Annotated in this window: 55 protein-coding genes (1 of these 55 running past the window's edge); 27 read left to right on the forward strand and 28 right to left on the reverse strand. The window is 59.8% G+C overall.

What is annotated here, in order from left to right:
• From CE491_RS06305 to cydP, 3 genes are all read right to left on the reverse strand, one after another.
• Positions 1–151 (reverse strand): cytochrome d ubiquinol oxidase subunit II (locus CE491_RS06305; RefSeq protein WP_199885013.1); only part of this gene is annotated, 151 nt, incomplete at its 3' end.
• Positions 152–161: 10 nt separating this feature from the next.
• Complete coding sequence (locus CE491_RS06310; protein ID WP_110947497.1) at positions 162–1754, reverse strand: cytochrome ubiquinol oxidase subunit I; 1593 nt, start codon at positions 1752–1754, stop codon at positions 162–164.
• The gene (gene cydP, locus CE491_RS06315) at positions 1751–1948 is read right to left on the reverse strand and encodes a cytochrome oxidase putative small subunit CydP (protein WP_110947498.1); all 198 of its coding nucleotides are present in this window, start codon (positions 1946–1948) and stop codon (positions 1751–1753) included. Before cydP ends, CE491_RS06310 begins: the two co-directional genes overlap by 4 nt.
• Positions 1949–2320: 372 nt before the next feature.
• Here cydP and CE491_RS06320 point away from each other — a divergent pair, with 372 nt between their 5' ends.
• The 5 genes from CE491_RS06320 to CE491_RS06340 all read left to right on the forward strand — a co-directional run bounded on the left by CE491_RS06320 (position 2321) and on the right by CE491_RS06340 (position 7945).
• Entirely contained in the window at positions 2321–3091 is a 771-nt protein-coding gene (locus CE491_RS06320; protein ID WP_234407530.1) for a substrate-binding periplasmic protein, read from the forward strand.
• 2 nt (positions 3092–3093) lie between these two features.
• Positions 3094–4440: a GGDEF domain-containing protein gene (locus tag CE491_RS06325; RefSeq protein WP_110947499.1), complete on the forward strand. Its 1347-nt coding sequence runs from the start codon at positions 3094–3096 to the stop codon at positions 4438–4440.
• Between the two features lie 18 nt (positions 4441–4458).
• On the forward strand, positions 4459–5208 hold the full coding sequence (locus CE491_RS06330; protein ID WP_234407531.1) for a substrate-binding periplasmic protein: 750 nt from the start codon (positions 4459–4461) through the stop codon (positions 5206–5208).
• 262 nt (positions 5209–5470) lie between these two features.
• Entirely contained in the window at positions 5471–7114 is a 1644-nt protein-coding gene (locus CE491_RS06335) for a phosphoethanolamine transferase (RefSeq protein WP_110947500.1), read from the forward strand.
• Positions 7115–7120: 6 nt separating this feature from the next.
• Positions 7121–7945 (forward strand): AraC family transcriptional regulator, encoded by an 825-nt coding sequence (locus CE491_RS06340; RefSeq protein WP_110947501.1) that lies wholly within the window; start codon positions 7121–7123, stop codon positions 7943–7945.
• Here CE491_RS06340 and CE491_RS06345 read toward each other — a convergent pair whose 3' ends face one another.
• From CE491_RS06345 to CE491_RS06355, 3 genes are all read right to left on the reverse strand, one after another.
• A complete protein-coding gene (locus tag CE491_RS06345) occupies positions 7946–8533 on the reverse strand; it encodes a LysE family translocator (protein ID WP_110947502.1) in 588 nt (195 codons plus the stop codon).
• Between the two features lie 300 nt (positions 8534–8833).
• On the reverse strand, positions 8834–10267 hold the full coding sequence (locus tag CE491_RS06350) for an NAD-dependent succinate-semialdehyde dehydrogenase (RefSeq protein ID WP_110947503.1): 1434 nt from the start codon (positions 10265–10267) through the stop codon (positions 8834–8836).
• Positions 10268–10384: 117 nt separating this feature from the next.
• Positions 10385–10681 (reverse strand): ArsR/SmtB family transcription factor, encoded by a 297-nt coding sequence (locus tag CE491_RS06355; protein ID WP_110947504.1) that lies wholly within the window; start codon positions 10679–10681, stop codon positions 10385–10387.
• A 388-nt stretch (positions 10682–11069) separates the two neighbouring features.
• Here CE491_RS06355 and CE491_RS06360 point away from each other — a divergent pair, with 388 nt between their 5' ends.
• From CE491_RS06360 to CE491_RS06370, 3 genes are all read left to right on the forward strand, one after another.
• Positions 11070–12554, forward strand: a complete 1485-nt coding sequence (locus CE491_RS06360) for a nucleobase:cation symporter-2 family protein (protein ID WP_110947505.1) — start codon at positions 11070–11072, stop codon at positions 12552–12554.
• Between the two features lie 52 nt (positions 12555–12606).
• Complete coding sequence (locus CE491_RS06365) at positions 12607–13086, forward strand: LEA type 2 family protein (RefSeq protein ID WP_110947506.1); 480 nt, start codon at positions 12607–12609, stop codon at positions 13084–13086.
• Between the two features lie 259 nt (positions 13087–13345).
• Positions 13346–15979 (forward strand): ATP-binding protein, encoded by a 2634-nt coding sequence (locus tag CE491_RS06370; protein WP_110947507.1) that lies wholly within the window; start codon positions 13346–13348, stop codon positions 15977–15979.
• Between the two features lie 59 nt (positions 15980–16038).
• Here CE491_RS06370 and CE491_RS06375 read toward each other — a convergent pair whose 3' ends face one another.
• Positions 16039–16929, reverse strand: coding sequence for a LysR substrate-binding domain-containing protein (locus tag CE491_RS06375; protein ID WP_234407532.1), 891 nt, complete (start codon positions 16927–16929; stop codon positions 16039–16041).
• Positions 16930–17200: 271 nt separating this feature from the next.
• Here CE491_RS06375 and CE491_RS06380 point away from each other — a divergent pair, with 271 nt between their 5' ends.
• Together CE491_RS06380 and CE491_RS06385 are read left to right on the forward strand one after the other, a co-directional pair.
• Complete coding sequence (locus CE491_RS06380) at positions 17201–18724, forward strand: UxaA family hydrolase (RefSeq protein WP_110947509.1); 1524 nt, start codon at positions 17201–17203, stop codon at positions 18722–18724.
• Between the two features lie 92 nt (positions 18725–18816).
• Complete coding sequence (locus CE491_RS06385) at positions 18817–20505, forward strand: lactate permease LctP family transporter (RefSeq protein WP_110947510.1); 1689 nt, start codon at positions 18817–18819, stop codon at positions 20503–20505.
• Positions 20506–20641: 136 nt separating this feature from the next.
• Here the strand turns inward: CE491_RS06385 and CE491_RS06390 are convergent, their stop codons facing one another.
• Positions 20642–21397: an IclR family transcriptional regulator gene (locus tag CE491_RS06390; RefSeq protein WP_110947555.1), complete on the reverse strand. Its 756-nt coding sequence runs from the start codon at positions 21395–21397 to the stop codon at positions 20642–20644.
• 80 nt (positions 21398–21477) lie between these two features.
• Here CE491_RS06390 and CE491_RS06395 point away from each other — a divergent pair, with 80 nt between their 5' ends.
• Genes CE491_RS06395 through CE491_RS06405 form a run of 3 tightly spaced genes read left to right on the forward strand, consistent with a single transcriptional unit; the run spans position 21478 to position 25446 of the window.
• Positions 21478–23007 carry an MFS transporter gene (locus tag CE491_RS06395; protein WP_110947511.1) on the forward strand — a complete coding sequence of 510 codons (1530 nt, stop codon included), beginning with the start codon at positions 21478–21480 and terminating at the stop codon, positions 23005–23007.
• Positions 23004–24035, forward strand: coding sequence for an HlyD family secretion protein (locus tag CE491_RS06400; RefSeq protein WP_110947512.1), 1032 nt, complete (start codon positions 23004–23006; stop codon positions 24033–24035). The genes CE491_RS06395 and CE491_RS06400 overlap by 4 nt, the downstream gene beginning before the upstream one ends.
• A 1-nt stretch (position 24036) precedes the next feature.
• Positions 24037–25446, forward strand: coding sequence for an efflux transporter outer membrane subunit (locus tag CE491_RS06405; RefSeq protein ID WP_110947513.1), 1410 nt, complete (start codon positions 24037–24039; stop codon positions 25444–25446).
• Between the two features lie 28 nt (positions 25447–25474).
• Here CE491_RS06405 and CE491_RS06410 read toward each other — a convergent pair whose 3' ends face one another.
• Entirely contained in the window at positions 25475–25732 is a 258-nt protein-coding gene (locus CE491_RS06410; RefSeq protein WP_110947514.1) for a hypothetical protein, read from the reverse strand.
• A gap of 204 nt (positions 25733–25936) precedes the next feature.
• Here CE491_RS06410 and CE491_RS06415 point away from each other — a divergent pair, with 204 nt between their 5' ends.
• Complete coding sequence (locus tag CE491_RS06415) at positions 25937–26254, forward strand: DUF883 family protein (RefSeq protein ID WP_110947515.1); 318 nt, start codon at positions 25937–25939, stop codon at positions 26252–26254.
• Between the two features lie 132 nt (positions 26255–26386).
• On the opposite strand, the gene CE491_RS06420 is transcribed toward CE491_RS06415, so the two are convergent.
• The 3 genes from CE491_RS06420 to CE491_RS06430 all read right to left on the reverse strand — a co-directional run bounded on the left by CE491_RS06420 (position 26387) and on the right by CE491_RS06430 (position 28813).
• A complete protein-coding gene (locus CE491_RS06420; protein ID WP_110947516.1) occupies positions 26387–26881 on the reverse strand; it encodes a hypothetical protein in 495 nt (164 codons plus the stop codon).
• 97 nt (positions 26882–26978) lie between these two features.
• Positions 26979–27332: a hypothetical protein gene (locus CE491_RS06425; RefSeq protein ID WP_110947517.1), complete on the reverse strand. Its 354-nt coding sequence runs from the start codon at positions 27330–27332 to the stop codon at positions 26979–26981.
• Between the two features lie 308 nt (positions 27333–27640).
• Positions 27641–28813 carry a mandelate racemase/muconate lactonizing enzyme family protein gene (locus CE491_RS06430; protein WP_110947518.1) on the reverse strand — a complete coding sequence of 391 codons (1173 nt, stop codon included), beginning with the start codon at positions 28811–28813 and terminating at the stop codon, positions 27641–27643.
• Positions 28814–28950: 137 nt separating this feature from the next.
• Here CE491_RS06430 and CE491_RS06435 point away from each other — a divergent pair, with 137 nt between their 5' ends.
• From CE491_RS06435 to CE491_RS06460, 6 genes are all read left to right on the forward strand, one after another.
• Positions 28951–29820, forward strand: coding sequence for a LysR family transcriptional regulator (locus CE491_RS06435; protein ID WP_110947519.1), 870 nt, complete (start codon positions 28951–28953; stop codon positions 29818–29820).
• A 423-nt stretch (positions 29821–30243) separates the two neighbouring features.
• Positions 30244–30876, forward strand: a complete 633-nt coding sequence (locus CE491_RS06440; RefSeq protein ID WP_110947520.1) for a paraquat-inducible protein A — start codon at positions 30244–30246, stop codon at positions 30874–30876.
• A complete protein-coding gene (locus CE491_RS06445; protein ID WP_110947521.1) occupies positions 30873–31487 on the forward strand; it encodes a paraquat-inducible protein A in 615 nt (204 codons plus the stop codon). Before CE491_RS06440 ends, CE491_RS06445 begins: the two co-directional genes overlap by 4 nt.
• Positions 31480–33162, forward strand: a complete 1683-nt coding sequence (locus tag CE491_RS06450; protein WP_110947522.1) for a PqiB family protein — start codon at positions 31480–31482, stop codon at positions 33160–33162. The genes CE491_RS06445 and CE491_RS06450 overlap by 8 nt, the downstream gene beginning before the upstream one ends.
• On the forward strand, positions 33159–33776 hold the full coding sequence (locus CE491_RS06455) for a PqiC family protein (protein ID WP_110947523.1): 618 nt from the start codon (positions 33159–33161) through the stop codon (positions 33774–33776). Before CE491_RS06450 ends, CE491_RS06455 begins: the two co-directional genes overlap by 4 nt.
• Positions 33777–34106: 330 nt before the next feature.
• Complete coding sequence (locus tag CE491_RS06460; RefSeq protein ID WP_110947524.1) at positions 34107–34571, forward strand: helix-turn-helix domain-containing protein; 465 nt, start codon at positions 34107–34109, stop codon at positions 34569–34571.
• Between the two features lie 86 nt (positions 34572–34657).
• Here the strand turns inward: CE491_RS06460 and araH are convergent, their stop codons facing one another.
• The 5 genes from araH to CE491_RS06485 form a co-directional block, all read right to left on the reverse strand.
• Positions 34658–35623, reverse strand: a complete 966-nt coding sequence (gene araH, locus CE491_RS06465) for an L-arabinose ABC transporter permease AraH (protein ID WP_199885014.1) — start codon at positions 35621–35623, stop codon at positions 34658–34660.
• A gap of 39 nt (positions 35624–35662) precedes the next feature.
• On the reverse strand, positions 35663–37189 hold the full coding sequence (gene araG, locus CE491_RS06470) for an L-arabinose ABC transporter ATP-binding protein AraG (protein WP_110947526.1): 1527 nt from the start codon (positions 37187–37189) through the stop codon (positions 35663–35665).
• Positions 37190–37282: 93 nt separating this feature from the next.
• On the reverse strand, positions 37283–38287 hold the full coding sequence (locus CE491_RS06475) for a substrate-binding domain-containing protein (RefSeq protein ID WP_110947527.1): 1005 nt from the start codon (positions 38285–38287) through the stop codon (positions 37283–37285).
• Between the two features lie 175 nt (positions 38288–38462).
• Positions 38463–39341, reverse strand: coding sequence for an SMP-30/gluconolactonase/LRE family protein (locus tag CE491_RS06480; RefSeq protein WP_110947528.1), 879 nt, complete (start codon positions 39339–39341; stop codon positions 38463–38465).
• A 75-nt stretch (positions 39342–39416) separates the two neighbouring features.
• Positions 39417–40112, reverse strand: coding sequence for a FadR/GntR family transcriptional regulator (locus CE491_RS06485; RefSeq protein WP_110947529.1), 696 nt, complete (start codon positions 40110–40112; stop codon positions 39417–39419).
• Between the two features lie 310 nt (positions 40113–40422).
• Here CE491_RS06485 and CE491_RS06490 point away from each other — a divergent pair, with 310 nt between their 5' ends.
• From CE491_RS06490 to CE491_RS06505, 4 genes are all read left to right on the forward strand, one after another.
• Positions 40423–41568, forward strand: coding sequence for an aldose epimerase family protein (locus tag CE491_RS06490; RefSeq protein WP_110947530.1), 1146 nt, complete (start codon positions 40423–40425; stop codon positions 41566–41568).
• Positions 41569–41608: 40 nt separating this feature from the next.
• Positions 41609–41803 (forward strand): hypothetical protein, encoded by a 195-nt coding sequence (locus CE491_RS06495; protein ID WP_110947531.1) that lies wholly within the window; start codon positions 41609–41611, stop codon positions 41801–41803.
• A 91-nt stretch (positions 41804–41894) separates the two neighbouring features.
• Positions 41895–42119: a DUF6555 family protein gene (locus tag CE491_RS06500; RefSeq protein ID WP_093467628.1), complete on the forward strand. Its 225-nt coding sequence runs from the start codon at positions 41895–41897 to the stop codon at positions 42117–42119.
• A 357-nt stretch (positions 42120–42476) separates the two neighbouring features.
• Complete coding sequence (locus CE491_RS06505) at positions 42477–43421, forward strand: ABC transporter substrate-binding protein (protein WP_110947532.1); 945 nt, start codon at positions 42477–42479, stop codon at positions 43419–43421.
• Positions 43422–43655: 234 nt separating this feature from the next.
• On the opposite strand, the gene CE491_RS06510 is transcribed toward CE491_RS06505, so the two are convergent.
• Positions 43656–44381: a tellurite resistance TerB family protein gene (locus CE491_RS06510; RefSeq protein ID WP_110947533.1), complete on the reverse strand. Its 726-nt coding sequence runs from the start codon at positions 44379–44381 to the stop codon at positions 43656–43658.
• 176 nt (positions 44382–44557) lie between these two features.
• On the opposite strand from CE491_RS06510, the gene CE491_RS06515 reads away from it, so the two are divergent.
• A complete protein-coding gene (locus CE491_RS06515; RefSeq protein WP_110947534.1) occupies positions 44558–45211 on the forward strand; it encodes an HAD-IA family hydrolase in 654 nt (217 codons plus the stop codon).
• Between the two features lie 48 nt (positions 45212–45259).
• Here CE491_RS06515 and CE491_RS06520 read toward each other — a convergent pair whose 3' ends face one another.
• The 3 genes from CE491_RS06520 to CE491_RS06530 form a co-directional block, all read right to left on the reverse strand.
• Positions 45260–45997 carry an S-methyl-5'-thioinosine phosphorylase gene (locus CE491_RS06520; protein ID WP_110947535.1) on the reverse strand — a complete coding sequence of 246 codons (738 nt, stop codon included), beginning with the start codon at positions 45995–45997 and terminating at the stop codon, positions 45260–45262.
• 9 nt (positions 45998–46006) lie between these two features.
• Positions 46007–47005 carry a beta-N-acetylhexosaminidase gene (gene nagZ, locus CE491_RS06525; RefSeq protein ID WP_199885015.1) on the reverse strand — a complete coding sequence of 333 codons (999 nt, stop codon included), beginning with the start codon at positions 47003–47005 and terminating at the stop codon, positions 46007–46009.
• Between the two features lie 102 nt (positions 47006–47107).
• The gene (locus CE491_RS06530) at positions 47108–47818 is read right to left on the reverse strand and encodes a TetR/AcrR family transcriptional regulator (RefSeq protein WP_110947537.1); all 711 of its coding nucleotides are present in this window, start codon (positions 47816–47818) and stop codon (positions 47108–47110) included.
• Between the two features lie 250 nt (positions 47819–48068).
• Between CE491_RS06530 and lexA the strand changes: the two genes are divergently transcribed.
• Positions 48069–48677 carry a transcriptional repressor LexA gene (gene lexA / locus CE491_RS06535; protein ID WP_110947538.1) on the forward strand — a complete coding sequence of 203 codons (609 nt, stop codon included), beginning with the start codon at positions 48069–48071 and terminating at the stop codon, positions 48675–48677.
• 10 nt (positions 48678–48687) lie between these two features.
• The gene (gene sulA / locus CE491_RS06540) at positions 48688–49191 is read left to right on the forward strand and encodes an SOS-induced cell division inhibitor SulA (protein ID WP_110947539.1); all 504 of its coding nucleotides are present in this window, start codon (positions 48688–48690) and stop codon (positions 49189–49191) included.
• A 138-nt stretch (positions 49192–49329) separates the two neighbouring features.
• Here sulA and CE491_RS06545 read toward each other — a convergent pair whose 3' ends face one another.
• The 7 genes from CE491_RS06545 to CE491_RS06575 all read right to left on the reverse strand — a co-directional run.
• Positions 49330–49566 (reverse strand): hypothetical protein, encoded by a 237-nt coding sequence (locus CE491_RS06545; protein WP_110947540.1) that lies wholly within the window; start codon positions 49564–49566, stop codon positions 49330–49332.
• An 83-nt stretch (positions 49567–49649) separates the two neighbouring features.
• Complete coding sequence (locus CE491_RS06550) at positions 49650–50171, reverse strand: DUF6586 family protein (RefSeq protein ID WP_110947541.1); 522 nt, start codon at positions 50169–50171, stop codon at positions 49650–49652.
• Between the two features lie 140 nt (positions 50172–50311).
• Positions 50312–52915: a type I DNA topoisomerase gene (gene topA, locus CE491_RS06555; RefSeq protein ID WP_110947542.1), complete on the reverse strand. Its 2604-nt coding sequence runs from the start codon at positions 52913–52915 to the stop codon at positions 50312–50314.
• 109 nt (positions 52916–53024) lie between these two features.
• Positions 53025–53261: a DUF1653 domain-containing protein gene (locus CE491_RS06560; RefSeq protein ID WP_110947543.1), complete on the reverse strand. Its 237-nt coding sequence runs from the start codon at positions 53259–53261 to the stop codon at positions 53025–53027.
• A 100-nt stretch (positions 53262–53361) separates the two neighbouring features.
• Positions 53362–54537 carry an acetyl-CoA C-acyltransferase FadA gene (fadA, locus tag CE491_RS06565; protein ID WP_110947544.1) on the reverse strand — a complete coding sequence of 392 codons (1176 nt, stop codon included), beginning with the start codon at positions 54535–54537 and terminating at the stop codon, positions 53362–53364.
• 23 nt (positions 54538–54560) lie between these two features.
• Positions 54561–56708, reverse strand: coding sequence for a fatty acid oxidation complex subunit alpha FadB (fadB, locus tag CE491_RS06570; protein ID WP_110947545.1), 2148 nt, complete (start codon positions 56706–56708; stop codon positions 54561–54563).
• A 580-nt stretch (positions 56709–57288) separates the two neighbouring features.
• On the reverse strand, positions 57289–57377 hold the 3' portion of the coding sequence (locus CE491_RS06575; protein WP_110947546.1) for a hypothetical protein. It continues 349 nt past the right edge of the window; the window shows 89 of its 438 coding nt (coding positions 350–438); its start codon lies off the right edge, out of view; its stop codon occupies positions 57289–57291.

The raw sequence follows: 57377 nt of genomic DNA on the forward strand, positions 1-57377 counted from the left end.
TGATCACCACCCGCCGTTCGTTGTCGGTGCGACCTACGAAGGGCATCAGCATCGCGGCGCCCAGGTCGAAGCCGTCAGTCAGCGCGAAGCCGATCAGCAGTACGCCGACCAGCACCCACCAGATGAGTTTGAGTGTCTCGTAATCGAACATCGTGTGTTCCTCAGGCCAGCGCGGGTTGTTTGGCTGGGGCAGACGGATCAGTCTCCCGTCGCTCGAAGTGATAACGGCCGGTGTGCAGACTGCTTGGGCCCAGGCGCGCAAACTTGATCATCAGGTACATCTCGATGATCAACAGCACGGTGTAAAAGCCGACCAGCGCCAGGATCGAGCCAATGACATCGCCGCTGGACAGGGTCGAAGCGGACAGGTGGACCGGCAGCACTTCACCGATCGACCATGGCTGACGACCATGCTCGGCCACCCACCAACCCGTCTGCGTGGCGATCCACGGCAGCGGCAGGCTGAACAGTGCCCATTTGAGCAACCAGCGTTTGCTGGATTCGTTCTTGCGTGCCGAAGCCCAGAACGCGCAGATGAACAACAGCAGCATCAACATGCCACTGAGCACCATGATGCGGAACGTCCAGAAGATCGACGCCACATGGGGAATCGAATCCAGGGCTGCCTGCTTGATCTGCTGCTCGTTGGCATCGACCACCTTGTCGGTGTATTTCTTCAGCAGCAGGCCGTAACCCAGGTCCTTCTTCACGTCATTGAAGGCGTTGAGGGTCTGCTCGCTCTTGTCGCCGGCGCGCAGCTTGCCCAGCAGGTCGTAGGCGATCATGCCGTTGCGAATGCGCCCCTGATGCTCGCTGACCAGATCCTTGATCCCGGTGACCTGTTTGTCGACCGAACGGGTGGCAATGATGCCCATCACGTAAGGGATCTTCACTGCGTAATCGGTGCGCTGCTCGGCCTGATTCGGCAATCCGAACAAGGTGAACGCTGCCGGCGCCGGTTCGGTCTCCCACTCTGCTTCGATGGCGGCGAGTTTGGTTTTCTGCACGTCGCCGATTTCGTAGCCGGACTCATCGCCGAGCACGATCACCGAGAGAATCGAGGCCATGCCGAACGCCGACGCGATGGCGAAGGAGCGACGGGCGAAACCGATGTCGCGGCCCTTGAGCAGGTACCAGCTGGAAATCGCCAGTACGAAAATCGCTCCGGTGACGTAGCCGGAGGCCACGGTATGCACGAATTTGACTTGCGCGACGGGGTTGAACAGCAGGTCGCTGAAACTGGTCAGTTCCATGCGCATGGTGGTGAAGTTGAACTCGGCGCCGACCGGGTTCTGCATCCAGCCGTTGGCGATCAGAATCCACAGCGCCGACATGTTCGAGCCGATCGCCACCAGCCAGGTTACCGCCAGGTGCTGCACGCGGGTCAGACGATCCCAGCCAAAGAAGAACAGGCCAATGAAGGTGGACTCGAGGAAGAACGCCATCATCCCTTCGATTGCCAGCGGCGCGCCGAAGATGTCCCCCACGTAGTGGCTGTAATAGGCCCAGTTGGTGCCGAACTGGAACTCCATGGTCAGCCCGGTGGTGACGCCCAGCGCGAAGTTGATACCGAACAGCTTGCCCCAGAACTTGGTCATGTCCTTGTAGACCTGCTTGCCGGTCATGACATAGACCGACTCCATGATGGCCAGCAGGAAGGTCATGCCCAGGGTCAGCGGCACGAAGATAAAGTGGTACAGCGCGGTCATCGCGAACTGCAGCCGAGATAGGTCGACGACTGATTCCGAAATCATTTTGGGTTCTTCTCAGGAGATACGGGAGGGGCGCCCAATACATGCAGGCCAGCTTGCACCCCGTCATCCTTGACCTCGACCGGAGCGTCGAACCAGACGCTGCGGATTCCCATCAACAGGACGAGTTTGATCAGCAGGATCAGACCGATGTCTTTCGCCAGCGGGTGTTTGAGGAAATCGAAAGGACCGGGCATGTTAAGGACTCGTCGGGGTGCACGTTATTTTTCCTACAGTGCTTCCCAAACCCGTTGATCCAGGTCAAAAAAGCCGGGACAGCACGGTGTGACACAACGCCACAGGGTGGTTAACGATGTTTACCCCCTCGTCCTTTACCTTCCTCGCCGGGCCTGCAGCGGTCCGGCTTGCCAGCGGTGAGGCCATCGAGTAGCAGAAACCGGCAACGGTTCGTTCCCGTCGTTGTCGTAGATCGGAACGCAATGATCATCGCCTCAAGTGGCAGATTTTCCAGCCGATATCGTGGCTGTAACAGGTCATCCGACCATATTCCTACGCGCGCGCCGGAAACCGGATCAGCGCCGCTGCTGCAGTCCATGAGGTAGCCGTTCATGACATCCCCGACCCTCATTTGTAAGGCTCGCGGCGCGCTGTATGGCGCGGTCATGCTCTGCCTGAGCGTTTGCGATGCCCGGGCGCAGCCCCTTCGCATCGTTACCGAGCAATTGCCGCCCTACAGCATGACCCTCGATGGGAAGCTGACCGGCATGAGCACCGAGGTTGTGCAGGCGGTGCTCAAGCAAATCAATGTGCAGGCGAGCATCCAATCCATGCCCTGGGCGAGGGCCTACGATCTGGCACTGCACGATCCGGACGTATTGATCTACTCCATCACTCGCACTGCCGAGCGCGAACGCCTGTTCAAATGGGTCGGAACCATTGCCTCGTCGCGCTGGTACATCTATTCCTCGTCCACGCACCCGATCAACCTGATGGATCTGGACGACGCCCGCGACTGGCAGACCGCCACGGTCAAAGAGGATGTCGGCGAGCAATACCTGATCGGCAAGAAGTTCGTCGTCGGCCGGCAACTGCAGTCCAGCAATCGCTACGAACTCAACTACCAGAAACTTCGAACCGGCCACGTCGACCTGTGGATCTCCGATGAATTGAACGCCAATTACCTTGCGCGCCAGGCCGGGGATGATCCTGCTCGCACGCTGGTGCAATCCTTGCGTGTGCCCGAGTTGGAAGAAGACGGAGGATTGAGCATGGCTTTCAGTGTCGGGACGCCGGATGCCACTGTGCAACTGTTTCAGGAAGGCTTGAGGACGATCCGCGAAAACGGGACCTACGACGCCATCGCACGGAAGTGGAATTGAGCATGCTCGCAGAGTCTGAAACCCGCCGCCCGGAAACCACCGCTGCGCCACCGCGCACCGGTTCGCTCGCGCGCAGGCTGGTATTGGCGACGCTGACCTTCTGCATCCTGTTCACGCTGGCGACCGTCACGTTGCGGACCTGGTTCGCCTGGAACACCAACCTCTCGAACATGAATGCCGAACTGGGGCTGATCGACCAGGTGTTCCAGGGCACGCTGTCCAAGGCAGTCTGGGAAATGGACAATGAAGCGCTGCAGGCGCAGATCGACAGCGTGGCCCTGGCCCCACCGGTGGGGCGTGTCGAGCTGCGCATCCTGCGTCCCGGTCGCGCACCTGAAGTGCTGGAGCGTCAGCATCCGGGCCATGCCGGTTCCTCATTCGCCCCGGCCCTGCATCGGCAACTGATCGTCACCCCCTACCCAGGCGCCAATGAAGTGGTGGGCGAACTGAGCATCGAGGGCGACGCACGCTTGCTGTGGCGGCGTTTGTGGAAGGAAGTCGGGATCATCATGCTGACCCAGATCATCCAGTCGCTGGCGCTGGCCGGGCTGATCATGGGCATGTTCAACCGCTCGGTGACCCTGCATGTGCGACGCATCGCCCGCCATCTGGAACAGCTGACGCCGCAGAATCTGAAAAATCATCTGGTCCTCGGCCGCGGTAGCAAGGCCAGCGATGAACTGGACCTGCTGGAAGCAGGGGTCAACGACCTGCAGGACAAGCTGGCCAACCATATCGAACGCCAGACCCGCGATGAGCTCGCCCTGGCCGCCAGCCGCGATCAGCTGGCCGAACTGGTCGAACAACGCACTGCGCAATTGAAAGCGGCGAATATCCGCCTCGAAGCCCTGACTCGCTTCGACCCGCTCACCGGCCTTGCCAACCGCCGCCACTTCGATGAAATCAAGGAGCTGGAATTCAATCGAGCCCTGCGCCACAGGCAGCCTTTTTCGGTGCTGATGTGCGATATCGATTTCTTCAAGCTCTACAACGACACCTACGGCCACGCCAATGGCGACCAGTGTCTGCGCGAGGTGGCCCTGACCATGAGCGCGCTGTTCTCACGCTCCGGCGAGCTGGTGGCGCGTCTGGGCGGCGAAGAATTCGCCGTGCTGCTGCCGGGCCAGAACCGGCAACAGGCGCTCAGTTGCGCCGAACGCCTGCAAGCGCTGCTCGCCGAACGGAAACTGCCGCATAAGGGCTCGGGCGTATCGCCGTTTGTGACGATGAGCATCGGCATTGCCGAACTCGATCCGGCGAACATGGAGCGTTTCGACCATCTGCTGCAAAGCGCGGACAAGGCCCTGTATCGGGCCAAGAGTCAGGGTCGTAACCGGTGTGAGATCTGATCACGGGGAGAATGTGACATGCGCCGTAAGCAACATTCGCTCAAACAGGGCTGGGGGTTTATATCCACGACGATGTTGGTGCTCGTTTGCCTGAGCGTCCAGGCCGAGACATTGCAGGTGGTCACCGAGGACTCCTCATACAGCTCGCTGCAGGACGGCAAGGTGGTGGGGCCTGCCAGCGAAGTGGTCGAAAAGCTCCTCGCCGCGGCTGGCGTCAAGGATTACCACATGGCGCTTTACCCTTGGGCGCGTGCCTATGACATGGCGCGGCTGGAACCCAACGTGATGATTTACCCGATACTGCGTAGCAGCGAACGCGAGCCGTTGTTCAAGTGGGTGGGCGAGCTGGATCAGGTGACGCCGCTGTTCTACAAGCTGCGCGAGCGCCATGACGTCGTGATCAAGGATCTGACGGATGCGCGTAAGTATGCCGTGGGCGTGGTCCGGGACGATTCGCGGCAGGAATACCTGGCAGGCCAGAAATTCAGCAGGCTGGTGGTTTCGGCCAACAATCTGGATAACCTGCGCAAATTACTCAGCGGCCAGGTCGCGCTGGTACCCATGCCGGAGCGTGAGGCGCGGGAGCAGTGTGAGGAGCTTCATATTGCTTTTGATCAGCTTGAGAGTGTCTATGCCCTTGATGAGCTGTCCAAGGGCCTTTATGTAGCGCTGAGTCTGAAGACGCCGGCGGATACAGTGCAGCGGGTGACCACGGCGTTTGCCCGGTTGAAGGATGATGGGACGGTGGCCAGGGCTATGTCTCGGTAGGTGGGGCGGGCGCGCTTACAGCGGTGATAAGCGGTTGATGAGCGTTCCACATTCGGCATGAGAATGATGATAGGGCGCTCTGGGTCCACTGACGCGAGCGTCTACGCTGTTTCACGAACTCTTCACAATCGTTCTGAAAAACTTCTCTCGATCCGAATCTTCATCAACCACCTGCCCGCGGCAGGTCAGTCTGACGTGTGAGTCGCAGGGATATAGCCGACTGAAATTCCACCGTGCAGGCCCGTTTCGAGTAGTGCTTTATATGGAAATGCGTTCAAAGCTGCGACCCGTTACCTCCACCCGCCTGGTCATGCTGTTTTCGCTGTGCCTGGTGCTGTTTTACAACCTGGCGACCTGGCACGCACTGTTCGGTCTGACGCAGTTGCAGGGGGTCAAGGCCGGCGCGTTTTATGTCTCTTTCGCGTTTTTCCTGTGGGCGGCAATCACTCTGCTGCTGACCCCCTTCTCGTTCCGCCCGACGCTCAAACCGGTACTGAGCCTGGTCGCGCTGTGTTCGGCGGCGGCGGCGTACTTCATGAACACCTACGGCATCAGCATCGACACAACGATGATGCAGAACGTGCTGGAAACAAACCCGGGCGAGGCCGAGGCGCTGCTCAGCGGCAAGCTGTTCGTGTATCTGGGCTTGCTGGGCGCGTTGCCGATCGCGCTGATCTGGCTGATTCCGGTCACCTACCCCCGGGTATTGCCAGGATTGGTCAACAAGGTGCTGGTCTGCATCGGTTGCGTGTTGGTGATCGCTGCTGCGGTAGGGCCGTTCTACTCGACCTACGCGCCAATCTTCCGTGACGAAGACGCTCTGACCCACTTCATCAACCCGACCAACTATATCTACGCCATCGGCAAGCTGACCAAGCAGACGGTGGCGATCAAGGAAACCGTCAAGATCCAGACTGTCGGCGCCGATTCCGTACTCAGCCCTGAAGCGCAGCAGCGGCCGAAAAAGAGCCTGATGATCTTCGTTGTTGGCGAGACGGCACGGGCCGACCACTTCTCGCTCAATGGCTACGCCCGCGAGACCAACCCCGAATTGAAGAAGCAGGACATTCTCAATTTCACTCAGGTGGCGTCGTGCGGCACGTCCACGGCGGTGTCGGTGCCTTGCATATTCTCGAAGTTTGCGCGCACCGATTACAGCGACAAAAAGGGCAAGACCTACGAAGGCCTGCTGGACATGCTGCAGCGCGCCGGTTTGAAGGTGTTGTGGCTGGACAACAACAGCGACTGCAAGGGCACCTGCCTGCGCGTGCCACACAGCGACATTCCCAAAGACCAGCCGAGCCCCTTCTGCGACGGGCAGAATTGCCTGGATGAATCTCTGTTGGTGGGGCTGCAGGACTACATCGATTCGCTCAAGGACAACGCTATCATTGTCCTGCACTCCGACGGCAGCCACGGCCCGGAATACTACGACCGCTACCCCAAAGCCACGGAGCGCTTCACTCCGGTTTGCCATACCAACCAGCTGGGCAGTTGCACCTCCGATGAGCTGAAAAACGTCTACGACAACACCATTCTCTACACCGACCACTTCCTGGCGCAGACCATCGAACTGCTCAAGCGCAATCAGGACAAGGTCGACGCCTCGATGATTTACGTATCGGACCACGGTGAATCGTTGGGGGAAAACGGCATCTATTTGCACGCCGCGCCTTACGCCATCGCTCCCGCCGCGCAGACCCATGTGCCGATGGTCATGTGGTTCGGCCACTCGACCCTGGAAGACGCCGGCATCGACCGCAGCTGTCTGGCCGCCAAACAGAACCAGCCGGACCTGAGCCATGACTACATGTTCCATTCGGTGTTAGGCTTGCTCGGCGTCAACACCAGCGAATACCAGTCGGCGCTGGACATTTTTCACAGCTGCAAGCGCAGCCAGGGATGATCTGACATGGCCCTTCAGAACCCGGTAAGCAACGCTGAAACACCGGTGTTCTGGAGGGATGCCGAGCTGCCGTTCATTGAAGCCCGCTCCATCGTCGACGGCCGCAAGGTCTGCTACTCGCGTCATTCCCACGAAGTGTTTTCCATCGGCGCGGTCACGGCCGGACAAAGCACTTACCTGCATGAAAAGACCCGTCAGACCATCTCCACCGGCACCGTGGTGCTGATGAATCCCGGCGATGTCCACGCCTGTAACCCTATCGACGATCAGCCCTGGTCGTACATCATGTTTTACGTCGATGCCCAGTGGCTGGGACGGGTCCAGCAGGCCTGCGGCGTCGAAGGCTTTCGACCGATCCCGGCGATTCACAGCACGGATCCTGCGCTGTTTTCGGGCCTGCTTGATCTGCACCGAATGCTGATCGATCCGAGCCTGGAATCCCTGGAGAAACACGAAGCCGCGATTGCGTTTTTCGTACTGATACAGCAGCAGCTTGGCGGTTTCGATGCGCCGCTGAAGAAGGTCAACCAGCGGGTCGAACGCGCCGCGCGGTACATCAACCAGCATTTTTTGCGAGCTATCCGGCTGGAGGAAATCTGCCAGGCAGCGAGCCTGTCGGAGGCTTATCTGATTCGCGCCTTCGAACAGCATTACCACATGACACCCCATGCCTATCTGATCAACCGGCGCATTCAACATGCCCAGGCGCAGTTGCGCGAGGGCCAGCCAATTGTCGATATCGCCCAGCGCAGCGGTTTTGCCGATCAGGCGCACTTCCAGCGGGTATTCAAGAAACACCTGGCCGCGACGCCGGGCCAATATCGGCAATGATCAGACGTACAGCAACGACACCGCACAGCCGGCCAACAACGCCGCCATGCTGCGGTTGAAGGCGCGAATGCGCTGCGGGCTGCGCAACCAGGGGCCAAGAAACGCGCCGGCGTAGGCCCAGCAGCCAACCGACAGGTAGCAGACCACGAAGTAGATCAGCGCGAACAGGCCGATCAGCCTCGCCTCGCCATCGGCCACGAACGCGCCCATCCCCGCAACCGCTGCCAGCCACGCCTTGGGATTGAGCCATTGCATCGCCGCCCCATGCCAGAACGACGGCCGCTGGGTAGGTTTGTCGACATTGAGTTGGCCATCGTCCATCGCCAGTTTCCAGGCCAGATACCCCAGAAACGCCATACCGGCCCAGCGAATGATGTCGGTAAGCATCGGGTAGTTGTGCAGCACCTCATGCAGGCCGAAACCGGTGAAAACCAGCAGCACCACGAAGCCGACCGTAGCGCCCATGACATGCCGCAGACTTGCCCCCAGTCCGAACTGCGCTCCGGAACTGAGCGCCACCACGTTCACCGGCCCCGGGGAAATGGACGCCGCGAGCGCGAATGCCGCCATGGAAATCATCAGGTTCATTACCGCCCTTCTCCGTTCAATGAATGATCAGAGACATTAACGGCCGAAGGTTGGGCAGGTATTGAAGAAAACTGACCTGTGGGATTTCAGGCACGTTTAGTTTGCTTTTGATTCTGGCTGCATGCATCCAGCCTGATATCGCGCCTGCGACGACGGCTGGGCCGCCTGTTCCAAGGCTGTGCCAGCCGTCTGCCATGGGCGATCCTCACACCCGAGATCGAAAATGACCTCCGGTGTGAGAGGCCTGGGCGGGTCTGGCTTGCAGGCCAGACGCAGCGGGAGAGCCCAGAGGGAAAGGCATCACAGATTGAACACAGTCACCAGCTTGGTATTCAGATATGCCTCGATTGCCTCGGTGCCACCCTCGGACCCATAACCGGAATCCTTGACCCCGCCAAACGGAACCTCCACCAGCCCAATCCCCTGATGGTTGATCGACAACATCCCCGCTTCGATCCGCGTAGTCAAAATGTGCGCGGTCTTCATCGAAGTCGTAAACGCGTATGAGGCCAGCCCGAACGGCACGCGGTTGGACTCCTTGACCGCATCCTCAACCGTATCGAACGGCACGATCAGCGCCACAGGGCCGAAAGGCTCCTCGTTCATGATGCGCATTTCAGGCGTCAGACCGCTGAGCACCGTCGGCTCGAAGAAATACCCCGGCCCATCGACGCTCTTGCCACCGGTATGCAGCTTCGCCCCGCGATCGGCCGCGTCCTTGACGAGCGACGTCAGTGCCGGCGCGCGGCGTTCGTTGGCCAGCGGCCCCATGGTCACACCCTGCTCCAGGCCATTGCCGACTTTGACTTCATGAGTCAGGCCGACGAACTTCTCGATGAATTTCTCATAGACGCCACGCTGCACCAGGATACGGGTTGGCGACACGCACACCTGCCCCGCGTTGCGGAACTTGGCGCCAGACAAGGTACGTGCTGCCAGGTCGAGATCAGCGTCATCGAACACCAGCGCCGGTGCATGACCGCCCAACTCCATGGTCGCGCGCTTCATGTGCTGACCGGCCAGCGCAGCCAACTGCTTGCCGACCGGGGTCGAGCCGGTGAAGGTGACTTTCTTGATCACAGGATGGGCAATCAGGTAGCTCGAGATCTGCGCCGGGTCGCCAAACACCAGGCCGATGACACCCGCCGGAACGCCGGCGTCGATGAAAGCGCGGATCAACTCGGCAGGCGATGCCGGGGTTTCTTCCGGCGCCTTGACGATGATCGAGCAACCCGCTGCAAGGGCGGACGAAAGCTTGCGCACCACCTGGTTGATCGGGAAGTTCCAGGGCGTGAACGCTGCGACCGGACCGACCGGTTCCTTGATGACTTTCTGCTCGACCGACGTGTTGCGCGATGGCACCAGACGGCCGTAGGCGCGACGGCCTTCTTCGGCCAGCCAGTCGATGATGTCGGCGGCGGACAGGGTTTCCATGCGCGCTTCCGCCAGTGGCTTGCCCTGTTCCTGGGTCATGATGCTGGCGATGTGATCGACGCGATCGCGCAGCAGGTTGGCAGCCTTTTGCATGATTTTGTAGCGGTCGTAGGCCGGGGTACTGCGCCAGGTTTCGAAACCGCGCTCGGCGGCGGCCAGGGCCTGATCCAGGTCGGCGATATTGGCGTGGGCGACGGTGCCCAGGGTGTCACCGGTCGCCGGGTTGAGCACGGCAAGGGTGCGGCCGTCTTCACTGGCGCGCCATTGGCCATCGATATACAGCTGAACGTCTGGGTACATAGGGAAGCTCCGAGTGCGCCTACATGAGGCGGGAGAATGGTAAAAGGCAGGCCGACCAATTTACAGGCGTATACCTGCGACGATCAAGTTGACGCCAAAGAAGTCCGATGAACCCGCTTAGCAGAACTGCATCAACTGCTGCGCATAGGCGCGCAATACGTCGCGCTGCATCCTGAAACTGGCGTACTTGCCTTCACGCAAGGTGGTGATCAGGCCAGCCCGCTCCAGCTCTTTGGTGTGATGCGACACGGTCGCTGCACTGACGGGATGGGCCTTGAGCAGTTCGGCGCAGGGCAAGGCATCCGGGGAGGCGCTGATCTGGACCAGAATCCGGTATCGCCTGCGGTCGGCGAGTGTTCGGGAGATCAGTTCGATATGCTGATCGGTCAGCGGAAAAAGATGTGCAGTGCTCATGAAGATCGTTACACCCCGGTTGAACCTCCTTGTCGAGACCTGTTTGTCGAGACAGCTGCGTGGGCAATCGAACCAGCAGCCACTGATCGACCCGAATACCACGCGTGACCTTGGACGCTGGCACGCGCCGCAAGGTTCAGAGGCAACAGAATAAGCCGCAATCGCAGACCAGCGAAGTAATTTCTGGCATTCTGCGCGCCCTTTTTCCTATGGCCCGCCTCTTGCTCATGCCAACTTTTTGTACACAATTTTCAAATGAATTGTTTTTCAATATGTCGACATGTTGTAGAGTCGAAAAACCTGACCTGACAGACAACTTTTGTATACAGGCCAGCTCAGCGTCAACCGCAAAGCCCACGACCGAATAAAAACAATTGGCAGGCTAACCATGACCACACCTCAAAGCGCTTCCCCATCGCGTCCGACCGCGAGAAAAACCGACCTGATTTACGGACTCAATGACAGACCGCACTTCACTGCGGCGATCTTCGCCGCATTGCAGCACGTACTGGCCAGCTTCGTCGGCATCATCACACCCACTCTCATCGTCGGCAGCGTGCTGGGCCTGGACAGCGAGGTGCCCTACCTGATCAGCATGGCGCTGTTCGTCTCGGGCCTGGGCACCTTTGTCCAGGCCAAGCGCTTCGGCCCGATCGGCTCAGGGCTCTTGTGTCTGCAAGGCACCAGCTTTTCCTTTCTCAGCGTCATCCTCAGCGCCGGCTTTCTGGTGAAGAGCCGTGGCGGCGGTACCGAGGAAATCCTCTCCACCATCTTCGGCGTCTGCTTCTGCGCGGCCTTTGTCGAGGTGGTGCTGAGCCAATTCATCGGCAAACTGCGCAAGCTGATCACTCCCGTCGTCACCGGCACAATCATCACCTTGATGGGCCTGTCGCTGCTCAAGGTGGCGATGACCGACATGGCAGGCGGCTTCGGCGCAGCGGACATGGGCTCGGCGGCCAATCTCGGACTGGCAGCGCTGGTGCTGGGCACCATCGTAGTCCTCAATCGTTTCAATATTCCGTTGCTGCGACTGAGCGCGATCATCATTGGCCTGACGTTGGGCTTTCTGGTGGCCTGGTACATGGGGCGGGTGGATTTCACGCACATGCCACAAGTGCCGGTGATGAGCATCCCGGTACCGTTCAAATACGGCTTTTCGTTCGACCTGCTGGCGTTCATCCCGATTGCCGTGATCTTTCTGGTTTCGCCTCTGGAAGCTGCGGGCGATCTGACCGCCAACTCCATGATCTCGCAACAGCCGGTGAGTGGCCCGATATACATCCGCCGAATCAAGTCCGGCTTGCTGGCGGATGGCCTGAACTCGGCGTTGGCCGCGACCTTCAACAGCCTGCCGATGGTGACCTTCGCCCAGAACAACGGGGTGATTCAGCTCACCGGCGTGGCCAGCCGTTTCGTCGCGTTCTTCATTGCCGGGATTCTGGTGCTGCTGGGGCTCTTCCCAATCATCGGCGCGGTGCTGCAGTTGATGCCCAAACCGGTTCTGGGCGGCGCTACGCTGATCATGTTCGGCACCGTAGCCGTGGCCGGGATCAAGATCCTCTCCGAGGCCGGACTGCATCGGCGCAACATGCTGATCGTGGCGATTTCCCTGGGGATGGGCCTGGGCGTCGCAGCGGTGCCGGAAGTGTTGCGCGAGCTGCCCAAGGCGCTGCACAACATCTTCGAATCGCCGATCACCGTCGGCGCGTTCTGCGCGATCATCCTCAACATCTTCCTGCCGGAAGAATATGTAGAAGAAGAGATCACTGAGTTCGACCCGGAAGCCTCGACTCTCAAGGTGTTGCAAGACCCGGCGCCAACCGCCGAAACAGAACCTCTCCCCGCCCCCGCGGTCGCACAGTTGAATCGCTAGGCTTATCGAGCGGGAGCTTTCTCCCGCTCCGCCTCGCAACTGGAGCACCACGATGCCGCTACGCCCGATCCGATCCCTGCTCACTTGCCTGCTGGTTCTGGCGTTGAGTGCCTGCGCGCTGTTCCCCAACCGCGACCCACTGAACATCAACGTGGTGGGCATCGAGCCGTTGCCGGGTCAGGACCTGGAAATCCGCTTCGCTGTGAAGCTGCGCCTGCAGAACCCCAACGATGTGGACATCCCCTACGATGGGGTGGCGCTGAATCTGGACGTCAACGGCAAGCTACTGGCCTCGGGGGTCAGCGACCAGAAAGACACGATCACCCGTTTTTCGGAAGGCGTACTGACGGTGCCTGTAACCGTTTCAGCGTTCGCAGCGCTGCGTCAGGCGGTGGGTCTGACCGAAACGCAGAGCCTGGACAATCTCCCCTATGAATTGCGCGGCAAGCTGGCGGGCGGGCTGTTTGGCACCATGCGCTTTTACGACAGCGGCACCTTGAGCTTGCCGCAGCCAGCGAATGGCAGTTGGTAGTCGACAACTGTCCGTCGGCTGTAAGCCCGCTTCCTTATTAGCTGGGCGCCAAGCAATGCTGACCTTCGCCACGCCCTTGGCCTGATACATCGTCTCTGAATCAGGCATTCGCGCGATGTTCGAAAGCCGTTGAGCAACAGGGGCGCGGCTTCGGAACGGTCTTTTGTGGTGGGTGTCAGAATTGCCTGAGCCACTGCTTGTCAGGCTGCCAGGGCTCTTCCACACTTACCATTCACTGCCTTATCGGACATCGGTCCTCATGACCCAGCAAGCCAGCGCGGACAATCTGCTATTCCTTCACGGTGGTGCGCTTGGCGAGCTGATACGTCGCCACGACTGGACTGCCAGCGCCCTGGGCGCCCCGCAAAACTGGCCGCAGAGCCTCAAGACCATCACCGCTATGTTGCTGGCCTCCCCCGTCCCCATCGTGCTGTTGTGGGGTGAGAAAGGCATCATGATCTACAACGATGCCTACTCCGGCTTCGCAGGCGATCGCCATCCCCGGTTGTTGGGCTCGGAAGTGCGCAAGGGTTGGTCGGAGATTGCCGATTTCAACGACAACGTCATGCGCAAGGGCTTGGCTGGCAAGACCCTGGCTTACAAGGACCAGGAGCTGACACTGCATCGCCACGGACGCCCGGAGCAGGTATGGATGGACCTGGATTACTCGCCCGTCCCGGATGAAAGCGGCATCCCGGCCGGGGTGATCGCCATTGTCGTGGAAACCACCGAGCGGGTGCTGGCCGGGCGCAACCTGCTGCACAGCGAGCAGCGCTTTCGGGCATTGGTCAACGCTACCGCCGATGTGACCTACCGTCTTTCCCCCGACTGGAGCTTCCTGCGCCAGCCCGATGGCCCGGGCGCGCTGCAGGGAGACAGTCGCACCCGACACAGCTGGCTGCAGACCTACATCCAGCCAGCCAACCAGCCTCAGGTCAGGCAGGCTATCGAGCAGGCAATCCGCGACAAGGCAAGTTTCAGTCTGGAGCACCCGATCATCCGGTCCGATCGCAGCGCTGGCTGGGCCTTGTCACGGGCCGTGCCGTTGTTCGACGAACGCGGCGAGATCGTCGAATGGTTTGGCACGTCGACGGACATCACGGCCCGCCGGGAAGCCGAAGAGACCCTGCGCGCCAACGAGCGGCGACTGCATTTCCTCGATGCACTGGGCAAACAAACCGCCCGCAGCGCCGACGCCGATGTGGTCATGGCGATCACCACGCAAACGCTGGGCGAACACCTGGGAGTCGCGGTCTGCGCCTATGCCGACATGGACTCGGACCAGGACGGTTTTACCATTCGCGGAGACTGGTTCGGCGCCGGCCTGTCGAGCAGCGTAGGCCGTTACAGCCTGGCCAGCTTCGGCAAACAGGCGCTAACGACTCTTCATGCGGGCTTGCCGCTGATTCTCGAGGACAATGCCCGGCAACTGGCGCCCGAGGAGGCCCAGGCCTTTCTGGATATGGGCCTTGCCGCGACAATCTGCATGCCACTGCTCAAGGAGGGCCGCCTGACCGCGCTGATGGCCATTCATGACCGCGTGCCCCGGCGCTGGACCCCACACGAACTGTCACTGCTGGCGGAAGTCACCGAACGATCCTGGGCGCACATCGAGCGGGCGCGTGCCGAGGCCAGGCAACGAGAAAGTGAGGAGCGCTTTCGCGTCGACCTGGAGGCACAGGTGGTCGAGCGCACCGAAGCCTTGCGCCAGAGCGAAGCCAACATCCGGCGTACCGAGCAGGCGCTGCAACAGGCGCAGAAAATGGAAGCGCTGGGCAATCTCACCGGCGGCATCGCCCATGATTTCAACAATCTGCTGATGGCCGTACTGGGCAGCCTCGACCTGCTGCGTCGGCGCATGCCCGCCGATCCGCAACTCGTACGACTGGTCGATAACGCCAGGACAGCAGCGGAACGCGGCGCTACGCTGATTGCCCGGATGCTCGCCTTCGCGCGCCGCCAGGAACTGCGAGCGCAGACCATCGAACTCGGGCAACTGGTCGCCGGCATGAGCGAACTGCTGCAGCGCTCCCTCGGCCCTACCGTAGAACTGCAGATTACCCCCACGCCGGTCCCCGCCTGGGTGAGGACCGATCCCAATCAGCTCGAAGCTGCGTTGCTCAACCTTGCCGTCAACGCTCGCGATGCAATGGGCGGCCAAGGGCAGATCGTGATCGAGACGATTTTGCGCAGTATCAAGGTGTCGGACACTCGGCCTGGCTTCGGAGACTACTGGTGCCTGTGCGTGACGGACACAGGTGAAGGCATGGACGAAGAAACCCTCAAGCGTGCGACCGAACCCTTCTTCACTACCAAAGGGGTTGGCCAGGGCACGGGGCTTGGGCTGTCCATGGTGCATGGTCTGGTCGAGCAATGCGGCGGTACGCTGCAACTACACAGCAAGCTGGGCGTTGGCACGACCGCCGAGATGTGGCTGCCATTGACCACGGCGCCTGAGGCCTCGCTGGAAAACGGCAGCGAAAACGCGACACAGCGCGAGAGTCAGCAGGCCGCTTTGAACATCCTCACGGTAGACGACGATGACTTGGTGCTGACCAGCACTGCCGAAATGCTCAGGGACGTGGGCCATCGCGTGCGCTCTGCCAGCTCCGCACGCGAGGCGCTGGATTGGCTGGAGCAGCAGCGATTCGACTTGATGATCACCGACCACGCCATGCCCCACATGACAGGGGCGCAACTGATATTCAGCGTTCGGGAGCGATTTCCCGACATGCCGGTGATCCTGGTATCGGGATACGCCGAGGGGGTCCCGGGACAGACCGTCGACGTTCCGAGTCTGGCCAAACCCTTCTCCCAGGCGCAGCTGGTGGAGATGGTCAACGAGGTGGCGACGGTATCCCACGCGTCTGTATTGTCAGTGACGGGCCGGTAGCGCCCTAGCCGCTCCGGGAGCCTATGTCAGGCTCACTGGCGCGATCAATGCGGGGGGCATCAGCGGACGTGGTCGGGTAAGGTTGCGAAGGCTTTACCCGGTGTCGGTGCCTGCAGCCAATCGACAAAGCTGGCAACCTCGGGACGATCGAAACTGCCCTGTTCGTAGAGCGCGTAATACGCGTAATCCGACTTGGCCATCACGTCGAACAAAGGCACCAGGGCCTCAGCATCGAGTAACGGACGCACCAGGGACGCACGGGCCAGCGCAACCCCCAGTCCTTGCGCCGCTGCGTGGTAAAGGAGTGACAGATCCTCAAAGCGATGCCCTTCCGTTGGCTCTTGAAAGTCCAAACCCGCCGCTGAAAACCAGGGTCGCCAGGGCTCTAACCGGCTACGCAGGAACTGAGCATGTTTGAGGTCGGCAGGCGCCGTTATGCAGCGTTCTTTGATGTAAGAAGGGCTGGCCACCGGGAAGATGACCTCGTCAAGCAGTATGCGGCTTTCTCTTCCGACATGATGACCCGTGCCAAATCGAATATCGAGATCGAACTCCCCGGCCTTGTAGTCGAGCTGCGAATTACTGATCTCGAGGGCGATCTCGATATTGGGGTGGCTATCCAGAAAACTCTTCAATCGGGGAAGAATCACCATCCGCGCGAACGTAGGCGGAGCCGTCATGGTGATACGCGTTTTGTTGGGACGCTCCCCTGTCTGCGCGGCGACATCGGTCAAGGCTGCGAGCGCCTTTCGCACCACAATGAGATAAGCAGCACCGGTAGGTGTGAGGCTGAGTGAAGGTCGCCCGCGCTCGAATGCAGGGGCGCCCAATAAATCCTCGAGCATTTGAATCCGATGGCTCACGGCACTACGCGTGACATTCAATTCCTCGGCGGCCTTGGAAAAGGAAAAGAGCCGGGCCACGGCCTCGAATGCATAAAGTGCGTGCAACGGTGGAGGTCTTCTGATCATTCGGCAGTTTATTGAAAACTTTCCTCGTACGTACAGAACTATCGGCGGCTGACAGCCCGTGCAGGGCGGTGAAGTTTTCTAACCGGGTCGGACAATGAACCTCACCCCGCGCTTTTCAGGATTGCCATACATTGGGAAACACACACGCCAGCCACCTCAGCCCATGCGTCGTGAATATCCAGGCCTGCGATCAGTACCGGAACTGAAACCGGCAACAGAACATTAAAAAGATAATAAGAGGCGTTAACCGATGTCTGATTTGAGCAAGATTCTGAAACTTCATCCTCTCGATAATATTGCTATTGCGCGTGCCGCGATTGACGCCCGTACTGCTCTTGATTCGACAGGCATCCAGGCCGTTCAGGACATTCCGGCCGCGCACAAAGTTGCTCTCACCGCGATTGCCACCGGTGAAGCGGTGCGCCGCTATGGCCAGATCATTGGCTTTGCCACAGCCCCCATTGCGCCGGGCGAGCACGTTCATGTGCAGAATCTTGCGATGGCGGATTTCGAACGCGACTATGCCTTCGGAGAGGGTGTAATCCGCACGGGCGACGCGCCCGAAGCCAGAACGTTCATGGGTATCAAGCGCGCGGATGGACGTGTTGCGACACGCAATTACATTGCCGTCATCAGCACGGTGAACTGCTCAGCGACCGTGTCCAAAAAGGTCGCTCAGTATTTCAATAATTCGTCCGTGCTCAATGACTACCCCAATGTCGACGGTATTGTTCCGCTCACTCACAGCTTCGGCTGCTGCATTGACCATAACGGTGAAGGTCTCAAGCAACTGCGACGAACCATCGCAGGCTTCATGACGCATGCAAACTTCGCCGGTGTCGTGCTGATTGGCCTCGGGTGCGAGTCCAACCAACTGAAACCCCTGTTTGCTTCAGAAGGTGTCGAACCTGACGCGCGGCTGGTGCCGCTGATCATGCAAGAGCTGGGCGGCACCCAAAACACCATCGATGCCGCAATCGAAGCGGTGAAGACCATGCTTCCGGCTGCCAATGCGGTCAAACGCGAGCCGCAGTCACTGTCTCACCTGACAGTCGCCCTGCAGTGCGGCGGCTCGGACGGCTATTCCGGCATCACTGCCAACCCGGCGCTGGGCGTAGCGGTCGATAAACTCGTGGCCCAGGGCGGCACCGCCATCTTGTCGGAGACGCCCGAAATCTATGGCGCCGAGCACCTCCTCACGCGCAGGGCCATCAGCCGTGAGGTTGGCGAGAAGATCGTCGAGCGTATTCACTGGTGGGAAGCGTATGCCGAGCGTGAGCGTGGCAGTATCGATAACAATCCCACGCCCGGAAACAAGGCCGGCGGCTTGACCACGATCCTCGAGAAATCTCTCGGCGCGGTCGCTAAAAGCGGTTCTACCCCGCTGACCGGTGTCTACCACTATGCCGAGCCGGTGACGGCGCACGGCCTGGTGTTCATGGACGCTCCGGGTTACGACCCGATGGGGGCTACCGGCCAGATCGCTTCTGGCGCCAATCTGGTGGCCTTCACCACAGGCCGCGGATCCTGCTTTGGTGCCAAGCCCGCGCCGTCCATCAAGATCGCAACCAATACGCAAATGTTCGAGCGGATGCGCGACGACATGGACATCAACTGCGGGCTGATCATGGATGGCAATGCCACCGTGGAGCAAAAGGGCCAGGAGATCTTCGAAGCCTTTATCCGCATTGCATCCGGCGAGCAGAGCAAGAGCGAAGCCTTGGGTGTGGGCGACGAGGAATTCGTGCCCTGGATGATCGGCGCCCAAATGTAGTTCCAGGGATATCCGCGCGCACGCAACGTTCGCGCGGACTCCAACGCATCGCGTCAACTGAACATCAAAAAAAATAACAAGAGACTGCTCATATGCAAACCTGGCAACAGTTGTATACCCCACTTGGCAGCGTGGGATTATCAGCGCTGGTCGCGCTAATCCCGATCATGTTCTTCTTCCTCGCCCTCGCGGTGTTCCGCATGAAAGGCTACGTCGCCAGCACCCTCACTCTGGTGCTCTCGGTGCTTATCGCCACCCTGGTGTTCAAGATGCCGATCGACATGGCTTTCGCCGCTGCCGGGTATGGTTTTGCCTACGGCTTATGGCCTATCGCGTGGATCATCGTCGCGGCGGTATTTCTCTACAAGCTGACGGTGAAAAGCGGTCAGTTCGAGGTGATTCGTAGCTCAGTGCTGTCGATCACCGCAGACCAGCGCCTGCAGGTGCTTCTTATCGGATTTTCTTTTGGTGCCTTTCTCGAAGGTGCGGCTGGCTTTGGCGCGCCGGTGGCAATCACCGCGGCCCTGCTGGTTGGCCTGGGTTTCAATCCGCTGTATGCAGCGGGCCTGTGCCTGATAGCCAACACCGCGCCAGTGGCATTCGGCGCGTTGGGTATTCCCATCGTCGTTGCCGGTCAGGTGACGGGCATCGACGCGTTCAAGATCGGCGCGATGACCGGCCGTCAGCTGCCACTGTTGTCGATCATCGTACCGTTCTGGCTGGTGGCGATGATGGATGGCTGGCGGGGTATCAGGGAAACCTGGCCCGCTGCTCTGGTCGCAGGTTTCAGCTTCGCCGTGACCCAGTACTTCACCTCCAACTTCATGGGCCCGGAATTGCCAGACATCACCTCGGCGCTGGTCAGCCTGGTGAGCCTGACCCTGTTCCTGAAGGTATGGCATCCGAAACAGGCAGAGGAAACCGAAATCACCGGGATCAACGCCGATGGCACCGCGATCCTGGGTAAAGTCGGGGGGCAACCTGGAGGCGCGCCCTCAGCCTATGACGTTGCGACAGTCCTCAAGGCCTGGTCGCCGTTTTTGGTGCTGACCGTGCTGGTCACCCTCTGGACGCTGAAACCGTTCAAAGCCTTGTTCGCTCCGGGCGGCGCGTTATATAGCTGGGTATTGCAGATCGCGATTCCACACCTCGATCAGTGGGTGATGAAGGTCGCGCCGATCGTCGCTACGCCGACCGCGATCTCGGCGGTGTTCAAATTCGATCCTGTGTCTGCCACCGGGACGGCTATCTTTTTCTCCGCGCTGATCTCGATGGCGATCCTGCGCATCAACGTCAGGAGCGGCCTGACGGCGTTCAAGGAAACCCTCGTGGAACTCAAGTTTCCGATCCTCTCGATCGGGATGGTGCTTGCGTTTGCCTTCGTAACGAACTACTCGGGCATGTCCACTACGCTGGCGATCATGTTGGCGAGCACCGGCGCCGCGTTCCCTTTCTTCTCGCCGTTTCTGGGATGGATCGGCGTGTTCCTGACGGGCTCGGACACCTCATCCAACGCCCTCTTCGCTTCGCTACAGGCAACCACCGCCCATCAGATCGGCGTCAATGACATCCTGTTGGTCGCCGCCAACAGCAGTGGTGGCGTCACCGGCAAGATGATCTCGCCGCAATCCATCGCCGTGGCATGCGCCGCGACAGGGATGGTCGGTCGCGAATCGGATCTGTTCCGCTTCACGCTCAAGCACAGTGTGATATTCGCGACGATCGTCGGCTTCATCACGCTGGCTCAGGCGTACTGGTTTACAGGCATGCTCGTGCATTGAGACAGAGCGCTAGTGGCTGCTTCCGTCACCGCGAGGCACACCTGCCCGAATGCTCAAAAGCAACCGTGTTCCATACACGTGGAACACGGCTCCGTTTGCCCCCCAGCCCTCGATAAGCGCGAGGTTGAAGTTGGCATCAAGCGATGCTGCGCATGGCGTCGGTCAGATCTCGCTGACATTTTTTCAACGCCGCCTTGACGGTGTCGATGGCCTCTTCCATTCGCCATACCGGCCCGACCACGTCGATCGCATACTGCCCTTGCGGCGTCTGCAAACCGACGGCTATAGCCCCAACCCCGACCGTGTGCTCATCAAAATCGAGGGCAAATCCGCTATTCCTGATCTCCTCAAGCTGCGCCAGCAATTGCTTGAGCGTGAGTGTCCTGGGTGTCAGCTGCTTGAGTTCAGTGCCGAGCAAATCCATCACCGCCTTGTCTTGCATGGCAGAGAGCAGGATTTTCCCGCCAGCTGTCGCGTAGATGCTCAGAAAATTACCCGCGACCGGAGCAACCCGCAGGGCATTGGGCGACACGACTGAATGCAAGATCAGCAACTGAGCCCCGCTCGCCCCCATCAATACCGCCGTCTCTCCCGTCACCCGAGAGAGCTCCTCCAGGTAAGGCCGGGCTTTCTGCGTAATGTCGACGTGGCTGTGGGATGCCAGGCGCATCAAGGCCGGGCCCAGGCAAACGCCGCCAGGACCGTGCACCTCCAGCAGCTCTTCCTGAGCCAGCGCATCGACCATCCGCTGAACGGTAGAACGCGGCAGACCACTTTTCCTGGCAATGGCGCCAAGGCTCAAACCCGAGGGTTCGTCTTCCAGGGTACGCAGGATAGCGGCGGCGCGGGCAATGACCCCGACGCCACTTCGATCAGATTCAGCACTCGTCATGGTCTTGTCCAAAGTATTATCAGTTGGTACAGTGTACCGCATATCAGGCCCTCTATCTTTCGGCGCAACAGGATCCTCCTTTGTCAGCACCCATCACTCCCCCTGTTCCGACACCTTTCGGTTGGCGGTTGGCCATCGGCCTGGTCGGTGTTTTACTCGCCGCGCTCACCTCAGGCATCAACGACCGGGTCACAGAAACGGTCCTGGTGGATATTCTAGGGATTTTCAGCCTGAGTCACGATCAGGGTACCTGGATCAGCACCGCCTATGCGGCCGCCGAAGTGAGCGCCATGCTGCTCTCGCCGTGGCTGGCGATGACTTTCTCGATCCGCCGCTATGCCATCGTGATGACGTGCGCCTTCACCCTGTTCGGCATACTCATTCCCTTCGCCCCCAACTTCGAAAGTCTGGTCACGCTGCGCGTGCTGCAGGGTTTGGCAGGGGGCGCCCTGCCACCTTTGCTGATGACCGCCGCCCTGCGTTTCCTGCCATGGCACGTCAAACTCTACGGGCTCTCGGCGTATGCACTGACGGCGACCTTCGGCCCAAACCTGGCCACGCCGTTGGCGGCACTATGGACCGAGGGCGGCAACTGGCGAATGGTGTTCTGGCAAATCGTGCCGACGTGTCTGATCGGTGCCGGCTTCATTGCCTACGGCCTGCCGCAGGACCCGATTCGTCTGGAGCGCTTCAAACAGGCCGATTGGCGTGGTGCATTATTGGGCGTCGGCGGTATTTCCATGCTGGTGGTTGCCCTGACACAAGGCGAGCGACTCGACTGGTTGAACTCCCCACTGATCGCTTTCATGTTGCTGGGTGCCGCCACCGCCTTGCCGCTGTTTCTGCTCAACGAGTGGTTTCACCCGCTGCCCCTGTTCAAGTTGCAATTGCTGGAGCGGCGCAATTTCGCCTACGGCATCGTCACCCTGTGTTTGTTTCTGCTGCTGTCGCTGGCAGGGGGCGCCATTCCGGCGGCGTATCTGACCGAGATTCAAGGTTATCGCTATCTGCAAACCATGCCGACTGCCCTGTTGATCGCTGTCCCGCAATTGGTGCTGGCGCCTTTGGTGGCGATGACGATCAATCGCAACTGGGTGGATTCGCGCTATGTCATCGGCGCCGGACTGGCGTTGATGGCCATCGCCTGCATCGGCGGTTCGTTGTTGACCAGTGAGTGGGTCCGCGAGGACTTCTATGCGCTGCAGATCATCCATGCGTTTGCCCAGCCCATGATCGTGGTGCCGTTGTTGATGAACGCCACCGGGGTGATCCAGCCGATGGAGGGCCCGTTTGCCTCTTCCATGGTCAACAGCATGCGCGGGCTGTTTTCGGTGGTCGGTGCTTCGGCGCTGGAAAACCTGATCACCCACCGCGAACACCTGCACTCCAATACGCTGCTCGATAATCTGGGTTCAAGCCATCAGGCCCTCAGCCCGCTGTTCCAGCATCAAACCCTTGCCGCCGTTTCGCAGCGCGTTCAGCGACAAGCCTTCGTGCTCAGCTACAGCGATGCGTACCTGGCGCTGCTGGCGGTTGTCGCTGTCCTGTTCGTCGTTCTACTGACCCTGCCCAAACGCGCCTATCCACCGCAACCTCCGGTATCGCCATGAAACAACATAGAACCGCCATCAGCCTGGTTTGCACGGCTGTCATCATCTGCGCCGTGTACACCGGCTACGAAATCCTCTCCACCAGCGCTGTACAGAGCACCGACGATGCCTACATCAGGGCTGACTCGGTACTGATTTCCGCACGCCTGCCGGGGCAAATCACCAAGGTGCTGGTAGAAGACAACCAATCGGTCAAGGCCGGCCAAGTGTTGGCAGAGCTTGATGATCGGGACTTGCTGGTCGCCCAGGCTTCGGCGGCAGCCACCGTATCGGCCGCCAAGGCGCAGTTGCTGAATCTGCAGGCGAGCATCGAACGCCAGGCGGCCGTGATCGATCAAACCAGCGCGACCACCCGCGCCACCGCCGCGTCCCTGAAGTTCGCGCAGGCTAACGAACAGCGCTACCTGAATCTTTCGAACGCTGGTGCGGGCACCCAGCAGGAACACCAGAAAGCGGTAGCCGACCTGCAGGGCTGGCAAGCCTCCCGTGATCGTGATGAAGCCTCCCGGGTCGCGGCCACCAAGACGCTGGAGGTGCTCAAAGCCCAGCTGGAAGTGGCAAAGGCTGAGTTGGCCAAGGATCAGGCGGCGTTGAAACAGGCGGATCTGAACGTCTCCTACACCAAAATCACCGCGCCGCAGGATGGCATGGTCGGCCAGCGTTCGGTCCGCGTCGGTGCCTATGTCTCTCAAGGGCAACCGCTGATGGCGGTGGTACCGCTGCACGAAGCCTTCGTGGTGGCCAACTTTCGCGAGACCCAACTGGCACGCATGGTCGCGCATCAGGAAGTCGAGCTGAGCGTCGACAGCATTCCGGACCACAGCTTCAAAGGCCACATCGAGAGTGTCGCGCCGGCGACCGGGGTGTCCTTTTCCGAGATCGCCCCGGATAACGCAACGGGGAACTTCACCAAGGTCGTGCAACGCATCCCGGTGAAAATCATTTTCGAGCAGAATCAGGCAGACCTCGATCGGCTGCGCATCGGCATGTCGGTGGTGGCCAGTGTCGACACCAGCAGGGGGCACTGAGATGAAGCGCACTCTGTTATTCATGGCCCTGGCCAGCCTTGGCGCCTGCGCCGTCGGCCCCGATTTTCAAGCGCCACATCCTGCACTTCCACAGAGCTGGCAGAGCGCAGTGCAGCCGGGTTCGACGCTGGTGGGAAAAAATGACAGCCAGTGGTGGCAGCAGCTGGGAGACCCGCAGTTGACGGCGCTTGTTGAACGCGCGGCGAACGCCAACTTCGACGTACGTACTGCCAACAATCGACTGGAGCAGAGCCGGCTGATGCGCAAGGTCACTGGCAGCACACAATTGCCAGGCATCAGCGCCAATGGCGCTTACAAGCGCGCGCGTAACAGTGCCGTGGGAGTCCTCGATGAGTCCGATCTGGAGGGCAAGGCGCCGTTCGAGCTGTGGAGCAGCGCCATCGACGCCAGTTGGGAAGTCGACCTCTGGGGCCATGTGCGCCGCAGCGTCGAGGCCGCCGACGCTGAGGTCGAGCTGACCGGTGCGCAGCGTGACGGCGTGCTATTGAGCATCAGCGCCGAAACCGCCACTGACTACATTCGCCTGCGTGGCGTGCAGGCGCGACTGGCAGTCGCCCGGCAAAATCTGGAAATCGCCCGGCAGAGCTATCAGCTGACCAAGACTCGCTTCGACAATGGCGTCACCACCAACCTCGACACCGCCAACTCCGCGGCGCAGGTGGCAACCATCGAAGCCGTGCTGCCAGTGCTCGGCGCTCAGCAGGACCGCCTGATCAACGCCTTGAGCCTGTTGTTGGGCGAGGCGCCGCGCTCGCTGCACGGGGAACTGATCGAGCCGAAGGCCATACCCAACCCGGCGCCTGATGTGCCGGTCGGGCTGCCGTCCGAACTGGCCCAGCGTCGCCCGGATATCCAGCAAAGCGAGGCCGCCCTTCACCGCGCGACTGCCGCCATCGGGGTGGCAAAGGCCGATTTCTATCCGCGTATCAGCCTGGGCGCCAGTATCGGCTCGCAAGCTCTGGACGGTTCCAACTTCGGCAACTGGAGTTCTCGGGAATGGTCGTACGGTCCGAATTTTTATCTGCCGATTTTCCAGGGTGGACGCCTGACCGGCATGCTGGAACTGCGCAAGCGCCAGGAGCAGGAAGCGGCGATCAACTATCAGCAGACAGTGTTAGGCGCCTGGCATGAAGTCGACAACGCGATGAATGACTACGCGGCCGAAAAACAGCACTACACCAGGCTTGAGGAGGCGGTGCATCAGAACACCATTGCGCTGACCACCGCCCGGGACCGTTACCGTCAGGGCGCCGTGGACTTCATCAACGTCTTGGGTGTGCAACGCGCGCTGCTGGCAACCCAGAGCGACCTGGTCGACAGTGCCACGCAAGCGGCCCTTGATCGCGTGCAACTGTACCGCGCGCTCGGCGGCGGCTGGCCCAAGGGCTGAACGAATCCACCCTGCGCGGGAGATGGCTTCAGCCGCGTGCAGCAGCCACCAGGCGATTGACCTCGGCGCGCACCATGTTGGCGTATTCAGGCGGCGACATGGCATCGAGCTCTGCCCGCACCCACTCCGACCACTTGCCTTTGCGTTTGGCGCGCTCGCCCATCAGTCGGGCGGCTTCGCCCTTGGCCTTGCCCAGATTGCTCTGCCACAGCTCGAACAGACGGGATTTCTCGTCCTCGATCACGGCACGCTCGGCAAGGGACTTGTTGGCCAGGTTGAAACTCATGACGTCTACCTCTGGTTGCAAAAACGTAACGCTCCGATTACAGCCGAAGATCGGCTGGAAAGCGTCAGCATCTTACACCCGCCACCGGTGATGCCCGATCACATTCGTCGCACTTTTTGCGCCGCCTCGGAAATACCCTGCAACTTTTCCCGGCCCCCGCGACTCCATTGCTCACTGCCATCATCAACTGAAAGGAAATTTGCCATGGCTCGTAAAACTGCTGCCCAAAACGCCGCCGAACAGATCCAGGATCAAGCATTCAGCGAATTGGCGGCCCTCATCGAAGAATCCGACAAACTGCTCAAGGACAGCGCTTCGCTGGTCGGCGAAGAGGCAGAAACCGTGCGTGAGCAGCTGAGCCAGAAGCTCAGGCAAGCCGTCGATTCCCTGGGCAGCGTGCGTGATAAAACCAAGCCTGCCGTTGAGGCCACCGAAACCTACATCGGCGGCCACCCATGGCAGACCGTAGCGGTCTCGGCCGGTTTCGGTCTGGTGGTAGGCCTGCTGCTGGGTCGCCGTTGATGCTGTGCATGCGCGTCCTGATCCAGCATTGACCCCGCTCCTGTAGCAGCCCGGTTTGCCGGCGGTGGCGTGGCCAAAACGCTGCCGCTGGCCCCGGACTGCCACAGGGGATCGTACAGATTCAGCGCTTCATCAGACGTCCCGCCGTGGCACCACGCCCTGCAACAACTTGCCGAAACAGTCCGCTGTAAACGCCACAGGTTCGGCGTCCTTGACCCCCACCGTTTTCCTCAACATCCAGTCATGACGTCCCGCATCCAGCAGCAGGGTATATTTCTCTTGCCCATGCAAACTCAAACCGCTGACCGAAATGCTCACCTGCCCTTTCGTCCCCATGGCATCGGGCACAAACGCAACCGTGTGCGTGCCCAGATAGAAACTCATGCGGCGGGTTCGGAACGGTGAGTTTTCATCGGGATAGCCCTTGCTCTGGGCCAGGTGCGGCTCGTACTCGAAGGAGGTTTGGCCTGCGTCGGCCAGGGGCTTGAGCCAGGTCTGGACCTGCTCGTAGAGGGCATCGATGCTGACATTCCACTGCGCCAGATCATCGTGAAAACGTTGGTGCTTCTGCTCTTCGTAGCGCTGATTAGCGACCAGCAACTCGCTGAGGCGTTGAATCTCGTCCATATCGGCGATTCCCGGTTCACGCGCTCGAGTATTCGAGCACGTGAATCAGGGTGGCACAGCCACGGCGGGGTGTCGCCTTACATCGTGCATCGGACCCTCAGGATCTGGGCGGGATGACTTCCAGTTGCGACAGGCGATGCCCCTTGACCAACGCCGCATCGATATCAGTCTTGGCCTTTTCGGCGCTGTCCTGGGAATCGAACGGGCCGATCATGACGACTTCCTTGCCTTCGACCTTGACCACGTAAGAGGGATAGTGGTGCTCGACCAGCCAGTAGGTCATGTCGCTCAGGGCTTCTTTCAAATGAACGCGAATGGTCCATTGTGGCGAAGCCGGGGTCGGTGCTTCCGCGACTGAATCGGTGGTCGGGACCTTTGCCGGCGTTGCCGGTTTACCGCCGTCGCAACCTGCCAACATCAATACCGCCACCATCATTGCCATCTTGCGCACGTGTGTCGCTCCTCGTCTGAAGTGGCGAGAGTCTACCACCGCGCATCCTCACCAGTTGTAACGCGACCGGCCCGCTGCCGACGAATACTGCTGCGTGCCGAGCGCTGGCAGGTCAGACATGCGACTTTCCGACGCGCCCCGGATTCGGTGCGATGGGGCTGCAGGTCATGGCGGTGTCGCAAAATCCACGAGGCCATACAGAACTTGCAGGAGCGCGCCGCCCGCGATGCGATTTGGCGGCACCAGATTAGTTGCCACACACAGGTTAATCGCGGGCAAGCGCGCTCCTACAGGGGTAAGTCGGTAGATCAGGCGCCCTCGCCCAACTCACGCATTACCGCGTACAGCGCCGACTTGGCCTCGAAGCCCACCCCCGGGATATCCGGCAGGCCGACGTAGCTGTTTTCGACACGAATGCCATCGGCGAAACCACCGAACGGCTGGAATACGTCCGGATACGATTCATTGCCGCCCAGATGCAGACCGGCCGCGATGTTCAGCGACATCTGGTGCCCACCGTGAGGCACGACGCGGCGGGTGGACCAACCGAGCTCCTTCATCACGTCAAGCGTGCGTAGGTATTCCACCAGGCCATAGGACAGGGCGCAATCGAACTGCAAGTAGTCGCGATCCGGGCGCATACCGCCGTGACGCAGCAGGTTGCGGGCGTCCTGATGGGAGAACAGGTTTTCGCCCGTGGCCATGGGCAACTCATAGTGATTGGCCAGTTCAGCCTGCAGCGCATAGTCCAGCGGATCGCCGACCTCTTCGTACCAGAACAGGTTGTACGGCTTGATCGCTTCGGCGTAGGCGATGCCGGTTTCCAGGTCGAAACGACCGTTGGCATCCACCGCCAGACGCTGACCGTCGCCCACCACTTCCAGCACCGCTTCGATACGGCGCAGGTCTTCGGCCAAGGGCACGGCGCCGATCTTCATTTTCACCACGTCGTAGCCGCGATCCAGGTAGCTCTGCATCTCGGCCTTGAGTTTGGTCTGGTCTTTGCCGGGATAGTAGTAACCGCCTGCCGCGTAAACCCAGACCTTATCGTCGGCCACGCCATCGCGATAACGGTCGGCCAGCAGACGATACAGCGGCTTGCCCTCGATCTTCGCCACGGCGTCCCATACCGCCATGTCGATGGTGCCGACGGCCACCGAGCGCTCGCCATGGCCGCCGGGTTTTTCGTTGGTCATCAGGGCCTTCCAGATGGCGAACGGGTCAAGGTTGTTGCGCTCTTTGTCGATCAGCGATTCCGGGTCGGCTTCCAGCACGCGCGCCAGGAAACGGTCACGCATCAGCGCACCCTGACCGTATCGGCCATTGGAGTTGAAGCCGTAGCCGATCACCGGTTTGCCATCGCGAATGACATCGGTAACCACGGCCACCACCGAACAGGTCATCTTGGAAAAATCGATGTAGGCGTTGGCAATCGGCGAGGCAATGGACACCGTCTTTTCGCGAATGTCGACAATACGCATGGGTAACTCCTGTTGTTATGGGTAAAGGGGCGCAGCAATCGTGGGGCTCGCGCTCCAGGCGGGCTCAACTCTAGGCCTGGACCTTTCGCTGCGGCCAATGCTAAAAACGCGGCACTCAATGCGCGGACGGCATCACGATGGAATTGGTTTGGCTGGAAGACTTCAATGCGCTGGCGCAGAGCGGCAACTTTTCACGCGCAGCCGAATTGCGCCATGTGACCCAGCCAGCGTTCAGTCGGCGGATTCGGGCGCTGGAGACATGGGTCGGGGTCGATCTGTTCGACCGCACCACCCAGGGCGCAACCCTGACCGATGCCGGCCGGCACATGCTCGGCAATGCGCAGGAGATGACCCGGCGCGTGTACCAGATGCGCCAGGAAGCGCGCGAAGTGGCGGGAAAGCAGGCACGATCGCTGCTTTTCGCCGCCACTCATTCGCTGTCGTTCACGTTCTTTCCCGGCTGGGTCCGAGCTGCGGAGCGCAGCAGTCCCATTGAGGCGATACGCCTGCATTCGGACAACATGCGGGTCTGCGAGCAGATGTTACTGGGCGGTGAAGTGCAATTTTTGCTATGCCATCAACACCCGGACGTGCCGCCGCAATTTGCTGCCGATTCGTTTCATTCCAAGGTGGTGGGCAGTGATGTGCTGATCCCTTTGCAAGCCCGGCAGGTCGAAGCCAATCGCGACTCGAGCGCACAGTCACTGCTGGGCTACACCGCTGAGTCAGGCCTGGGCCGGATCGTGTCGGCGCGCCTGCGTAAAGAAGCTCGGCCGCCCAGCCTGCACACTGTTTTCAGCTCGCATCTGGCTGCGGTGTTGCTGTCGATGGCGCTGGAAGGCAAGGGCTTTGCCTGGCTGCCGAAAACCCTGGCAGAGCCGGAGATCGCCAGCGCCAAGCTGGTGCGCGCGCTGGATCGACATTGGGACATTCCCGTCGAAATGCGGTTGTTCCGGCCAACCATGACGTTGAGTGATTTTGCAGAGGATTTCTGGGCGAAGCTGTAGCGCAATCGGATCGTTCGCCTGTACCAGTCCGGCTCGTCGGCGCCTGCGGTCTCACGGCCTTACCCTCCGGCGACCCTCGCGACTACGGGATCTATCCGCCCCCCTTACTGTCGGGCTACAATTACGCGCTTCGCCGCGACACAGGCCGCAATAACTCGCCCCGCCTCCTGCGCTGATTATGCAACCAGAAAAAGTGCTTTCACTCAGATGTTTCCCCATACTCCCTGATCGCACCGAACCCGATGCTGGCATTGTGGTCAATCTCTCAATCGAACTCATCAATGTGCCGTTCATGACACTCATTCCCCGTAACACGAACTCGTATCGCGTCGGAATACATCCCTTTGCGGTCCGCCCATTGCGTGCGCTCACCCTTGAAGCCGAACTATCGTGAACACGTCCAGCTCTTCAACCACGGCGTCAATGCCCCGCAGCACGACACCGCTGAGCGACCCCGCGCAGTGGATCATCTGCGAGCATTGTGATTCGCTCTACCACGCCACGCCCCTGAACAAGGGCGAGACCGCGTATTGCCTGCGCTGCGCCGGGGTGCTTAGCCGCGGGCATCGCATGACCATCGAACAGCTGCTGGCGCTGAGCATCGCCGCGGGCATCATGTTCGTGTTCGCCAATGTGTTTCCGGTGATCAGCATCAGCATGAAAGGCCTGTACAACCAAGTGACGCTATGGGGTTCGGTCGAGGCGCTGGCTCAGGGTCAGATCACCCTGATTGCACTGGTGGCGGGCCTTGCGATCATCCTCGCGCCCGCTCTGCAGATAGCCTTGCTGTTCTGGGTACTGGTTCACGCTCAACGCGACGAGATCGCCCCTGGCTTCAAGATCTGCATGCGTACCCTTGAACATTTGCGTCCATGGAGCATGCTCGAAGTCTGCCTGCTGGGCATTCTGGTGGCGATCATCAAGCTGGGCGGGATGCTCGACGTACACCCCGGCGTCGGCCTGTGGGCCATGGCGATGCTGATGGTGCTGATCGTGCTGATCGCGGGCAAAGACATTCGCCGACTGTGGGATGATTTGGGAGTTCAGCCCGAATGAATGGCATCCCTTTCGCCCACGAACGCAAAGTGACCCTCTGCCATGTGTGCGGATACGTCTGCCCGGAAGACGCCCATGACTGCCCGCGCTGCGACTCTGCGGTGCATCGGCGCAAACCCAACAGCCTTGTCCGTACCTGGGCGTTCCTGATTGCCGGGCTGATTTTCTATATCCCGGCCAACACCCTGCCCGTGATGTTCACGACATTGCTGGGCAGTGCGAGTGAAAACACCATCATGAGCGGCGTGATCGAGTTTGCCGAAGGCGGTTCCTGGGACATTGCGATTCTCATTTTCATTGCCAGCGTGCTGGTGCCCTGCGTCAAATTCCTCGTTCTGGGGATGCTGCTGGTGACCTGCCAGCGTCGCAGTCAATGGGCGATGCGCGAGCGTTCGCGTCTGTATCGTTTCATCGAGCTGATCGGCTACTGGTCGATGCTCGATGTTTTGGTGGTCGCCCTGGTGGCGGCCTTGGTCCAGTTTCGCGGGCTCAGCACCATCGAGCCGCGGCTGGGTATCCTGTTCTTTGGTTTGGTGGTGGTGATGACGATGCTCGCCGCCATGAGTTTCGATCCCCGGTTGATCTGGGACGCAGAGGTTGAAGATGTCTGATAACGCCCTACCCCCATCGGCACCGGAGCCTGCACGACCGCAGGTCAAGGCGCGCAAGGCACGTATTTCGCTGGTCTGGCTGGTCCCGATAGTCGCGGGCGTCATCGGCCTGTCGATGGTCATCCACGACTTCCTCAACGTCGGTCCCAAGGTGGTGGTCAGTTTCCTGACAGCCGAAGGTCTGGAGGCCAAGAAAACCCAGGTCAAATACAAGAACGTGGTGATCGGTACGGTGACCGACATCACCCTGAGCGACGACCGCACGCACGTTCTGGCGACCATCGAGCTGAACCAGTCAGCGACGCCGTTCACCCGAGCCGATTCGCAATATTGGGTGGTGCGCCCGCGCGTCGGCGCACATGGCGTTTCCGGTGTCGACACGTTGTTGTCCGGGGCCTTTATCAGTGCCGATGCCGGCAATTCGGAGAAGACCGAGAAAAACTTCAAGGGCCTTGAGAATCCTCCACCGGTGACCTTCGGCGAGAAAGGCAAGCGCTTCATCCTGCATACCGACGATCTCGGCTCGCTGGATATTGGCTCACCGATCTACTTCCGCCGTATTCAGGTGGGTCAGGTGGTCGCGTACGAACTGGCCAAGGATGGCAAAGGCGTGAACGTCGAAATCTTCATCAACTCGCCTACCGATCAGTATGTCCTGACCGACTCACGCTTCTGGAACGCCAGCGGCGTCGACGTCAGCCTTGGGGCGTCGGGACTCAAAGTATCGACCCAGTCGCTGACCTCGATCATTTCCGGGGGGATTGCCTTCCGCGAACCCAAATACAGCCCGGACGCCAAGCCTGCCGACCCCAATGCCGAGTTCAAGCTGTTCGAGGACCAGGCAACCGCCCTGGCGCCACCCGATGGTGAACCCAAATATATTCGCATGCGCTTCAATCAATCGTTGCGTGGCCTGGTGGCCAACGCCCCGGTGGACTTTTTGGGCGTGAACATCGGCCGCGTGGTGTCGGTGGATCTGGACTTTGACGCGGCCACCGGCACCTTTCCCGGCATAGTCGGTGCGGTGATCTATCCGCAGCGCCTGGGTGCTGCCAACGACAAACTCCGGGAACAGGCAGGCGTTGGCGATAAAGAAGAGCAAACCTCTCGGGTTCTAGGCCACTTCGTCGAGCGCGGACTGCGCGCGCAAGTGCGCACGGGCAACCTGCTGACCGGTCAGTTGTACGTGGCCATGGATTTCGATCCCAAAGCGCCGAAGGTCGCCTACGACCCCAAAGCACGCCCCCTGGAAATCCCAACCGTGGGCGGCAGCTTCGACAAGTTGCAGGAACAGCTTCAAGCGTTCGTCGACAAGCTTGGCAAGATCCCGATCGACGATCTGGCGAAGAACCTCAATGGCAGTCTGATCGAATTGCAGAAAACCATGAAGAACGTCAATGGCCAGGTCTTGCCGCAAATGACGGGTACCTTGCAGCAGGCGCAGAAGACCCTCGGCGCTGCCAACGAAACGCTTTCGGATGATTCGCCGGCGCGTCAGCAACTGGGTCAGGCCCTGGATGAAGTGCAACGCACTGCCCGTTCGGTGCGCGTGCTGACCGACTTCCTCAGCCGCCATCCTGAATCGCTGATCCGCGGACGCTCGGGCGACGCGGCTCCCGGCTCGTACAAAGGTTCGTCCTCTTCTCGCGAAATCGCTCCGGAGCCTGTGCAATGACTGTGCGTACTCATCTTCTGGTATTGGCCTGCGCATTGGGCCTGGGCGCCTGTTCGTCGACGCCGACGCATTACTACACGCTGATTGCCCCGGCGACACAGGCTCCGGCCAATGTCGCCCAGGCGCCTTTCCAGTTCGAGATGCAACCGGTGTTGATGGCGGTCCAAGTGGACCAGCCGCCGTTGGTGGTGCGTCAGGGAGATGGCAGCCTGGCCATTCTTGAGAACGAGCGCTGGGGGGCGCCGTTGGGCGACGAGTTCCACGACGCCTTGACCGGGGAGCTGGAGCGCCGCTTCGGCTCTCGCGATCTGGCAGGCCTGCCCAAGCAAAGCGACGAGCCGGTGCTTTCGATCCGCACGGATGTGCGACGGTTCGAATCGGTGCTCGGCCAGTATGCGCTGATCGACGTGGTCTGGAACCTGAGCCTGCGCGGTCACGATAACGGCAGCAAGCGCCAGACAATGACCTGCAGCAGCGTAATCCGCGAGCCCGCAGGAGCAAGCATGGAAGGCTTGATACTGGCGCATCAAAAGGCCGTCTCGGCACTGGCCGACCGCATTTCCAAAACCGCCAATGAGTGGGCGCGACAACCCAACTCTCGCTGCGCCTCCTGAAAATTCCGGCTGGCTCGGGACGCTGGCATACGGCGTCCCTGCCAGTATCGCAAAGCTGAATTGCTACTAAATCCAACCATTCAAAGGCATAACGGTTAAAAAACCGCTATACATCCATTCGTACGGCTGTTTGATGAAATTTTTTGTCCGATAGATTGGATCCATTCCAATGGAGTCGGATATTGGTTATTGTCAGCCCGTCGTACGTGCGCCCGCCTGCGATCGCAGCACCTGACAATCAAGCGAATATCCATATCGAGTCAGGGCGTTTGCGCGTGAGTCGTCGGCTGGTCCAGCCATTGGCAACTACAGGCAACATTGGAGAAATATATGACCGGGATAGGTCCCAGACTACGCGAGGAGCGCACTCGTCTGAAACTTTCACAAAGCGCGTTGGGCGCCGTGGGCGGTGTGGAAACCAATGCACAGGGTAATTATGAAAGTGGAGCTCGCTCACCCAAGACCGATTATCTGCTGCGCATCCTCGGTGCGGGTGTGGACATCAACTACGTGTTGACGGGCAGCCGGCAAAACGAATCCGGCGCCTCGGTCATCCGTTCGACCGAATCAGAACCAGCCCAGGCCGAACATCTGGACAAGGTCACTCACCAGCTGCATCGCAATCTTCACGGGCTCATCGATGCGTTGTATCAGATGACCTTGCTGATTGAACTGCGTGCCAGTGACACAGAGGACGACGCGGTCAAAAAAGAGCTGGGAGCCATCAGGACCGAAGCCCAGGAACTGGCCCAAGCGTCGGTTCGTCTCATATTCGTCACGTCAAGACTGGCCTGAGCCGCCCAGCCCTACCCTTCATATACAACGCCGGCGCCCATGGAGCATGATCCGCAGTTCCGACCACGCTCTATGAACAGCACGGTTTAGCGGCGCTTCAACCGATCGATGATCACTGCCAGCAGCAGGATGGTGCCGCGAATCACGTATTGGTAGAAGGTGTCGATGTTCTTGAGGTTCATGGCGTTTTCGATGATCGCGAGAATCAGCACCCCGGCGATCACATGGCGAATCATGCCAATACCACCGCTCAGCGACACGCCGCCCAACACGCACGCGGAGATCACCGTCAGCTCGAAACCCTGGCCGATCATCGGTTGGCCCGAGGTCATGCGCGACGCCAGCACCACGCCCGCCAGCGCACCGATCAGGCCGTGCACGGCAAAGATGATGATCTTGGTCCGGTCGACATGCACGCCCGCCAGTAACGCCGCTTCCTGGTTGCCACCGATGGCCAGGGAATTGCGGCCGTAGGTGGTGTAGTTGAGCAGCCAGCCGAAGAACACGAAGCAGACGACCGTGATCAGGATCGGCACCGGTACCCCGAACAACTGGCCGTTACCGAATACGAAGAACGCCTCATCGCCCACACCGACAGCCTTGCCGTTGGAGAAGATGTACGCAAGACCGCGCACGATCTGCATCGTCGCCAGCGTGGTGATCAAGGCATTGATACGCAGTTTGGCGATAACGATGCCATTGATCAGGCCAACCAGCAGGCCCATGGCCAAGGCTGCGCAAACGCCGAGGAACACGCTGTCAGTGTCGCGTATGACGATACCCGCGATGACACCGGAGCACGCCAGAACCGAACCGACCGACAGGTCGAAATGCCCGGACGCCAGGCAGAACAGCATGGTGCACGCCGCGATGCCGACGGTGGAGATCGCCAGGCCTAGGCCACGCATGTTCAGGGGCGACATGAAGTTATCGATGAGCAAGGCACAGAGCACGAAGATGCCCAATGCAGCCAGGAGCATGGCCCAATCGTCGAAGAATCGACGCATGTTCATGCCCTGGCGGGGAGCCGTCAGGCTGGTTTCGGTAGACATACGCACCTCGTTTTTATTTTTCACTTGGGTGACCCGTTATCAGCCGCGCGTACGCGGCAGTGCCAATTGCAACAACCGTTGTTCATTGGCCTCGTCGCGAGAAAGCTCACCGGTGATGGCGCCTTCGCTCATGACCAGAATGCGATCGGAAATACCCATGACTTCCATCAGATCGCTGGACACCACGATGACCGCGATGCCGTCGGCAGCCAGGTTATGAATGATCTGGTAAATCTCGGACTTGGCGCCGATATCGATGCCGCGGGTCGGTTCGTCAAGCAGCAACACCTTCATTGGCATCGACAGCCAGCGGCCGAGAATGGCCTTCTGCTGATTGCCGCCGGACAGAAACAGCATCTGCTGGTCCGGCGAAGGCGTCTTCACGTTCATCGAGCGGATCTGGTGTCTGGCGTTTTCGCGCTCCCAGCGACCCTGAATCAGGCAGCCCAGATGCACATGCCGGGGGCGCGCACCGATGTTGATGTTCTCTGCGACACTGGACAGCGGCACGATCCCTTCTTTCTTACGGTCTTCGGGGCACAGCAGAATACCGGCAGAAATCGCATCGCGCGGCGAGCGCAGATTCAGCGGTTTGCCGTCCAGCTGAAGGGTGCCGGCCTGGTTGCGAGTCAATCCCGACAGCAAACGGAACAGCTCGGTACGACCAGCACCGACCAGCCCAAACAACCCCAGCACTTCGCCTTTCTCTACCGCGAAACTCACAGGTTCCTGAATGCCCGGCCCAAGCAGCCCGGTGACGCGCAGGCTCGGCCCTTGATGCTGGCGCGGGCGATAATTGTAGATGTCCTGGATGTCGCGACCGACCATGCAGGTCACCAGACGATCGTGATCCAGCTCGGCCATGTCGTCGAAGGTATGCACGAAACGCCCGTCCTTGAACACGGTGACGGCATCGCACACGCGGAAGATTTCTTCCATGCGGTGTGACACATAAAGGATCACTCGCCCCTCATCGCGCAGCTTGACGATGATGTCCATCAAGCGATCGATTTCCCGCGCCGACAGGCTGCTGGTCGGCTCGTCGAAGGCAATCACGTGCGCGTTGCGGGACATGGCCTTGGCAATTTCCACCAGCTGCCTTTGCCCCAGAGACAAGTCGCCCAGCCGGGTATTGGGATCGATTTCATCCGCCAGCCCCTTGAGCAGATCACGGGCGCGACGAACCATCGCGCGCCGATTGACCATCCCCCAGCGATTGGGCATATGGCCGAGCAGCAGGTTTTCCGCCACCGACATTTCCGGCACCAGATGCAGCTCCTGGTGGATCACCGCGATGCCTGCGGCAATACTGTCGGCGGTGGATTTGAATGCCAGATGCTGGTCGCCGATCTGCAGGTCGCCGCTGTTGGGCTGATACGAACCCCCGAGAATCTTCAACAGCGTCGATTTGCCCGCGCCGTTCTCGCCCATCAGCGCATGAACGCTGCCTGGCCGAGCTTCGAAATTAATGTCCGACAACGCCTTCACCCCGGGGAAGGTCTTGCCAATCCCATTGAAGCGCAGACTGCCGCTGGACTGCTGTAGCTGAACCGATGCCTGTTGCATGAACCACCTCCTCCTCGCCCCACCCGAACGGTGTGGAGCGAGGCCTTGCGGATGTCAGCCTGACTGATCAGGCGTGCCAAAGTGCGCCGCGGATTACTTGTACAGACCGATCTTGGTCAGCACGTCCTTGAAGTTCTCGCGGGTGATCAGCGTCACGTCGTCCATCGCGGTGTACTTCGGCGGTTCTTTGCCAGTGCTGACCCACTCGTACATTTGCAGGGCGGTGTTGTAGCCCTCCTTGTCCGGGCTAGGCAGCATCGAGCCGAAGAAGCCGCTTTCCTTCTTCTTCAGTTCGTCGATGGCATCGGTGCCGTTGATGCCGATACCGATCACGTTGGCAGGCGCAAAACCGGCACCTGCGGTTGCGCGTACGCCGCCGAGCACGGTGTTGTCGTTCATGCCGCCGACGATCAGGTTCTTCGCGCCGCTTGGCAGCTTAGGCAGGGCCGCGTTGGTGGCGTCCATACTGCCTGGCACGTCGAGGGTTTTCTGTGGGGTGAACAGGATGTGATCTTCCGGCAGACCGGCTTTCTTCAGTGCATCGACCGAACCGTCGGTGCGCTTCTTGCCGGTGTCCAGCTCGTTGTAGGTGTTGATGATCGCGTAGGTTTCCTTCCAGTCCCACTTGCGATTCTGCGCCTCGGTCGCCATCGCTGAACCCTGTTTCTGACCGACTTCAAAAGCGGCCATACCCAGATACGGCACGTCTTCCATGAACTTGCCCTTGGAATCGACGAAACGATCGTCCACCGCCATGACTTTCATGTCGTTGGCTTTGGCTTTGGCGACGATCGACGGGCCGAGGGACACATCAGGCGGGCAGATGACAAAACCCTTGGCGCCGTTGGCGGCCAGGCTGTCGATCGCGGAGAGGGTTTTTTCGCCGTCGGGAACGGCGATCTTGATCACTTCGAAGCCGTGATCCTTGCCGGCTTTTTCAGCGAAAGCCCATTCGGTCTGGAACCAGGGCTCTTCGGCTTGTTTGACGAGGAACCCGATCTTGACCTTATCGGCGGCAAACGCGCCGCCACTCATACCGACAATGGCGGTGGCAACAGCGGCACAGCACAGGGAACGAATCCCGTGGCGACTCAACATAGCTAACTCCTTATTTTTATTGACTAGCTACAGCGTCCAGCAGTGAGCGTCGTAACAGCCAGGGTGAGGAAACACGACCGGCTGATCGACTGAAAACAGTCATATCATATTATCAATGACGTCTATGTAACCGAGTGTCACGCCCCTCCCAGCCTTTCCTCTGCCTCAGAATTCCTCAACCGGCAAAACGGTGCGAAGTTAGCCCTTTGATGTCCGTTTCCAGCTGCAATACTGCGCCATCCAGCTCCAGAGCATCGCTGGCGGGCCTGGCGCTGGTGACGAACAGCGTGGTCATGTCCGGCCCGCCGAACACACAGCTGGTGGGATGGCTGAGCGGCAATTCGATGACCCGGTCGACGCGGCCATCCGGGGCGAAACGGATGATGCAATGGCCGCCCCAGCGAGCATTCCATACGTAACCGTCGGCATCCATCGCCGAGCCATCGGGAGTGCCGCGCTCATGCTGGGCGGCCCAGATGCGGCGTTCGCCAAGGGAGCCGTCGGCCAGGACCGGATAGCGATAGATCACGCCGTCAAGGCTGTCTGCCGTCAGCAATGTCGTATCGGCGTCAGTCCAGAGCAAGGTGTTGACGATGCCCTGCCCGCTCAGCAACGGCGTGACCCGTGCATCGGAATCGATGTGGAATATCCCCCCCGAACGGCGCTCCAGCGGCAGGTCGCCACCTTCGACATCCAGGTTGTTCTGCATGGTGCCGAGCCACAGACGCCCGGTGCTGTCGCAGCGGGCTTCGTTGGCGCGATTGCCCTCGACCGGGTCGGCAGCGCAGAGCAGCGACAACGCAGGCTGCTCAGCAGGGGAATCCAGATTCAGACGGTAGACTCCGCTGGCCAAGGTGACCAGCGCATCACCCTGAACGGTAGGAATGAAAGCGGAGACGGGCTCGTTGAATTGCCAGTGCCGCACTTGGCCCTGATACAGGCGTAGCGCGCGGAATCCGGCGATATCCGCCCAATAAAGGCTCTGGTGGTGGTCATCCCAGAATGGCCCTTCGGCCAGTTTGAAACGCTGGTCACAGACCGGCTGCCACTTCATAGCGAATGTCCTGTTCTTATTTTTGTAGGGGGTTGTCGTAAAGTCCCAACACCCCGATTGCCTGTTGCTGCCTGTCTATTGCTGCGCCAGTGAGCGGGAAATCACTTCGCGGGCATTCTCGATCAGGCTCATGCTCGCCCACACACCCCGAGCGGCGTCTCGGGTTGCAATGGCGTCGGCCAGATCCTTGTGCAACGGCAACGTTCTGCCCAATTCACCCGGCACCGCTGATGACACCTCGAACGAAATCGCCAGCAACGCGCCCAATGCCGGCAGCATCTGCTCGATGAACTGGTTGTGACTGGCCGCCAGCACCGCCTCGTGAAATCGCTGGTCGGCGTGGTTGTAACCGCCCTTGTCCGCCACACTGGCCGCCAGTTGCCGATAGGCCGCCTGGATCTCGGCAATCTGCTCTGGGGTGGCCCGCTCGCAGGCCCAGCGCACCGCCATTGGCTCGATGGCGCGACGCAAATCCAGCAGGTCCATGACGAAGCTTTCCGGCAAACCCTTCGCCGCCAACCAACCGACCACCTGAGGGTCGAACAGGTTCCAGCTGCGTACCGGTAACACCCGAGTGCCAACCTTCGGGCCGACTTCCAGCATGCCCTTGGCCACCAGTGTCTTGATGGCTTCTCGAATCACGGTTCGGCTGACCCCGAACTCCTCTCCCAACGCCGCCTCGACCTTCAACGATTGCCCTGGCGCGACGCTGCCTCGAGCAATCCATGCGCCCAGGCGATCTACCGTCGACGCGTGAAAACTGTTGCTCATTCGTCCGCCCCTTTGATGCGGTGCTTTCCGCAAAACGAGGCTAATCATCATATGAATGAGTGTCAAACGCCTGTACAACCGATAAAAGCTGGGCTAAACCTGAACGGCGGTGGCGATCAGCTTGAGTCTTGTCAAATAGTATTACAATTAAATTTTTAATCGAGCTTTTTTGGACTATGCAAGCGACCACAGGACGAGAAACGCCGAATTAGTAATACCAATATTCAAGTCCGAACGGCCACGAGGCGTCATTCCACGCGCGCCGCTCGCAGCTTGCTGCTTTTTCAAAACAACAAAAAGGAAGGACGCAATGAGCAAGACACTTATCCCTGCTATCGGGCTGACACTGCTGGCTGCCGCCCTCCAGGCAAACGCCGGCGCGGGACTGTCCAGCGAGCATGGCGCATTCGGCAAGCTGGCCGATGGCACCACTGTCGAGAAATACGTACTGCGCAACAGCCTTGGCATGCAGGCGACGGTCATCACCTACGGCGGCACGCTGCAGTCGCTGCTGGTGCCGGACAAGCACGGCAAGACCGAAGACGTGGTGCTGGGTTTCGATGATCTGGACGGTTACCTCAAAGGCACGGCGTACTTCGGCGCCACCATTGGCCGCTTCGGCAACCGCCTGGCCGACGGCAAGTTCAGCCTCGATGGCAAGAACTATCAGGTCCCACAGAACGACAAGACCAACTCGCTGCACGGGGGCACCAAAGGCTTCGACAAACAGATCTGGAAGGCCGAGCAGGTCAAGGACAAGGGCTGGGTCGGAGTGAAACTGACCTATGTGTCGGCTGACGGGGAGATGGGCTTTCCGGGCACCTTGAAAACCGAAGTGACCTACAGCCTTAACGAGAAGAACGAGCTGCGCATTCAGTACCACGCCACTACCGACAAGCCGACGGTGCTGAACCTGACCAACCACAGTTATTTCAACCTCGCCGGTGCGGGCAACGGCGACATCCTCGATCAGGTCGCCATCGTTCACGCCAGCCATTACACCCCGATCAACGACAAACTGATTCCGACCGGCGAGCTGCCAGCGGTGGCAGGCACGCCATTCGACTTCCTCAAGCCTGTGGCCTTCGGCAAGCGCATTCGCGAAGACAACGAGCAGTTGAAGTTCGCCGAACCGACCCAGGGCGGCTATGACCATAACTGGGTACTCGACAACAAAGGCAAGGTGTCGAACCTGGCGGCCGATGTGGTCGATCCGAAGTCCGGACGCCGCCTGCAACTGTTCACTACCGAGCCCGGCGTGCAGCTTTACACCGGCAACTTCCTGGATGGCACGGTCAAGGGCAAGGCCGGCAAGATCTATCCGCACTGGGGCGCTTTCACGCTCGAGACCCAGCATTATCCTGACTCACCAAACCAGAAAGACTTCCCGTCAACGCGACTTGACCCGGGCAAGGCGTACAGCCAGACCACGGTATTCAAGTTCTCGAGCCAGTAGCCTCCACTGCATCATGTGACTTATAGCAGCGAGCTTGCTCATGGACGCCGCGGGTCAGCCACCTTTTTGGCTGGCTGACCCGCTGTTTTCACTGGCGTCGGACCTGCGCGCTTTCCCATCAGGCTCACCGTGCGTAAGAGGCGCCGGTGCCTGGCACGCGATGGAAACGCGCATGCCGTCCTATCCATTTGTCTACATCTGCAAGCTGTACATCATCCTTCTGTACTACACCTAACCGTTTGGCATCAAAAGAATTAATCCGAATGAATTTTCCCATCGGATCCGACTCAACGCACTGTGAGCGACTGAAAGGGAGGTTTGCGAGAGTGGCACAGTACAAGCATTTCAGAATCGATTATCTGCTGCATGGTAAATACAAAAGCTTCTACATCAGTGCCGAGACTATGGATAACGCATCCGCCTGGCACTGGGCGTCCGTAGACGCTGGATTTGGGCAGATTCCGAAATACCGCTCGGACAAAGTGCCGAAAGTCAGTAAGCCCAAAGCCGAACAGCTTGGGTTGACGGACGTGGAGTGGGCCGAGTCCTGAGCCTCGAAACGCGCGCTCGCAACGCGTGACTTCGCCCCGCCGATTTTCTGACTTCGGCGGGGAACCGGCTGTTTAGCCACCCGACGTTGCTCATCACCCACCTCGACATCTGTTCTCCCGGCAACACTGAATCCACAGCTTGCGTTTCCGGCAACAGCGCCGGCCCCCCATCGTTACCATCCTCGCATTCCGCTAACCGCCTGCTGTCCAGAGTATTTGCCAAGTCGCGCGTTTGACACTGGCCACCCGTGATGGCACAGCCCCTGCACTCCTCAGGCCACGCTCAGGCCGATCCTGATCGCTCCCACCTTTAACGTCGGCACCACCCCACCGGATCGACGCCATCGAGACATCGCAATGACCCTGTCCCGCTTCTTGCGCCGCAGCCTGGCATCTCTGGCCCTGCTCACCCCGTTCGCCCACGCTGCAACACCTGTCACGCTGGTGGTGGGTGATCAGAACTACTACAACGTCCGCGCTTCGGTGGAAGCGTCAGGCGCACTCAAGGACGCGCCTTATTCCGTGGAATGGAAACACTTCCAGTCTGCCGCTCCGGTGGCGGAGGGCCTGGAGGCCGGCGCGCTGGACCTGGGTTTTCTCGGCGACTCGGGCTTCATCTTCCTCGCCGCCAAAGGCGCGCCGGTGAAGCTGATCGGTGTGTCTCGTCAGAATCCGGACACCATTGCGCTGTTGGTGCCCAAGGACTCTCCGGCGAAAACGATTCAGGACCTCAAAGGCAAAAAAGTCGCCTACTGGCCCGGCGCCTGGAGTCAGCAGCTGACGCTGCGCGCCCTGGAAAACGCCGGACTGCCAAAAGACTACGTCGAGTTCGTCAAACTGATGCCGATCGACGCAGCCGCCGCTCTGCCCCAAGGCAGCATCGATGCCTTCCCGGTGTGGGAACCCTACATCTCGCAGCAGCAGGTATTCTCCGGTGCACGTCCGATCATCACGGCACGAGGCCTGATGCCGGGCTTGTCGAGCATCGCTGCGAATGCCAACTCCATCGAACCGAAGCGCGCGGCCATCGCAGATTTCCTCGGTCGCCTGCAGAAAGCCCGGGCCTGGGTACAGGCCAACAAGGAAACCTACGCTGATCTGTGGGCAAAAAAGGCCAACCTGGATCAGGCCGTCTCCCGCCACTGGATCGGTCAAGCCGACATGAGCGTGGGACCGGTAGATGAGGGTGCCGCCAAGGACTACCAGGACACTGCCGATTTCCTCGTGCAGACTGGTGCATTGCCTAAAGCTTTCGACACCAAGAGCGTGATCGATACCTCCTTCGGCAATGCTTTCCATTGAGCGCGGTTTTTTCACAATTGAAGCGCTACATCGACACCATTGTTTGAACTGATCATTAAACGACCATTGCAAGTAAGCCCTTGCATTTGAGGGCTTACAGCCAGTTATCCACAGAGATATTCACGCTTTCCGTGGACAACTTTTTGAACAAAATGACGTTGACTTTCAGGGGCTTCCGAGCGTAGCCCCAGCATTTTGTCCACAGATCTCAAGGACATATTTCCCAAGCTCCAGTCAGACCGCAGTGCCCTTGGCTTGCTGCTCCAGATGCACCTGCAATTGCGGATCGATGTTGAGGGCAGCCGCGAGTTCATCCAAATAATCGCGCTCGGCCCGTTGCTGATCGTTCACCATCAGGACGCTGGCCAAATACATTTCAGCGGCCACGCCCGGTTCATCATTGGCGGCTTGCGCGACCTCAGCGGCATCCAACGACTTGGCCACCTCAGCCTTCAGCCACTGCTGCAACTCCGGATCGTCGGCATGTCGGGCGATTTCCTTTTGAATCATCTGCTGCTCCTGCTCATCGATCGTGCCATCGGTCTTGGCGGCGGCAATCAACGCGCGGAGAATGGCGTGACTGTGATTGTCGACCTCAGGACCTGCCAGCCCAAACTGATCAACCGTCAGCGGCGCCTCTTGAGGGGCGCAAGCCTGCTGCCGCTGCCAGGCCTGATAAGCTTGAAAGGCCATCATGCCGAGCGAAGCCAGCATCGCATAATTGTTACCGCCCGAGCGCGTCTGCGCCCCGCTGCGGCTGCCCGCGAGACCACCGCCGCCCAGCAGACCACCCAACAAGCCACCCAGACCACCACCGCGACCTGCGCCATTTGAGCCAGCGCCCAATAAACCTCCGAGCAATCCGCCCAGACCTCCTTGCCCCGCTGCCCCGCCACCTTGCTGCGTCGCCGATCCCTGACTGGCGCGCAAGAGTTGTTCCAGCAAATCGCTGGTATTCATAAGCTTTCCCTCATTCAAGATGTGCCATCTCCAGCCATCAAACGATAGCCCGCGTGGGCGAGCCCGCCACCACCGTCTGGCCGACCATGCGCCTTAAAAATGTCCGCCCTGCGAGCCAGGCATGAAAATCCGCGTGTTAGCATCGCCAGCACACCGACTGACGAAGGAGCAAGGGCATGCTGGAACAGCACACATTCGCCGCATTTCTGTTCGACATGGACGGCACGCTGACCAACTCGATTGCCGCCGCCGAACGGGTCTGGACTCAATGGGCGCTGAGCAAGGGGCTGGATGTCGAAGCGTTGTTGTCTACCATCCATGGCGTGCGTTGCGTAGACACCCTGCGCCGCTTGAATTTGCCGGGCGTCGACCCCGAGCGCGAGGCCGAACTGATTGCCCAGGCCGAAACCGATGACGTCGAAGGGGTGGTGTCCATTGAGGGCGCGGCGCGCTTCCTCGCAGCGCTGCCCGCCGATCGCTGGGCGGTGGTGACATCCGCGCCAAGAGCGCTGGCCGAGCGCAGGATTCAGGCGGCCGGGCTGCCGCTGCCAGGCATCATGGTTGCGGCCGAGGATGTAGAGCGTGGCAAACCGGCGCCGGACTGCTTTGTGCTGGCTGCAAAAAAACTGGGCGTGAAGCCCGAAGAATGCCTGGTGTTCGAGGATGCACCGGCCGGCATTGCTGCGGCGGAGGCCGCCGGGGCGAAGGTCATGGTCATTACCGCGACCCACAAGCACGCCATCGAAACCCCACATTCCAGCCTGACCAGCTATGACGCTTATGCCGTTTCGATCAACGATCAGGGTCGGCTGCAACTACGCACGCAGTGACCGGCAGATTGATGCCGCCGTTTGCAAACCTCAGCATCGAGACTGCTCTTACGCTGCGCTCAGCACGCGAGCCAGTGTCGCCTTGACCTTGCCGATGCCGCTCTGCAGCGCCAGATCTATTTCGGCCATGATGATCACCGACGACTTGCCCGCCGCCGGATTCACCACTAATGCCAGACACGCATATTCCAGCTCCAGTTCACGGGCCAGCGCCGCCTCGGGCATACCGGTCATGCCGACGATGTCGCAACCATCGCGTTCCAGCCGCACGATTTCAGCGGCGGTTTCAAGACGGGGACCTTGGGTACAGCCATACACCCCATAGTCACTGAACGCGCAGCCTTCTGCCGCCAGCGCGGCGATCAGTCGCGCGCGCAACGGCGCGCTGTAGGGATGGCTGAAATCGATGTGGGTCACCTGTTCCAGATCATCTGCGAAGTAGGTGTGGTCGCGGCCGCTGGTGTAGTCCACCAGATCATGGGGCACGCAGAAATGGCCGGTGCCCATGTCAGGATGAATACCGCCTACCGCGTTCACCGCGAGAATCGCTTGCGCGCCCGCCTGTTTCAGCGCCCAGATGTTGGCCCGGTAGTTGATCCGGTGCGGCGGCAGACGGTGCGGATGGCCGTGACGGGCGAGAAACATCACCTCCCGCCCAGCAAACTCGCCGATCTGAATCTCGCCGGACGGCACGCCATAGGGCGTGTTTACCGGCAGTGACTGACGAATCGTCAGGCCTTGGAGTTGAGCCAGGCCGGTGCCGCCGATAATCGCGTAGACAGTCATTGCAGCTCCTTAATCGATCAGTTGGGCGGCGCGCAACGCACTCAGCGCCGTCAGCCAACGGGGGTGCTGACGGTATTCAGTGGTCGCAAGCCCTCGCCCGCGCATTCGGGCGATTCGCGCGTGAGGGCTGATCTTCATCCGCTGGGCGGCGTTGAGGGCCAGCTCTGCGGCGGCGCGATCATTACACACCAGTCCCATGTCGCAACCTGCGGTCAATGCCGCTTCGATTCGGCTCGCGGCGTCACCGACCACGTGGGCGCCGGCCATGGACAGATCGTCGCTGAAAATCACGCCGTCGAAGCCCAGTTCGCCGCGCAAGATTTGCTGCAGCCAGCGCTGGGAGAAACCGGCGGGGTTCGAGTCTACCTGCGGATAGATGACATGGGCCGGCATCACGGCCGCCAATTGCTTGCTCAAACGCGCGAACGGCACCAGGTCGTTGGCACGAATGGTTTCCAGGCTGCGCTCGTCGTTCGGGATGGCGACGTGAGAGTCCGCTTCGGCCCAGCCATGCCCTGGGAAATGCTTGCCGGTAGCGGCCATGCCTGCGTCGTTCATGCCACGGATAAAGGCGCCAGCCAGCGACGCCGCACGTTCCGGATCGCCTTCAAACGAACGGCTGCCCACGACCGCGCTACGCTGATAGTCCAGATCCAGAACCGGCGCGAAGCTCAGGTCCAGTCCCACCGACAGCACCTCGGTCGCCATCAGCCACCCACATTGCTCAGCGAGAAACTCAGCGTTCGGTTTTTCGGCAATCGATCGCATTGCCGGCAGGCGCACGAAACCCTGGCGCAGGCGTTGGACCCGCCCGCCCTCCTGATCGACCGCCAGCAGCAGGTCAGGGCGAATCGCGCGAATGGATTCGCACAGCTCACGGACCTGCCGTGGGCTCTCAATGTTGCGCGCGAAAATGATCAGACCGCCCACCTCGGGCTGACGCAGAAACTGACGGTCTTCGGATGTCAGCCAGGTACCGGCGATATCCACCATCAGGGAGCCTTGCAGGCCAGAACTCATATGAAGATCCTTCAACAACCATTGCCTAATGCGGCATGGTGCGGGATCGACGGGTGCGATGCAAATGCACCGCACCCGCAGGCAGAAGGGTCAGACTTTGGCAGGGGCAGGCGCGGCGCTTTTACTGCGTGGCTTAAGCTGAGCGCTGATCATTGCGGAGTCGGTAACGCCGGTTTCGGCGCGCATACCGGCTGCCAGGAACGGCACCATCAGGCGCATGACCTGTTCGATGGAGGTGTTGACGCCGAAATCGGTTTCCGCGATGGCACGCAATGCCTTGATGCCGGACATGCTGAACGCAGCAGCACCGAGCATGAAGTGCACACGCCAGAACAGTTCGATGGGAGGAATACGCGGGGCCGCCTCGTTGACCAGCAACATGTAGCGGCGGAACACCTTGCCGTACATGTCTTCCAGATAACGCCGCAAGTGCCCCTGGCTTTGACTGAACGCCAGCCCCAGAAGACGCATGAAGATAGACAAATCATTGCCGCTTCGAGGCTGCACGACCAGGGCCTGCTCGACGAGCATTTCCAGCAATTCTTCGAGCGTGGGCTTGTGTTCGGGCTTCGCCTGGCGGCGCTCCAGTTCCTTGTCGAGACTGGCACAGAACGGTCCCAGGAATCGCGAAAACACCGCTTGAATGAGCGCTTTCTTCGATCCGAAGTGATAGTTCACCGCTGCCAGGTTGACCGAAGCCTTGCTGGTGATCAGCCGCAACGACGTTTCGGCAAAACCCTTTTCTGCGAAAAGCTGCTCTGCAGCATCGAGAATTCGTTCAACTGTTTCCGACTGGGCCATGGTTATTCGCCTGACAAACACTTGTTTGAAACATACGTTTCAGCCAACTGACTGTCAACCCTGCCCGTTCGCTTTCTGTCTGCACAGTCACGCTATTTAATCATAGAAAACCCGGCGTTTAGCCAGCGTCTGCGCCAGACGGAACCGTTCTGGGTTCAACATTTGGTCTTTGCCCACGAAAAGGATGATTGCCAAGACGCGATCACTGTATATAATCCCAGTCACTGTATAAAAAGACAGAGCGATGCACATGATCAAACTGACGTCACGCCAAGCCGAAATCCTGGACTTCATCAAACGCTGCCTGGAAGACAACGGCTACCCGCCAACCCGTGCGGAAATCGCTCAGGAACTGGGATTCAAGTCCCCTAACGCTGCCGAAGAACACCTCAAGGCCCTGGCCCGCAAAGGTGCAATCGAAATGACGCCGGGTGCGTCTCGCGGCATTCGGATTCCCGGCTTTGAAGCCAAGACCGAAGAAAGCGGCCTGCCGATCATCGGTCGCGTCGCGGCCGGTGCCCCAATTCTCGCCCAGCAACATATTGAAGAATCACTGGCCATCAACCCGGCTTTTTTCCACCCAAGTGCCGATTACCTGCTGCGCGTGCACGGCATGAGCATGAAAGACGTCGGTATTCTCGACGGCGACCTGCTGGCCGTTCACACCACCCGCGAGGCGCGCAACGGCCAGATCGTCGTCGCTAGAATAGGCGACGAAGTGACGGTCAAGCGCTTCAAACGGGAAGGCAGCAAGGTCTGGCTACTGGCCGAAAACCCTGAATTCGCCCCCATCGAAGTCAACCTCAAAGATCAGGATCTGGTTATCGAAGGGCTGAGCGTCGGCGTGATTCGCCGCTAAGGAGAACGTTATGCAGTTCCCACAAACACCGCAACAACATGCACAACTGCCGCTGTTCGAAGCATTCATGGCGCCTGCCCTGCCAATGCTCGACGTTCCGCTGCTTCAGGTGCCGGTGCTCGACGACATCGTCGAAACGCCCTGGAGCAACGAACTAGAAGTCTTCAGTGAATTGTCATTGCGCGGTGCCGCCGGGAACTGCCTGAACCTGCTCGCGCCCATTCTGCGCGACCTGAGTCAGGACCGAAACGACCGCTGGCTGACACTCATCGCGCCGCCGTCAAGCGTCACCCAGGCGTGGCTGCGAGACGCGGGTCTAAACCGGGAACGCATTATCCTGATGCAGCCCAGAGGCACGCAAAGCGCGCTGGAGCTAACGCGCGAAGCCCTGCGCCTGGGTCGCAGTCACACCGTGGTCAGCTGGATCAACCCGATCTCTGCCAGCGCGCGTCAGCAACTGATCAGCGCGGCACGTGTCGGAGATGCGCAGAGTCTGAATATACGCCTGGGTTGAAGGCCTGGTCTTGCAGTCGATGATCTGAACGAAAGTTTCAAAGACAATGACGTACCGGGGCTTCTCCAATCAACGAGAAGCCATCAAACCAGATGTCGACGATGCTGAATGCTGACCCCGGAAAGGATCAGTGCAGGATCAATGCAGAACCCGCGCGCCCTCTTCTTCCTTGGTCAGTTCGCCTTCAGCCAGACGACCAGCCATTTGCACCCCAACGCTGAGCATCGCCTTGGCGACTTCGACGTGTTGGCCATGCAGAAATGCCTTGGCATCTTCAGAGAAGTTCAAGGTCACCAGCGACCCCTCATCTTCAGCGCGGCGCAGCTCAATGCGGCCGTCAGGCAATTCGACAATTTCCAGAAAAGAGGTTGGCATCAGGACAGTTCTCCACGAAAGGCGAGCATTGTAACAGCCTGATGACTCATGCCCTAGTCCACCGATCATTCTGTCCGACTCGGTCAGCACTCGCTAAGCCCTTCACGGAAGCGAATCGCCAACCCTTTGAGTTGCTGACGCCAGCTTTCCATTTCTTCGCGCGTCAGTTCCGGCTCGATCTCTTCTTCAGCACCGACCGCGATAATCAGCGGCTGAGTAACGTCGCCTTTCGGCTTTTTCGGCGCTCGAGGGGGCTGGAATAGCGCGTTATAGGATGTCAACAATTGCGCCAGCCAGGTCTCGCGCTGCTGCGCCAGTTCCACCAGCTCGCCCATTTCAGGAATAGCAATGGCCTCCAACACCTTCGGCGTAAGTAAATCCTCGGCACGCGGTGTGTTGGCCTGCGGCAGCCGGTAGAACCCAGCAATCTCATGACACAAGCCCAGCAGCGCCCCATAAAGATGAAAGATCGCAGACTCGCGCTCTGCCTGCTCAAGCCCTTGAGCGTTCATCGCCCGGCTTTCCTTGGCTTTGGCCATTGCTTCGAGGGCGAGGCCTGCGAAGAAAAGCTTCTGATTGGTGCGCGTATAGAGTTCGTGAGCCATGACAACGGCCTCCACATCAATGAAATTTGAACGAGCAAGCCTGGGGCAAAAAAACCTCGATGCACAGGAAAGCCACCGAGGGATTCTTTTAACGCAAAGCGCGGACGGTCGCCAGTCGCTTTCGACCTGACATCAAGCCATCAACGCTTGTCTTCGACCTTCCAGGTGCCGCCGTCGTAGAACGCGCGCCACCCCGTCGGCTTGCTATCCACTTCGGTCTGCACATATTGCTCCTTGGACTTGCGACTGTAACGAATCACCGCCGGACGGCCATCAGGGTCTTTCTGCGGCGCTTCGCACAAGAAGTGGTACTTCGGATCAATCTCGGCCTTGTGCGGAACGATTTCCAGCACCAACGGAGCACGGGTCTCGCGGTTTTTCGGGAATTGGCTGGCAGCCAGGAACAGTCCCGAAGCGCCGTCACGGAGAATGTAGGTGTCGTCGACCTTCTCGCACTTGAGTTCCGGCATCTTCACCGGGTCCATCTTCGGCGGCGCTGCTTCGCCGTTTTTCAGCAACTTGCGGGTGTTCTTGCAGTTGGTACAACCGAAGAACTTGCCGAAACGGCCGGTCTTAAGCTGCATCTCGCCACCACACTTGTCGCATTCAACGCTTGGGCCTTCGTAGCCCTTGATGCGGTAGGTGCCTTCTTCGATCTCATAGCCTGCGCAATCCGGGTTGTTACCGCAGATGTGCAGTTTGTGCTTCTCGTCGAGCAGGTAGGCATCCATCGCCGTGCTGCAGATCGGGCAACGGTGCTTGCCGCGCAACACGCGGGATTCGGATTCACCCTCGTCGTCTTCGGCAATTTCATCGCCGGGCGTCAAGTTGACAGTGGCTTTGCAGCGCTCCTTGGGCGGCAGGCTGTAGCCTGAGCAACCGAGGAACACGCCGGTGGACGCGGTACGGATCTGCATCGGACGACCGCAAACCTTGCACGGAATATCAGTCATCACCGGCTCGTTGGCACGCATGCCGCTGCCAGTCGCTTCGGCTACTTCCAGTTTTTTCTTGAAGTCGCCGTAAAACTCGTCGAGCACGTTTTTCCAGTCGCGCTCACCCTGGGCCACGTCATCGAGGTTCTCTTCCATGCCAGCAGTGAAGCCATAGTCCATCAGGTTGGAAAAGCTCTCGGACAGACGCTCGGTGACGATGTCGCCCATTTTTTCCGAGTAGAAGCGGCGGTTGTGCAATGCCACATAACCGCGATCCTGGATGGTCGAGATGATCGCCGCGTAAGTCGACGGCCGGCCGATGCCGCGCTTCTCCATCTCCTTGACCAGGCTAGCTTCCGAGTAACGCGCAGGCGGCTTGGTGAAGTGCTGGCTCGGATCGAGCTTGATCAGCTTCATGCTGTCGCCCTGAGCCATGTCAGGCAGTACGTCGTCGTCGCCTGGCTTGCTCATCTGCGGCAACACCCTGGTGTAACCGTCGAACTTGAGGATGCGGCCCTTGGCTCGCAGCTCGAAGTCGCCCGCGGCCACGCTGACCGTGGTCGACAGGTATTGCGCAGGCGGCATCTGGCAGGCCACGAACTGGCGCCAGATCAGCTCGTACAGGCGCTCGGCGTCGCGCTCCATGCCCGACAACTTGCTCGGGTGAGTGTTGACGTCGGACGGACGAATCGCTTCGTGAGCCTCTTGCGCGCCTTCCTTGCTGCTGTAGACGTTCGGCGAATCAGGCAGGTATTTCTTGCCGAACTCGGTCTCGATATAAGTGCGCGCCATGACCACCGCGTCAGCCGACAGGTTGGTCGAGTCGGTACGCATATAGGTGATGTAGCCAGCTTCGTACAAACGCTGAGCCATCATCATGGTTTTCTTCACGCCATAGCCCAAGCGGTTGCTCGCGGCCTGTTGCAGGGTCGAGGTGATGAACGGCGCCGAGGGCTTGCTGCTGGTCGGTTTGTCTTCGCGCTTGGCGATGCTGTACGACGAAACCTTGAGCTTCTCCAACGCCGCCATGGCCTGGGCTTCGTTCAGCGGCTTGAAGGCTTCGCCATTTTCCCGCGCAACTTCGAAGCGCACGTTGGCGCCCTTGGTGGTGCCCAGTTCCGCATGGACTTCCCAATACTCTTCGGGGATGAACGCACGGATCTCGCGCTCACGCTCCACCACCAGCTTCACGGCCACCGACTGCACACGACCGGCGGACAGACCACGGGCGATCTTCTGCCACAGCAGCGGCGAGACCATGTAGCCCACGACGCGGTCGAGGAAGCGACGCGCCTGCTGGGCGTTGACGCGGTCGATATCCAGTTCGCCCGGTTTGGAGAAGGCTTCCTGAATCGCCTTCTTGGTGATCTCGTTGAACACCACGCGCTTGTAGCGATCGTCGTCACCGCCGATGGCTTCGCGCAGGTGCCAGGCAATGGCTTCCCCTTCGCGGTCCAAGTCCGTCGCCAGATAAATGGTGTCGGCATCCTTGGCCAGACGGCGCAGTTCGTCGATCACCTTTTCCTTGCCCGGAAGGATCTCGTACTTGGCCTTCCAGCCATGCTCAGGATCGACACCCATGCGCGCCACAAGCTGGCGCTTGGCCTTTTCCCTGGGCGACAGCGCAGGCGCTTCGGATGCGGTCTTTCCGCGCTTGGCAGCAGGCTCTTTGGCGGCGCTCGCCGAACCGCTGGTGGGCAGGTCTCGGATATGGCCGATACTCGACTTCACCACGTACTGGCTACCCAGATACTTGTTGATGGTCTTGGCCTTAGCCGGGGATTCCACAATGACCAGCGATTTGCCCATGGATCGGAAAATTCCTAATGCAAGAAAAAAGACGTTGGAGCCGTCGAGGCCCCGCTATATATAGTGGCTACAAGGTGAGGTCAAGCAGAGGCTACTACAAGGTCTCGTCTTACGACCTTGAAAAAAGGTCAGGCTCGGTCTGGACCAAAGCAAAGCGCGGCACTTGCTCCCCGTCAACCTCGACTGACTCCAGGAACATGGTCAAAGGACGCACCCACAGCCCATATTCGCCATACAGAGCCTGATAGAACACCACTTCCTCTTCCGTCTCGGAATGCGTCGCGACACCGAATACACGGTACTCGGGGCCTTTGTAGTGTCGATACAGACCTGGCTTCAACTGCATGCTGCTGACCTCACGGATAGACGCGAAAAAAATTCAAAAAACATTTCCCGAGAAAAGCAAAAGCCGGGGCACCTGGCCCCGGCTCGCACACTCACACCGCTTAAACGCGTTCGAACACGGTGGTAATGCCTTGACCCAGGCCGATGCACATCGTGGCTACACCCAACGTGCCGCCCTTCTGCTTCATGACATTGAGCAAGGTGCCGGAAATGCGTGCTCCAGAGCAACCAAACGGGTGACCCAAAGCGATAGCGCCGCCGTGCAGGTTAACCTTCTGGTCCATCTTGTCGAGCACTTTCAAATCTTTCAACACTGGCAAGGCCTGTGCGGCAAAAGCTTCGTTGAGCTCGAAGTAGTCGATGTCGGCAATGCTCAAACCCGCGCGCTTGAGTGCTTTTTGAGTCGCCGGAACAGGGCCGTAACCCATGATCGCAGGATCGACACCGGCCACCGCCATGGAGCGAATGACCGCCATTGGCTGGATACCCAGATCCATCGCACGCTGGCCGGACATGACGATCATGCACGACGCGCCATCGGTGATCTGCGACGAAGTACCGGCCGTCACAGTACCACCTTTTGGATTGAATGCAGGCTTCAGGGCCGCCAGACTTTCCAGGGTGGTTTCTGGACGAATGGTCTCGTCGAAGTCGTACATCTTCAGGAAGCCATTCTCGTCATACCCTTGCATCGGGATGATTTCGTCCTTGAACTTGCCTTCCACGGTCGCCTCATGAGCCAGGCGATGCGAGCGCACGCCAAAGGCGTCCTGTGCCTCACGAGTGATGCCGTGCATCTTGCCCAGCATCTCGGCGGTCAGACCCATCATGCCCGAGGCCTTGGCCGCGTACAGCGACAGGTGCGGGTTCGGATCAACGCCGTGCATCATACCGACGTGGCCCATGTGTTCGACACCACCGATGACGAAGACATCGCCGTTGTTGCTCATGATCGCCTGGGCGGCAGTGTGCAGCGCGCTCATGGACGATCCGCACAGGCGGCTGACCGTCTGCGCTGCTGAAGTGTGTGGGATCTGGGTCATCAGCGACGCCATGCGCGCGATGTTCCAGCCTTGCTCGAGGGTCTGGTTGACGCAGCCCCAGATCACGTCCTCGACTTCCGCCGGGTCGACCTTGCTGTTGCGTTCCAGCAGTTTGCTGATCAGGTGCGCCGACATGTCTTCAGCGCGGGTATTGCGGTGCATGCCACCCTTGGAGCGGCCCATCGGAGTACGACCGAAGTCGACAATCACGACGTCTCTCGGATTCAAGCTCATATTCTCACCTGTTCGTTGGGCACTTAGTCGAAGAAGCGCTGGCCGGTCCTGGCCATTTCACGCAGCTTCGCAGTGGGGTGGTACAAAGCGCCCAGATCAGCGTATTTGTCAGCCAGGGCAACGAATTGGGCGACACCGATCGAATCAATGTAACGCAGCGCACCGCCACGGAAAGGAGGGAAACCGATGCCGTAGATCAGGCCCATGTCGGCCTCGGCTGCGGTGTCGACGATGCCGTCTTCCAGGCAGCGCACGGTTTCCAGGCACAGCGGGATCATCATCCAGTTGATGATGTCTTCGTCAGTGACTTCACGCTGCTCGTAGATGACCGGCTTGAGCACTTCCAGCACGGAAGCGTCGACGACTTTCTTCGGCTTGCCCTTCTTGTCGGTCTCGTAGACGTAAAAGCCCCTGCCGTTCTTCTGGCCCAGGCGATCGGCGTCATACAAGGCGTCGACAGCGGAGCGGCGATCGTCCTTCATGCGGTCAGGGAAGCCTTCGGCCATCACATCGCGACCGTGATGGCCAGTGTCGATGCCAACCACGTCCATCAGGTAGGCCGGGCCCATTGGCCAGCCGAATTTTTCCATGACCTTGTCGATGCGTACGAAGTCGACACCGGCGCTGACCAGTTTGGCAAAACCGCCGAAGTACGGGAACAGGATTCGGTTGACCAGAAAGCCCGGGCAGTCGTTGACCACGATCGGGTTCTTGCCCATCTTCTTGGCGTAGGCCACGGTGGTCGCAACCGCGACTTCACTGGACTTCTCGCCACGAATGACCTCAACCAGTGGCATCATGTGCACCGGGTTGAAGAAGTGCATGCCGACGAAATTCTCGGGACGCTTGAGCGCTTTGGCCAGCAGGCTGATGGAGATGGTCGAAGTGTTGGACGCCAGAATGGTGTCTTCGCCCACCTGCCCTTCCACTTCCGAAAGCACAGCCTGTTTGACCTTCGGGTTCTCGACGACCGCTTCTACCACCAGATCCACGTGACCGAAATCGCCGTAGGACAGGGTCGGACGAATCGCGTTCAACGCTTCGGCCATCTTCGCCGGGGTCAGACGACCTTTCTCGACGCGCTTACCCAGCAGCTTGGACGCTTCGTTCAAGCCCAGCTCGATGGCTTCTTCGCGAATGTCCTTCATCAGGATCGGCGTGCCTTTGACAGCCGACTGATAGGCGATGCCGCCGCCCATGATGCCAGCGCCCAACACGGCGGCCTGCTTCACGTCCCTGGCGACTTCGTCGTAGATTTTGGCTTTCTTTTTCAGCTCCTGATCGTTCAGGAACAGGCCGATGAGACTCTCGGCTGCCGAGGTCTTGGCCATTTTCACGAAACCAGCCGCTTCGACTTCCAGCGCCTTGTCGCGACCGAAGTTCGCCGCTTTCTGGATGGTCTTGATCGCTTCGACAGGGGCCGGGTAGTTCGGACCGGCCTGGCCGGCGACGAAACCCTTGGCGGTTTCAAAAGCCATCATCTGCTCGATGGCGTTCAGTTTCAGCTTGTCCAGCTTCGGCTGACGCTTTGCCTTGAAGTCGAACTCGCCGGAAATGGCGCGCTTGATCAGGTCCAGTGCAGCTTCCTGCAGCTTATCGGGAGCGACCACCGCATCCACAGCGCCCACTTTCAGGGCGTCTTCTGGGCGATTGTCCTTGCCCGAAGCGATCCACTCGACCGCGTTATCGACACCGATCAGGCGTGGCAGGCGAACGGTGCCGCCGAAGCCTGGGTAGATGCCCAGCTTGACTTCAGGCAGACCGATCTTGGCAGTTGCGGACATCACGCGGAAGTCAGCAGCCAGGCACATTTCCAGGCCGCCACCGAGCGCGATGCCATTGATGACAGCCAGCGTCGGGACGTTGAGGTCTTCGAAGTCACTGAAGATTTTGTTCGCTTCGAGGTTGCCGGCAACCAGTTCGGCGTCCGGCAGCTTGAAGTTATCGACGAATTCTGTGATGTCGGCGCCGACGATGAAAACGTCCTTGCCGCTGGTGACGATGACGCCCTTGATCGAGCCGTCGGCCTTGATGGCGTCGACAGCCTGGCGCAGGTCGTTGAGGGTGAGGCGATTGAACTTGTTGACGGACTCACCCTTGAGGTCGAATTTCAATTCGACGATGCCACTTTCAAGAGCCTTAACCGTGATGGCTTTACCTTCGTAAATCATCAACTGATCTCCACGATATGGAAGCTGAACAATACGCGTCAGACGCTGAAATCCGGCGGCAGACACAGACGTTTCCGTCAATGCGAACACCAAACGCCAGGCACCCCGTCGACGCGATTCGGGTGTCTGTAAGAGCATTCCTACGGCAAACGCTCAATTCATACGCCCGTTTGATTTGGGTGCGCCTACCTTCGGCCATATTCCAGCAATTGTCAATTCGCCAGACAGCGGGCAAAACCGGCAAATTGCAGGTAAAAGACACACTTGATAGGTGAGCATTCAGTGAAATGACTGCGTTCACTAAACGCGACGTGAAGTAAACGCAGGAAGCGACGACCGGTATGCAAATTCCAAAAAATAGTTGGATCCGCGGCAGACAAATGCACCAAATAGGTCTAAATTCAGCGCACTGCGCATCAAGACGGGTCGTTTTTCGGAGATACAGTGAAACGAATCGGTACGTCTTTTGCGGTATTGCACCGCAAAGCAACACAGATTACGGCCTGCCTGGCCAACCCCAGCCCGATGTTGTTATCGGGCTTTTTAATGCCTGAGATTTGGCGCTCGACAGGCGTATGTCCTAAGCCAGTCCCTTCAGCACGGTCGCAATACACTGCAACACTCGCGCGTCGCCCCGCTCGCCCCAATACAGCGCGATCAGATGCTTGC

It is taken from the genome of Pseudomonas bohemica (genome assembly GCF_002934685.1).
GTDB classification, from domain to species: domain Bacteria; phylum Pseudomonadota; class Gammaproteobacteria; order Pseudomonadales; family Pseudomonadaceae; genus Aquipseudomonas; species Aquipseudomonas bohemica.

What these genes read in the sequence shown, in the direction of transcription:
- CE491_RS06420 (WP_110947516.1), bottom strand. Translation starts at nt 26,881, where the DNA reads ATGGACGAGATTCAACGCCTCAGCGAGTTGCTGGTCGCTAATCAGCGC.
- fadA (WP_110947544.1), bottom strand. Translation starts at nt 54,537, where the DNA reads ATGAGCTTGAATCCGAGAGACGTCGTGATTGTCGACTTCGGTCGTACT.
- CE491_RS06560 (WP_110947543.1), bottom strand. Translation starts at nt 53,261, where the DNA reads ATGCAGTTGAAGCCAGGTCTGTATCGACACTACAAAGGCCCCGAGTAC.
- CE491_RS06320 (WP_234407530.1), top strand. Translation starts at nt 2,321, where the DNA reads ATGACATCCCCGACCCTCATTTGTAAGGCTCGCGGCGCGCTGTATGGC.
- CE491_RS06445 (WP_110947521.1), top strand. Translation starts at nt 30,873, where the DNA reads ATGAATGGCATCCCTTTCGCCCACGAACGCAAAGTGACCCTCTGCCAT.
- CE491_RS06410 (WP_110947514.1), bottom strand. Translation starts at nt 25,732, where the DNA reads ATGAGTTTCAACCTGGCCAACAAGTCCCTTGCCGAGCGTGCCGTGATC.
- CE491_RS06390 (WP_110947555.1), bottom strand. Translation starts at nt 21,397, where the DNA reads ATGACGAGTGCTGAATCTGATCGAAGTGGCGTCGGGGTCATTGCCCGC.
- CE491_RS06360 (WP_110947505.1), top strand. Translation starts at nt 11,070, where the DNA reads ATGACCACACCTCAAAGCGCTTCCCCATCGCGTCCGACCGCGAGAAAA.
- araH (WP_199885014.1), bottom strand. Translation starts at nt 35,623, where the DNA reads ATGTCTACCGAAACCAGCCTGACGGCTCCCCGCCAGGGCATGAACATG.
- CE491_RS06435 (WP_110947519.1), top strand. Translation starts at nt 28,951, where the DNA reads ATGGAATTGGTTTGGCTGGAAGACTTCAATGCGCTGGCGCAGAGCGGC.
- CE491_RS06430 (WP_110947518.1), bottom strand. Translation starts at nt 28,813, where the DNA reads ATGCGTATTGTCGACATTCGCGAAAAGACGGTGTCCATTGCCTCGCCG.
- CE491_RS06365 (WP_110947506.1), top strand. Translation starts at nt 12,607, where the DNA reads ATGCCGCTACGCCCGATCCGATCCCTGCTCACTTGCCTGCTGGTTCTG.
- sulA (WP_110947539.1), top strand. Translation starts at nt 48,688, where the DNA reads ATGCAGTTCCCACAAACACCGCAACAACATGCACAACTGCCGCTGTTC.
- CE491_RS06330 (WP_234407531.1), top strand. Translation starts at nt 4,459, where the DNA reads ATGCGCCGTAAGCAACATTCGCTCAAACAGGGCTGGGGGTTTATATCC.
- fadB (WP_110947545.1), bottom strand. Translation starts at nt 56,708, where the DNA reads ATGATTTACGAAGGTAAAGCCATCACGGTTAAGGCTCTTGAAAGTGGC.
- lexA (WP_110947538.1), top strand. Translation starts at nt 48,069, where the DNA reads ATGATCAAACTGACGTCACGCCAAGCCGAAATCCTGGACTTCATCAAA.
- CE491_RS06340 (WP_110947501.1), top strand. Translation starts at nt 7,121, where the DNA reads ATGGCCCTTCAGAACCCGGTAAGCAACGCTGAAACACCGGTGTTCTGG.
- CE491_RS06335 (WP_110947500.1), top strand. Translation starts at nt 5,471, where the DNA reads ATGGAAATGCGTTCAAAGCTGCGACCCGTTACCTCCACCCGCCTGGTC.
- CE491_RS06530 (WP_110947537.1), bottom strand. Translation starts at nt 47,818, where the DNA reads ATGGCCCAGTCGGAAACAGTTGAACGAATTCTCGATGCTGCAGAGCAG.
- CE491_RS06520 (WP_110947535.1), bottom strand. Translation starts at nt 45,997, where the DNA reads ATGACTGTCTACGCGATTATCGGCGGCACCGGCCTGGCTCAACTCCAA.
- CE491_RS06550 (WP_110947541.1), bottom strand. Translation starts at nt 50,171, where the DNA reads ATGGCTCACGAACTCTATACGCGCACCAATCAGAAGCTTTTCTTCGCA.
- CE491_RS06515 (WP_110947534.1), top strand. Translation starts at nt 44,558, where the DNA reads ATGCTGGAACAGCACACATTCGCCGCATTTCTGTTCGACATGGACGGC.
- CE491_RS06495 (WP_110947531.1), top strand. Translation starts at nt 41,609, where the DNA reads ATGGACGCCGCGGGTCAGCCACCTTTTTGGCTGGCTGACCCGCTGTTT.
- CE491_RS06450 (WP_110947522.1), top strand. Translation starts at nt 31,480, where the DNA reads ATGTCTGATAACGCCCTACCCCCATCGGCACCGGAGCCTGCACGACCG.
- topA (WP_110947542.1), bottom strand. Translation starts at nt 52,915, where the DNA reads ATGGGCAAATCGCTGGTCATTGTGGAATCCCCGGCTAAGGCCAAGACC.
- CE491_RS06440 (WP_110947520.1), top strand. Translation starts at nt 30,244, where the DNA reads ATGCCCCGCAGCACGACACCGCTGAGCGACCCCGCGCAGTGGATCATC.
- CE491_RS06370 (WP_110947507.1), top strand. Translation starts at nt 13,346, where the DNA reads ATGACCCAGCAAGCCAGCGCGGACAATCTGCTATTCCTTCACGGTGGT.
- cydP (WP_110947498.1), bottom strand. Translation starts at nt 1,948, where the DNA reads ATGCCCGGTCCTTTCGATTTCCTCAAACACCCGCTGGCGAAAGACATC.
- CE491_RS06355 (WP_110947504.1), bottom strand. Translation starts at nt 10,681, where the DNA reads ATGAGCACTGCACATCTTTTTCCGCTGACCGATCAGCATATCGAACTG.
- CE491_RS06350 (WP_110947503.1), bottom strand. Translation starts at nt 10,267, where the DNA reads ATGTACCCAGACGTTCAGCTGTATATCGATGGCCAATGGCGCGCCAGT.
- CE491_RS06460 (WP_110947524.1), top strand. Translation starts at nt 34,107, where the DNA reads ATGACCGGGATAGGTCCCAGACTACGCGAGGAGCGCACTCGTCTGAAA.
- CE491_RS06345 (WP_110947502.1), bottom strand. Translation starts at nt 8,533, where the DNA reads ATGAACCTGATGATTTCCATGGCGGCATTCGCGCTCGCGGCGTCCATT.
- araG (WP_110947526.1), bottom strand. Translation starts at nt 37,189, where the DNA reads ATGCAACAGGCATCGGTTCAGCTACAGCAGTCCAGCGGCAGTCTGCGC.
- CE491_RS06455 (WP_110947523.1), top strand. Translation starts at nt 33,159, where the DNA reads ATGACTGTGCGTACTCATCTTCTGGTATTGGCCTGCGCATTGGGCCTG.
- CE491_RS06310 (WP_110947497.1), bottom strand. Translation starts at nt 1,754, where the DNA reads ATGATTTCGGAATCAGTCGTCGACCTATCTCGGCTGCAGTTCGCGATG.
- CE491_RS06475 (WP_110947527.1), bottom strand. Translation starts at nt 38,287, where the DNA reads ATGTTGAGTCGCCACGGGATTCGTTCCCTGTGCTGTGCCGCTGTTGCC.
- CE491_RS06400 (WP_110947512.1), top strand. Translation starts at nt 23,004, where the DNA reads ATGAAACAACATAGAACCGCCATCAGCCTGGTTTGCACGGCTGTCATC.
- CE491_RS06490 (WP_110947530.1), top strand. Translation starts at nt 40,423, where the DNA reads ATGAGCAAGACACTTATCCCTGCTATCGGGCTGACACTGCTGGCTGCC.
- CE491_RS06505 (WP_110947532.1), top strand. Translation starts at nt 42,477, where the DNA reads ATGACCCTGTCCCGCTTCTTGCGCCGCAGCCTGGCATCTCTGGCCCTG.
- CE491_RS06545 (WP_110947540.1), bottom strand. Translation starts at nt 49,566, where the DNA reads ATGCCAACCTCTTTTCTGGAAATTGTCGAATTGCCTGACGGCCGCATT.
- CE491_RS06415 (WP_110947515.1), top strand. Translation starts at nt 25,937, where the DNA reads ATGGCTCGTAAAACTGCTGCCCAAAACGCCGCCGAACAGATCCAGGAT.
- CE491_RS06380 (WP_110947509.1), top strand. Translation starts at nt 17,201, where the DNA reads ATGTCTGATTTGAGCAAGATTCTGAAACTTCATCCTCTCGATAATATT.
- CE491_RS06325 (WP_110947499.1), top strand. Translation starts at nt 3,094, where the DNA reads ATGCTCGCAGAGTCTGAAACCCGCCGCCCGGAAACCACCGCTGCGCCA.
- CE491_RS06405 (WP_110947513.1), top strand. Translation starts at nt 24,037, where the DNA reads ATGAAGCGCACTCTGTTATTCATGGCCCTGGCCAGCCTTGGCGCCTGC.
- CE491_RS06485 (WP_110947529.1), bottom strand. Translation starts at nt 40,112, where the DNA reads ATGAGCAACAGTTTTCACGCGTCGACGGTAGATCGCCTGGGCGCATGG.
- CE491_RS06510 (WP_110947533.1), bottom strand. Translation starts at nt 44,381, where the DNA reads ATGAATACCAGCGATTTGCTGGAACAACTCTTGCGCGCCAGTCAGGGA.
- CE491_RS06385 (WP_110947510.1), top strand. Translation starts at nt 18,817, where the DNA reads ATGCAAACCTGGCAACAGTTGTATACCCCACTTGGCAGCGTGGGATTA.
- CE491_RS06480 (WP_110947528.1), bottom strand. Translation starts at nt 39,341, where the DNA reads ATGAAGTGGCAGCCGGTCTGTGACCAGCGTTTCAAACTGGCCGAAGGG.